This window comes from Shewanella sp. TC10 (assembly GCF_009663145.1).
Classification (GTDB): Bacteria; Pseudomonadota; Gammaproteobacteria; order Enterobacterales; family Shewanellaceae; genus Shewanella.
This window is the reverse complement of sequence record NZ_VKHR01000015.1, coordinates 1-57,671: the sequence shown is the minus strand read 5'-3', so window position 1 is coordinate 57,671 and position 57,671 is coordinate 1. Positions and strand designations below refer to the sequence as shown.

General features: G+C 40.7%; 40 protein-coding genes, 1 rRNA gene and 1 pseudogene (1 of these 42 running past the window's edge). 18 read left to right on the top strand and 24 right to left on the bottom strand.

Going from position 1 to position 57,671, the window contains the following annotated elements; genetic code table 11:
- The 12 genes from FNZ24_RS07415 to FNZ24_RS07360 all read right to left on the bottom strand — a co-directional run.
- Positions 1 to 870, bottom strand: partial view of a type II secretion system F family protein gene (locus FNZ24_RS07415; protein ID WP_153913849.1) — the 5' portion only. Its footprint begins 345 nt before the window's first position; only the first 870 of its 1,215 coding nucleotides appear in the window; its start codon is at positions 868 to 870; its stop codon lies beyond the left edge, outside the window.
- 2 nt (positions 871 to 872) lie between these two features.
- Positions 873 to 2,621, bottom strand: coding sequence for a GspE/PulE family protein (locus FNZ24_RS07410; RefSeq protein WP_153913848.1), 1,749 nt, complete (start codon positions 2,619 to 2,621; stop codon positions 873 to 875).
- Positions 2,618 to 4,084, bottom strand: a complete 1,467-nt coding sequence (locus tag FNZ24_RS07405; protein ID WP_153913847.1) for a tetratricopeptide repeat protein — start codon at positions 4,082 to 4,084, stop codon at positions 2,618 to 2,620. The genes FNZ24_RS07410 and FNZ24_RS07405 overlap by 4 nt, the downstream gene beginning before the upstream one ends.
- A complete protein-coding gene (locus tag FNZ24_RS07400) occupies positions 4,081 to 5,025 on the bottom strand; it encodes an ExeA family protein (RefSeq protein WP_153913846.1) in 945 nt (314 codons plus the stop codon). Before FNZ24_RS07400 ends, FNZ24_RS07405 begins: the two co-directional genes overlap by 4 nt.
- A 23-nt stretch (positions 5,026 to 5,048) precedes the next feature.
- Entirely contained in the window at positions 5,049 to 6,722 is a 1,674-nt protein-coding gene (gene mshL / locus FNZ24_RS07395; RefSeq protein WP_153913845.1) for a pilus (MSHA type) biogenesis protein MshL, read from the bottom strand.
- Positions 6,723 to 7,042: 320 nt separating this feature from the next.
- A complete protein-coding gene (locus tag FNZ24_RS07390; protein ID WP_153913844.1) occupies positions 7,043 to 7,693 on the bottom strand; it encodes an MSHA biogenesis protein MshJ in 651 nt (216 codons plus the stop codon).
- On the bottom strand, positions 7,690 to 8,292 hold the full coding sequence (locus FNZ24_RS07385; protein WP_153913843.1) for a fimbrial assembly protein: 603 nt from the start codon (positions 8,290 to 8,292) through the stop codon (positions 7,690 to 7,692). Before FNZ24_RS07385 ends, FNZ24_RS07390 begins: the two co-directional genes overlap by 4 nt.
- Positions 8,289 to 9,218: a biogenesis protein MshI gene (locus FNZ24_RS07380; RefSeq protein ID WP_153913842.1), complete on the bottom strand. Its 930-nt coding sequence runs from the start codon at positions 9,216 to 9,218 to the stop codon at positions 8,289 to 8,291. The genes FNZ24_RS07385 and FNZ24_RS07380 overlap by 4 nt, the downstream gene beginning before the upstream one ends.
- A 410-nt stretch (positions 9,219 to 9,628) precedes the next feature.
- Positions 9,629 to 11,515 (bottom strand): RNase E specificity factor CsrD, encoded by a 1,887-nt coding sequence (gene csrD, locus FNZ24_RS07375; protein ID WP_153913841.1) that lies wholly within the window; start codon positions 11,513 to 11,515, stop codon positions 9,629 to 9,631.
- Between the two features lie 184 nt (positions 11,516 to 11,699).
- Entirely contained in the window at positions 11,700 to 12,947 is a 1,248-nt protein-coding gene (locus tag FNZ24_RS07370; RefSeq protein ID WP_153913840.1) for a malic enzyme-like NAD(P)-binding protein, read from the bottom strand.
- A 430-nt stretch (positions 12,948 to 13,377) separates the two neighbouring features.
- Entirely contained in the window at positions 13,378 to 13,590 is a 213-nt protein-coding gene (gene rpmE / locus FNZ24_RS07365; protein ID WP_055022928.1) for a 50S ribosomal protein L31, read from the bottom strand.
- 125 nt (positions 13,591 to 13,715) lie between these two features.
- Complete coding sequence (locus FNZ24_RS07360; RefSeq protein ID WP_153913839.1) at positions 13,716 to 14,549, bottom strand: FimV/HubP family polar landmark protein; 834 nt, start codon at positions 14,547 to 14,549, stop codon at positions 13,716 to 13,718.
- A gap of 77 nt (positions 14,550 to 14,626) precedes the next feature.
- Between FNZ24_RS07360 and priA the strand changes: the two genes are divergently transcribed.
- From priA to FNZ24_RS07345, 3 genes are all read left to right on the top strand, one after another.
- Complete coding sequence (priA, locus tag FNZ24_RS07355) at positions 14,627 to 16,822, top strand: primosomal protein N' (protein ID WP_153913838.1); 2,196 nt, start codon at positions 14,627 to 14,629, stop codon at positions 16,820 to 16,822.
- 154 nt (positions 16,823 to 16,976) lie between these two features.
- Positions 16,977 to 18,722, top strand: coding sequence for an arginine--tRNA ligase (argS, locus tag FNZ24_RS07350; RefSeq protein WP_153913837.1), 1,746 nt, complete (start codon positions 16,977 to 16,979; stop codon positions 18,720 to 18,722).
- A gap of 1 nt (position 18,723) precedes the next feature.
- Positions 18,724 to 19,302 (top strand): SPOR domain-containing protein, encoded by a 579-nt coding sequence (locus FNZ24_RS07345; protein ID WP_153913836.1) that lies wholly within the window; start codon positions 18,724 to 18,726, stop codon positions 19,300 to 19,302.
- Between the two features lie 50 nt (positions 19,303 to 19,352).
- Here the strand turns inward: FNZ24_RS07345 and FNZ24_RS07340 are convergent, their stop codons facing one another.
- Positions 19,353 to 21,509: a hypothetical protein gene (locus FNZ24_RS07340; protein ID WP_153913835.1), complete on the bottom strand. Its 2,157-nt coding sequence runs from the start codon at positions 21,507 to 21,509 to the stop codon at positions 19,353 to 19,355.
- Positions 21,510 to 21,748: 239 nt separating this feature from the next.
- On the opposite strand from FNZ24_RS07340, the gene hslV reads away from it, so the two are divergent.
- The 4 genes from hslV (at position 21,749) to FNZ24_RS07320 (ending at position 25,983) form a co-directional block, all read left to right on the top strand.
- On the top strand, positions 21,749 to 22,273 hold the full coding sequence (hslV, locus tag FNZ24_RS07335) for an ATP-dependent protease subunit HslV (RefSeq protein WP_153913834.1): 525 nt from the start codon (positions 21,749 to 21,751) through the stop codon (positions 22,271 to 22,273).
- 21 nt (positions 22,274 to 22,294) lie between these two features.
- A complete protein-coding gene (hslU, locus tag FNZ24_RS07330) occupies positions 22,295 to 23,620 on the top strand; it encodes an ATP-dependent protease ATPase subunit HslU (protein WP_153913833.1) in 1,326 nt (441 codons plus the stop codon).
- Between the two features lie 188 nt (positions 23,621 to 23,808).
- The gene (locus FNZ24_RS07325; RefSeq protein ID WP_153913832.1) at positions 23,809 to 24,189 is read left to right on the top strand and encodes a gamma-butyrobetaine hydroxylase-like domain-containing protein; all 381 of its coding nucleotides are present in this window, start codon (positions 23,809 to 23,811) and stop codon (positions 24,187 to 24,189) included.
- 516 nt (positions 24,190 to 24,705) lie between these two features.
- Positions 24,706 to 25,983: a cytochrome C gene (locus FNZ24_RS07320; protein WP_228768411.1), complete on the top strand. Its 1,278-nt coding sequence runs from the start codon at positions 24,706 to 24,708 to the stop codon at positions 25,981 to 25,983.
- A gap of 136 nt (positions 25,984 to 26,119) precedes the next feature.
- On the opposite strand, the gene ggt is transcribed toward FNZ24_RS07320, so the two are convergent.
- Together ggt and acnB are read right to left on the bottom strand one after the other, a co-directional pair.
- Positions 26,120 to 27,850: a gamma-glutamyltransferase gene (gene ggt / locus FNZ24_RS07315; RefSeq protein WP_153913831.1), complete on the bottom strand. Its 1,731-nt coding sequence runs from the start codon at positions 27,848 to 27,850 to the stop codon at positions 26,120 to 26,122.
- A 349-nt stretch (positions 27,851 to 28,199) separates the two neighbouring features.
- Entirely contained in the window at positions 28,200 to 30,797 is a 2,598-nt protein-coding gene (acnB, locus tag FNZ24_RS07310; RefSeq protein WP_153913830.1) for a bifunctional aconitate hydratase 2/2-methylisocitrate dehydratase, read from the bottom strand.
- A 455-nt stretch (positions 30,798 to 31,252) separates the two neighbouring features.
- Here acnB and hxpB point away from each other — a divergent pair, with 455 nt between their 5' ends.
- Positions 31,253 to 31,909, top strand: coding sequence for a hexitol phosphatase HxpB (hxpB, locus tag FNZ24_RS07305; protein WP_153913829.1), 657 nt, complete (start codon positions 31,253 to 31,255; stop codon positions 31,907 to 31,909).
- 63 nt (positions 31,910 to 31,972) lie between these two features.
- Here the strand turns inward: hxpB and FNZ24_RS07300 are convergent, their stop codons facing one another.
- The 6 genes from FNZ24_RS07300 to pdhR all read right to left on the bottom strand — a co-directional run bounded on the left by FNZ24_RS07300 (position 31,973) and on the right by pdhR (position 45,958).
- Positions 31,973 to 34,186, bottom strand: coding sequence for a patatin-like phospholipase family protein (locus tag FNZ24_RS07300; protein ID WP_153913828.1), 2,214 nt, complete (start codon positions 34,184 to 34,186; stop codon positions 31,973 to 31,975).
- A gap of 84 nt (positions 34,187 to 34,270) precedes the next feature.
- Complete coding sequence (locus tag FNZ24_RS07295) at positions 34,271 to 38,734, bottom strand: EAL domain-containing protein (protein ID WP_153913827.1); 4,464 nt, start codon at positions 38,732 to 38,734, stop codon at positions 34,271 to 34,273.
- Between the two features lie 196 nt (positions 38,735 to 38,930).
- Entirely contained in the window at positions 38,931 to 40,358 is a 1,428-nt protein-coding gene (gene lpdA / locus FNZ24_RS07290) for a dihydrolipoyl dehydrogenase (protein ID WP_153913826.1), read from the bottom strand.
- A 156-nt stretch (positions 40,359 to 40,514) separates the two neighbouring features.
- Positions 40,515 to 42,455 (bottom strand): dihydrolipoyllysine-residue acetyltransferase, encoded by a 1,941-nt coding sequence (gene aceF / locus FNZ24_RS07285; RefSeq protein WP_153913825.1) that lies wholly within the window; start codon positions 42,453 to 42,455, stop codon positions 40,515 to 40,517.
- A gap of 11 nt (positions 42,456 to 42,466) precedes the next feature.
- The gene (gene aceE / locus FNZ24_RS07280; RefSeq protein ID WP_153913824.1) at positions 42,467 to 45,130 is read right to left on the bottom strand and encodes a pyruvate dehydrogenase (acetyl-transferring), homodimeric type; all 2,664 of its coding nucleotides are present in this window, start codon (positions 45,128 to 45,130) and stop codon (positions 42,467 to 42,469) included.
- 75 nt (positions 45,131 to 45,205) lie between these two features.
- Positions 45,206 to 45,958, bottom strand: coding sequence for a pyruvate dehydrogenase complex transcriptional repressor PdhR (pdhR, locus tag FNZ24_RS07275; RefSeq protein WP_153913823.1), 753 nt, complete (start codon positions 45,956 to 45,958; stop codon positions 45,206 to 45,208).
- Between the two features lie 419 nt (positions 45,959 to 46,377).
- Between pdhR and FNZ24_RS21950 the strand changes: the two are divergent.
- Positions 46,378 to 46,626: pseudogene (locus FNZ24_RS21950) on the top strand (hypothetical protein).
- On the opposite strand, the gene ampE reads toward FNZ24_RS21950, so the two are convergent.
- Both ampE and ampD read right to left on the bottom strand, forming a co-directional pair.
- Positions 46,623 to 47,474 (bottom strand): beta-lactamase regulator AmpE, encoded by an 852-nt coding sequence (gene ampE / locus FNZ24_RS07270; protein ID WP_153913822.1) that lies wholly within the window; start codon positions 47,472 to 47,474, stop codon positions 46,623 to 46,625. The pseudogene FNZ24_RS21950 and the gene ampE overlap by 4 nt on opposite strands.
- A 125-nt stretch (positions 47,475 to 47,599) precedes the next feature.
- Entirely contained in the window at positions 47,600 to 48,136 is a 537-nt protein-coding gene (gene ampD, locus FNZ24_RS07265) for a 1,6-anhydro-N-acetylmuramyl-L-alanine amidase AmpD (RefSeq protein ID WP_228768410.1), read from the bottom strand.
- A 227-nt stretch (positions 48,137 to 48,363) separates the two neighbouring features.
- Between ampD and nadC the strand changes: the two genes are divergently transcribed.
- From nadC to mutT, 9 genes are all read left to right on the top strand, one after another.
- The gene (nadC, locus tag FNZ24_RS07260; protein WP_153913820.1) at positions 48,364 to 49,242 is read left to right on the top strand and encodes a carboxylating nicotinate-nucleotide diphosphorylase; all 879 of its coding nucleotides are present in this window, start codon (positions 48,364 to 48,366) and stop codon (positions 49,240 to 49,242) included.
- Between the two features lie 1,241 nt (positions 49,243 to 50,483).
- Positions 50,484 to 50,927, top strand: a complete 444-nt coding sequence (locus FNZ24_RS07255) for a pilin (RefSeq protein WP_324187468.1) — start codon at positions 50,484 to 50,486, stop codon at positions 50,925 to 50,927.
- A gap of 113 nt (positions 50,928 to 51,040) precedes the next feature.
- Positions 51,041 to 52,750 carry a type IV-A pilus assembly ATPase PilB gene (pilB, locus tag FNZ24_RS07250; protein WP_153913870.1) on the top strand — a complete coding sequence of 570 codons (1,710 nt, stop codon included), beginning with the start codon at positions 51,041 to 51,043 and terminating at the stop codon, positions 52,748 to 52,750.
- 58 nt (positions 52,751 to 52,808) lie between these two features.
- Positions 52,809 to 54,083, top strand: a complete 1,275-nt coding sequence (locus tag FNZ24_RS07245) for a type II secretion system F family protein (protein WP_153913819.1) — start codon at positions 52,809 to 52,811, stop codon at positions 54,081 to 54,083.
- A 35-nt stretch (positions 54,084 to 54,118) separates the two neighbouring features.
- The gene (locus tag FNZ24_RS07240) at positions 54,119 to 55,045 is read left to right on the top strand and encodes a prepilin peptidase (protein WP_153913818.1); all 927 of its coding nucleotides are present in this window, start codon (positions 54,119 to 54,121) and stop codon (positions 55,043 to 55,045) included.
- A gap of 15 nt (positions 55,046 to 55,060) precedes the next feature.
- The gene (coaE, locus tag FNZ24_RS07235; protein WP_153913817.1) at positions 55,061 to 55,666 is read left to right on the top strand and encodes a dephospho-CoA kinase; all 606 of its coding nucleotides are present in this window, start codon (positions 55,061 to 55,063) and stop codon (positions 55,664 to 55,666) included.
- Positions 55,667 to 55,675: 9 nt separating this feature from the next.
- The gene (zapD, locus tag FNZ24_RS07230; RefSeq protein WP_153913816.1) at positions 55,676 to 56,413 is read left to right on the top strand and encodes a cell division protein ZapD; all 738 of its coding nucleotides are present in this window, start codon (positions 55,676 to 55,678) and stop codon (positions 56,411 to 56,413) included.
- A gap of 40 nt (positions 56,414 to 56,453) precedes the next feature.
- The gene (gene yacG / locus FNZ24_RS07225) at positions 56,454 to 56,663 is read left to right on the top strand and encodes a DNA gyrase inhibitor YacG (protein WP_153913815.1); all 210 of its coding nucleotides are present in this window, start codon (positions 56,454 to 56,456) and stop codon (positions 56,661 to 56,663) included.
- A gap of 15 nt (positions 56,664 to 56,678) precedes the next feature.
- Entirely contained in the window at positions 56,679 to 57,074 is a 396-nt protein-coding gene (mutT, locus tag FNZ24_RS07220) for an 8-oxo-dGTP diphosphatase MutT (RefSeq protein WP_153913814.1), read from the top strand.
- A gap of 371 nt (positions 57,075 to 57,445) precedes the next feature.
- Here mutT and rrf read toward each other — a convergent pair.
- Positions 57,446 to 57,561: ribosomal RNA gene (gene rrf / locus FNZ24_RS07215) — 5S ribosomal RNA — on the bottom strand.
- Positions 57,562 to 57,671: the final 110 nt, after the last annotated feature.

The window sequence follows — 57,671 nt, the reverse complement described above, 5'->3', positions numbered from 1 at the left end:
TAACGCTTGGGTCATTGGCACACCTGCGCCTAACATCATCGAAAAGCTTCTACAGTATCGAGATAAAGTAGAGCGCTCGATAATTGAGCCCACAGCTGGAATATGTAACTTCCATTTGTCCCATTGCCGCTCACCTTTCTCTGTATGATGCCAGTATCGTATTCCAACGATCACGCCCACCAGAGCGACTAGCATGACATGCCAGTAATTAACAAATAAGCTAGATGTCGCCATTAACAATTTGGTGGCCCACGGTAAATCAGCCCCAAAACGGGAGAACATTTCGGCAAATTTAGGGATGACCATGATATTAAGGATCACCATGGCAATGGTTATCGCGATTAATACAAAAATGGGGTAACGCATTGCAGACTTAATTCGACGGCGGGTTTCTTGTTCTCGCTCTATATACCCAGAAAGCTGAATGAACGCGTCTTCTAATTTACCGGTATTCTCGCCTACATGAACCATTGAGATGAACAAAGAATCAAATACATCTTGATGTTGATTCATCGCAGCAGATAAAGGACGACCAGAGGTTAGTTGCTCAGAAATATCATTTAACGCATCCTTCATACGCTGAGAATGTGTTGTTTCAGCAAGACCTGCAATAGCTCTTAAAATAGGGATGCCAGAACGCGTGAGAGAGTACATTTGTCGAGTGAAAATTTGTAGCTCTTCCAATGACACTTTACTGGCGAATATACTGCCTATTTTAAATGGTTGAGATTGCTTAACTTCACGCAGTTCGAGAGGAATAATTCCACGAGACATCAGCGCATCTGCTGCGCTACTTTCGTTGGCAGATTCAATAAACGCTTCTACTGCAGCGCCTTGATTATTTCGACCTCGATACCGGTAAGTCGGCATAATTACACCCCACTCCCAATGTCATTAGGTAAATCGCTTGGAAGTTCACTGACATCCTCAACTAACTTCGCGACCTCTTCGATAGTCGTCATACCATTATATAAATATTCAAAAGCAGAATCAGCCAATGGAACAAAAGTTGGGCTCTTTTTAGCAGCATGAGCGAAATCCTGCGGGTTTCCAGTCCGCATTGCATCCACCATATCATCATCTAATTCTAGAATCTCAAAAATACCAATACGGCCACGGTAACCCGAACCATTGCAACTTTGACAACCTGTACCAACCTTATAGGTTGCCGCAGAAAAATCTTTTTTAGCCGTTGAATTAATCCAAGCTAATTCGGCAGCACTAGGTTGATGGTGAGTCATACAATTAGGGCAAACACGCCTTACTAGCCTTTGTGCAATAATCACTCTAAGTGCACTGGCAACGAGGTAACTGGCAGCCCCCATATCGAGCAATCGCAACGCACTGGTAATGGCGTCATTGGTATGCAGTGTTGATAATACAAAGTGACCAGTCAATGCCCCTCGAAGACCAATCTCAACGGTTTCTTGGTCACGCATCTCACCGACCATAATGATATCGGGATCTTGTCGTAAAGTGGTACGAAGTACATTAGAGAAATTTAAGCCAATTTTATGGTTAACCTGAACTTGGTTAATTCGCGGTAACTGATATTCAACCGGATCTTCAACGGTAATAATTTTAGTATCAGGTTTGTTGAGTTCACTCAAAATTCCGTACAAAGTAGTGGTTTTACCGCTACCTGTTGGTCCTGTCACTAACAGCATACCGTGAGGTCGCTTAATCTGTTTACGGATCCGCTGCAAGATATGATCTGGCATACCCGTTTCGTTCAGGGTCAATAAACCTGCGGATTGATCCAGCAAACGCATTACAACAGATTCACCATGATAAATAGGCATCGTTGACATACGAATATCAATTTTATGACCTTTGATTTCAATATGAAAACGGCCATCTTGTGGCATACGCTTTTCAGAAATATCCAAACCTGCCATCAGCTTTAATCGCAATACTAACGCTGAGGCAATATTAACTTCATCAAGAGTATTCTCGTGCAATTGACCATCAATACGTTGGCGTATTCTTAGTACTTTTTCACCTGGTTCAATATGAATATCCGATGCGCGCATTTGCACTGCATCTTCAAAAATCGATTGCAGTAATTTTACTACTGTCGTTTCATTATCGCTGTCGCTGTCAGTGATGCTCGCCAAATCGAACATATCATCTGCAGCGTACTCTTCTTCCAGCTCACCGGCTATTTTGGCAATTTCACCCGTGCGGCGATATAAATTATCGAACGCATCTAATAGTTGTTGCTCTGGGGTGACTGCAATCGTGACTTTTTTAGGTGCGATAAACACTTCTAAATTATCAATTGCTTGTAAATCAGCGGGGTCACTCATTGCCAATGTCACAGTATCGGAAGTCGCCTCAACGACCAAAGCACGATAGCGCCTTGCTTGCACTTCAGGAATGAGGTTAACAACTTCAGAAGGGATCGACAGACGGCTGATATCTAGATACGGTAAATTTAACTGTTGTGATAAGAACTTAAGTAACTGATCTTCAGTGATACAATTCAAATCAATTAAGGTACGACCCAGCTTTTTACCTGAGTTACGTTGCTCAGAAAGTGCTTGGGTTAATTGATCGTCAGTAATAATGTGCTCTTGAACGAGAAGGTCGCCTAATCGCATTTTTAATTTAGGTTTCATTGGCTACCTCCTAGTTGAATCAATCGTTGTTCAATATATGTCATAGCGCCAGTTGATAGTCCCCGATAAGACAAAGCTTTTTGATAAGCATCAGCAGCTTGCGAATATTGTTGTTGTGAGTCTAACGCATAAGCCAACCCCATCCACCAACGTGCTTGCGAAGGTTCTATGGCAATTAGCGAGCGGTAAGCAGATTCAGCGAGTTCAAAGCGGCCATTTTTTTGTGCTATGTCACTTTGTAGAATCCACTTATCTCTTTTCCAATCACTTTCATCACTCACCCCTTCTAAAGTCGTCAATGCTTTCATTGGGCTAAAAGATGCATTCTCAACTTTGGCTTTTAAAATGGCTAATTCAAATTCCTCAGGAAATTGAGCCACACCCTGCGCTAAAATTTGTTCTGCTCGACCCAAATTATTGAGCGCGTAATACAAGGAAGCCAGTTGCTTTCTCGCTTGATGCATTGAAGGATCAAGCACTAAAGCTTCGTAGTAAAATTTAACTGCTCTATCAATTTTTTGTTGCTGCTCAGCCACTTCTGCAATATCGAATTTCTTTTGTGCAAGTTCTGCATCTGTCAGTATGACTTCTTTTACTGCCATAACACCTTTAGTGTTATTACTTGAACTTAACTCTGCTTTATTGTTGCTGTTAACTTGTTTAGTTTGAGCTAACTTATTATCAGATTTTTCTGTGCTTACATTGGATTTCACATCATCAACAATCGAAGACTTTCGTGTATTCTGTGAAAATCTAACTTGCACGGTAGAAGTGTCATTATTGGCCTTCGAAGGCTTTAATGAATTTACTTCAGTAATAGACGCCATTTTAGAGTCTACTTTTACAACAGCCTTTGGCTCTTGTAACTCTGTAGAGACAGATTGTGTAGCTAAAGTACTTTCAGTAACCGACGAGTTTGTTGTATTACCGCTTACTACCTCATCAGCACTAGAGACTTTAGAAGTATTTTCTACATCAGCAGCTACTGATACTTCTTTAGGGTTTACTAGAGCAATTGTTGAAGCCTCGGTTACTTCACTTGTAACGCTCTCATGTGAAACGTTTTCACTCTGAGTCATAACCACTTCTACACCATCGATATCACTGCTTTTAGATTCATTAACTGGCACTTCAGTAAATGTATTCGCATCAATCGCCGCTGTTGTTTCAGTTTCAGTTTCAGTTTGAGCCTGAGTTTGTCTCGCTTCAGCCAATGGCTGCAGATTTTGTATCTGAACGCCTTGGCGATAAAACATAAACCCGAAAATAGCCACGGCAATTAGCATAGCAATCGACATATACATCCCTTTACGGGAGGATAGCTCATCTGAGCTAGCAGTATTGAGTTGGCTAGTAAACTGCACTTCAGGTTTCACAAAACCTGAATTTGACTCGCCAGCATTACTGCCTGTCGACTGCTTCTGCTTATCGAGGTCTTTTAGTACTTTATTAATAACGCTCATATTGACTCTCTTAACATCGATAACCAGTCAACATCGATAACCAGTAGTGTTACCAGTGAAGCGCCTAAAATTGATAAACCTATAATGAGTGAAATAAATAACCTTCTGCTTTGTTTTTTAACTATCAGTCGTTCTGCATCTTCAGTATCAACAATGGCGGCTTTGCAGTGCTTGGTTAATACCTTATTACTGCCTTCAGCGAAACATAACAATAGGGCTTTATTGACAATCACATTGACCAAACGAGGGATCCCCCTAGCCGCTTTTGATACCAGTTTAATATCACTATCTGTGAAAAGTGCCTCGCCTTGATAACCCGCAATAGATAAACGGTAATTAATATAGGCTTGAATTTCATCCCACAGTAAAGGTCTTAAGCGATAGCTAAAGGTAATCCGCTGTTTTAGTTGCCTTAATGATTTATCTTGTAAACGGTTATCCAGTTCTGGCTGACCAAATAGCACGACCTGAATAAGCTTGGTGCTTTCGGTCTCTAAATTAGTAAACAACCTCAATGTTTCCAGGCTCTCGTTAGGCAACGCCTGAGCTTCATCTAACACCAAAATCACTTTCAGCCCTTGGCTATTCAGTTCCAGTAATTGATTCTGGATAAGACCAGTTAATTGCTGTTGATTAAGGTTTTCTTGTAACGGAATGCCTAATTCTGTAGCCAGTGCCCAACGTAACTCTTCAGGGCTTAAATAAGGATTTGGAACATAAGCACACTGATAATTTGCTGGTAATTCATTTAATAACTTTCGGCAAATAAGGGTTTTGCCAGTGCCAACTTCACCAGTCACCTTGATAAAACCCTCACCATTTTCTATGGCGATTTGCAGTACCTGCAAGGCCTCAACATGAGGCGTTAACCCGAAAAAAAATTGTGTATTTGGGGTTAACGTAAACGGTAATTGATTTAAACCAAAATGCTGTTGGTACATAGCACTATTAACGGTATTAACCGTTACTCCTGCTCAGGGTACCAACGATCTAATAAATCTTTAGAGCGTTGTAATTCTTTACTCCAGGTATCAGCACCGACCACCGTTGGCTTTAGCATGATGATTAATTCAGTTTTTACAGTCGATTTGCTTCGGTTAGTAAATGCTTCACCAAGAAAAGGAATATCGCCAAGTAATGGTACTTTTGAAATAGCTTCAATATTCTCACTCTTCATCAAGCCACCAATGACCACAACATCACCTGATGAAGCTTTAATCACAGTATCTGATTCACGTATTTCACTTTGAGCCAAAGGTAACTCGAGAGTTGAGCCACTGATTTTAATTTCTTTAACTTGCTCGGAAACATCGATAACCGATGGATGCACATGCAATAGCACATTACCTTCAGCATCGATTTGCGGGGTGACATCTAAAGCAATACCTGAAAAGAAAGGCGTTAATTCAACTTCTGGCGTTGTTACAGGGGTTGTACCCGCAACCGTTGTAGAAGAAACATCAGTAACAAAGTACTCGTCGTTACCGACCTTAATTACCGCTTTTTGGTTATTTGATGCTGTAACACGTGGACTAGAAAGAACATCAACATCACCTTGAGTATCTAGCAAACTAATCATGGTGCTGAAGTCTGTACCAGTTAAGCTAATAGAAGTTACACCACCAATCACATTAGTAATTTGATCGCTTAATCCAGAACCTGGTGATGTACCAAAATTAATGTCAGTGCTACCTGCATGTCCTAATACGTTATCCCACTGAATACCTTGCTGGTATCCATCAGATAATGTGACTTCTAAAATTTTGGCTTCTAAAATCACTTGGCGTTGCAGGTGAGTCTCAGCTTTATTTAAGAATGTGCTCACTTGGCGCAGCTCATCAGGATAAGCTCTTACCGTCACTAATCCAGCTTGTGGTGTAATCACCACTTGGCGACCGCCACCAGAACTGCCAATAATTGAAACCAAGGTTTTTTCTAGTTCACCCCAAAAATTCGTTTTCGTGGTAGAACGAATAAAGGTGCCGTTAGTATTATCAGTGTTATCACTATTACTGCTGTTAGAGTTATTACTGCTACTAGAGCTATTGTTACTAGAAGAATTATTATTCGAGTTTGAATTGGAATTATCGTTATTATCTGAAATACGACCTGAACTTACAGAGGTAAGCGACAAGCCTTCACGTTCCATATAGAGGTAATTTAGAGGGTAGGTTTGTGTGCGCATACCTGATGGGAATATCCGTAAAATTCGCCCTTCACGACTCACTTCGTAGCCATAAATATCTTCAACGACTTTAATCACTTCAGACAATGTCACGCCATTTAGTGAAATAGAAATCGAACCTGTCACATCAGGATGTACTGCCACACTTAACGGAGTGCCCTGTACCAAGCTTGGAAAAAAGACTTTTGCATCCACATCGTTAGCAGAAACATCAAAACGTCGCTCTTTTGGTAATACAGGACTTGCGCCTCCCAACAGGCTTGAGCCATTCAATTCACGCTGAACCTCTTCAGGCATTTGCGCAGGCGGTGGCACAATGTTTTGTGCAGCTTGTGCCTGGTCTAACGATTGAGTTAACTCTGTTTTAGACGCAGTAGGATCGGGTCTATCCGTGGTTTGACAACCAAGCAAACAAAGAGATAGCAGAGGGGTGGCATATTTTATCAAATTCATTTTTATTTTTGTCCTATCGCTCTGTTATCGATTGAAAAAGCTTAAGTTTTCGCCCGTCTGACAAATTAACGTAGCTTTTTCCGATGTATTCAACTCTTATCCCATCAATGCGGTCGCCAACGAATAAGATTTTGTTATTAATAACTGCATGAGGCTTGGCACTGTTAACAATACTATTAAGTACTAAGGAGCCTGCCCTTTCAGCATTCCCAGTAACGCTTACATAACCTTGACCTGGCAAAGTAGGGTCTCTTAACGCTTTGGCATGACTTAAAAAGCTCGCGCATGCCAAGCTTAATGTCAGGAGTATAAAAATCGGTTTATTCTGCAACACTGATAAACTCCTTATTAATACTCAAGGTATAAAGCTCTAGCTCAACGGTCGCATTAGGGTGCTTGTCGACATGATAATTTAAACGTTTCCAGTACAACTTATCTGGCATGGATTCAATTGACTCTACAAATTTTAAAATGGCGAAGTAACTTCCTTCCAAGGTCAGCTTAATACCGTGGCTGTAGAGATTCATTTTATGCTCATCTCCCACCTGCAAAAGCGGTGTTGGAGCAATTGAACCAAAAGAGAGTAATTTCACGCCTTGAACATTTCCTAGCAGATTTGTTAATACTGTCGGCATGTAGCTTGCTGGAACCATTGAAACCATTTGCGCATCTAAATCCGCATCAATGACCTGTGTTTGTTGTTCAATATGCGCTAAGCGATTGCGGTAATCGACATTGGGATCCAGCGCTAAACGCTGCTGATATAATTCGATTTGTTGGCTAGAAACATCATTGTCATTACTTATTTGAGCTAGCTGTCTTGAGAGTTTTTGTCTCTCCTTAAATATGCTCTCAACGGGCAAATAGACAATCATGCCAATAAGCACCAAGGCAGCTACGCAAATTAATACCCTTTCACGCTGGCTCAATACATTAAATTTAGATTCTAGTTGTTGCCAAACTTGTTTCATTGCTTAGCCTCCACTTCTGGAGCACTAGATAGCTTAAATGCTAACGGCTGTGACTCTCCGCGATCCATCGTCATCGTTGCAAATGCATAGCCTTTTAGAGTATCAGTGTGTTTTAACGCCTCAACCCATTTAGGGATACTTTGTGGTTTAGCACCGAAGCCCTCAAACTCAAAACGTTGTTCATTTACGGCAATACGGCTAAGCCATACAGAGCCATCTGAAACACTGGCTAAATCAGTCAAGAGATTTGAATAACCTCGGCTAATGACATTATCTCGCTGATTTAACTCAGTAGATAACAGCTTTTTCAAATCTAAACGTTGCTGCTCTAGTTCAACCCTAGCAACCAATTCAGGATCAGGCGCGCGATTTGCAATTTGTTGTTCAAGCTGTATTTTTTGTTCATCTAATTGCGATTTTTGAGCTGCTACTTTCGCTACATCAGCTTCAAGACCTGATACCAACCAATAACCAATTGCCCAAATCAAAAGACTAATGAACACTAACCCTGCCACCAGCATCATCATTTTCTCAAATGACAGGCGTAATTTTGCAGGTAACAAATCAACACTAAATAAATTAACTGTGGTTTTTATCATGCTTCACCTCCAGTTAATGCTTTGTAGGCCATCATAGATAAGTGCTCAGTGACATTGCTATGCTCTGTCGTACTGACCTTCTGATTGAAGTTTTGTGCAACTAATGGCACCAATGCTTGAGACTCTCCATCGATAAGTAAGTCGATAGAACCCACTGGAGCTTGCCTTAATTGGCTTTCGAAGTAATCCATAGAGCGTTGAATTTCTAAGCTCAAGTTGTCAGCTAAACCGTACTGAAGATCTGCTGCACTAGCTTGGTCGATTTGAGCAAAACCTCTTACTCGGCGTTGCATTAATAACTCACCCTGCTTGACTACAGTTAGGAGTAAATCATGTTCAGGCACATGACTCACAACCATATGGGTTGCTGCATCATCGAATAAAAGCGGCATAGCCAACTCTTCGATACTAATGCCAGCGATAGTATAGCCATGTAGTTCGCAAGCTTGAGCTAAAGCTGAAAGCTGCATTTTATTAGCAACCACGACGTTAATTTTTCCAGTGCTTGTCAGCGATGATTCAAAATAGTCCAATTGAATATTAGTCACTGGTTCAGTCGCTAAATCTTTAACTGACCACAACAAGGCTTGATTTAACTCATTGGCCTCTACATTGGGTTTATCGGCAACAATCAACTGATAAAAAGATTCACCCAATACAATTTGTAGCTTTGCATTACCAAAAGTTTCTTTTACCTCTGCAAACGCTTCTGACCAATTTTCACCATTAAAAGCAATTTTTTTAGTTACTCCAGATAATTTGGAGTTTACTTGGCTTTGAGTTTGAGAATCAGAGTCTTGCTTATCGTTATCGTGCACTTCCTCTTGAAACACACAAATTAAATCAGCACTGATGTACAACCCAAGTACTGTAGAAGTTTGGGTTTGGCGCCAGAATGTTAACTTACTTAAAAAACCATTATTCATTCAAAAACCTGTGCCTTGATAATCAGCTAAGAAACGATACATATAAACCGATAAGATAATAAAAAGATCTACTCTAAAAACTTAACAATACAAGCTTGGCCTAACTGCACACACCAACAAGTATGTAACACAAAGAACAGTTAACGGTTAAAAGCTTGTCAAAAAAATATCGTATGACATATTAACCGCTAATCACTTAATTTTATAGAAAAATAACATCAAAGAAATTGTATATACTTAAGATAGAATGTTATTCCCCAATACTCAAGATTCACGCCAGCAACAAACTTGCAATTTATTAACAGCCTTCGTTATTAAATTGTATATATTTGGTGCGTTAAAAGATTAATACAAAACTTGTACCAAGTCAGAGAATGACTTTATGTGCAGATTTAATTGGTAGACGGGATCTATTGATTAAAAAAATCACCTTGAGCTGCGCTCACACCGAGAATTTTCAGCGTTTGCCACTCTTCGAAACTGGCAACACCTTCAGCAAATACCTGAACTTCAGCGCGGTATAAACCACCGATCAAACTACGAATGAAAAGCTGATTTTCAGACTTGAGGTGGATTTGATGAATAATAGAACGATGTAATTTCACTAAGTCGAAATGGCATTCTTGAATATAATGCGTGCCAACAACTTGAAGGCCAACGTGGTCGACACACAACCTTGCTCCTATTTTGCGAAGCATATTCAAATTTTCCATCAAATCTTGTTGATGCTTAACCACAATATCTTCTGATACCTCAAATATCAGTCGAGAGGCAAGATGTCGCTGCTCCATCAAAGTGGTTCTTAACCAACGCATGAAAGCGCGGCTGGTTAGTGAGTCATAACTTAGGTTGATGCTAAAACTTTCTTGGTTATTTGCCATTAGCTCAAATAACACAGTTTCAATAAGCTGCCTTTCTACTTGAGGCATTAAGCCACACTTATTTGCCATTGGAATAAACAAAGTGGCTCTGATTTCGTTGCCTTGATTATCTATCGCTCTACTGAACACTTCCTTATGACAAGCATGGCCATCACTATCGATAACATTTTCTGTAATTGCTACAAAACGGCGATTCACTAAGGTATTTTCTAAAAAGCTTCTCCATCGAACTGAGCCTTTGGCAATTTCTTTATCTACCGCGCCTTTATCGTACATAAACCAATTATTGGTTCGCTGTAATTGCGCAGCTTTAAGTGCCATTTCAACTTCTTCGAGTACTTGTTCTTGCATGTCACCGGCTTTATAAAAAGCGGCGCCAAGGTGAACATAATTATCTTGAGTGTCAGATTGATTTTGTAGCTGGCTAATACCAAGTTTAAGCAATTTATTCGCTAAACTATCTGCTTCTGCTAATGATACTTGCGGTATAACAATAGCAAACTGATTGAAAGCATAACGCGCAAAAACGGCATCTTCATAGGCTTGCAATAATTTACTGATGGCTTGTACTAGGTCATTTAATTGTTCATTAATGACCTCATCACCTTCTTGTTGTTGCAATAAGTCTAAATCATCAAAATTAACTAACATCACAGCGCCGTGAGCAATCATACTGTTATGATGAGTGAGCGCTTCAAGTCTATTTTCAAAAAAAATGCGATTGCCGATCCGAGTGCTGGGGTCTAAAAAGGTTTTTGAACGAATAAACTGATCAAAACGTCCACGTTCTTTTTGAGCATCTTGTAATTGCTCTAATAACTTTGTCATGGCCCGATTAATTAATCGAGGTCGGCCGGTGCCAGGGGAATTTAACGCTTGTGAATGCTCACCTTCAAGTACTAGTTTGCTGCGCTGAGCAATTTGTTCTATTCCATCCAATTCATGGGTAAACCATCTCAGTCCATAACGTACAAATAATCCGATAGCACCTAAAGAAACTAATAGAATCAGATACTCATACCAGCCTAATTGGTGGAGTAAATAAGGCTGAGGTAATTTAAGCTCGAACCCAATGTCGGCGCTAGAATCAATTGTATGTTTGTAAATGGTAGGATTTTTTTGCGGTGCCGGTGAATAATATTCAAATAATATTTCATCACCTTTGGTTAATTTGAATGAATTAGCGTTATAAGCAATTAAGATCGGCGGTAACCAAGCATGCAAATCCCAATGACTATCGGATTGGTAATGTTCAACTAGCATAGACTCTAGCTGAGTCACTTTTTGTTGCTGAAATCTAAATGTCAGTTGAATAAAACTAACCAAAGCGCCAATCAAAAAAATAGCCCCGACCGCTGTCAAAGACAACAACCAAAAACTGGTCAATTTTTTAGTCAAAATCTTGGTTATTTTCATTATCAGCGTCCTGCTACTGCGCGACTCGATTTTATAAGATCAAACATTTAATTAGCGATAACGCTCAATGAACTGAACTCGATTATTCAGTAGCCATCAACAAAACGCAAACCCAATCTGTTTTAGATTAATTGTAGATACAAAAAAAGGGCTTACGCCCTTTTTCATTCAAACTAAGCTAACTCTATAATTTATATTCAGTCGGTAATATCTTTAATACTGCAACACCAGAGTCGATAGCAGCTTGAGATACCGCACTAGCGATATTTTTCAATAGGCGAGGATCCATTGGCTTAGGTAGCACATATTCGGCGCCAAAACTCATTGATTTAACATCAGGGTATGCCGCTAAAACTTCAGCAGGAACAGGCTCTTTAGCAATCGCTGCAAGTGCTTTAACCGCTGCAATTTTCATTTCATCGTTAATTTCAGTAGCACGAACATCTAATGCACCTCTAAAGATGAAAGGAAAACACAAAACATTGTTCACTTGGTTCGGGTAATCACTACGACCTGTACCCATGATCAAATCGCTACGCGTTGCATGAGCAAGCTCTGGCTTAATTTCAGGATCAGGGTTTGAACAAGCAAAAATGACAGGGTTTGGCGCCATTAATGCAATATCTTCAGCTGTTAATAAGTCCGCCCCCGATAAACCTAAGAATGCATCAGCATCTTTAATCACATCTTGTAATGTGCGCTTGTCAGTATTGTTGGCAAATAAGGCTTTATATTCATTAATGTCTTCGCGGCGAGTATGGATAACACCTTGTCTATCTAACATGTATACATTTTCACGTTGCGCGCCACACTTAACCATCATGGTCATACACGCGATAGCTGCAGCACCTGCGCCAAGACAAACAAAGACAGCATCTTCGATTTTCTTACCTTGAATTTCTAAGGCGTTGATCATACCAGCAGTAGTGACAATGGCCGTACCGTGTTGATCGTCATGAAATACCGGCACGTTACAACGAGCGATCAGTTCACGCTCAATTTCAAAACACTCTGGAGCCTTGATATCTTCAAGGTTAATGCCACCAAAGGTGTCTGCAATTGATTCAACCGTATTAATAAAATCAGCAGTGGTTCTATGCTTCACTTCAATGTCTGTTGAATCGATATTTGCAAAGCGCTTAAACAATAGCGCCTTACCTTCCATAACAGGTTTTGATGCCAATGGGCCTAAGTTACCCAAACCTAAAATAGCAGTACCATTTGAAATAACAGCAACAGTATTACCTTTGTTGGTATAACGATAAGCGTCATCTGGATTTGCCGCAATTTCTCTTACTGGCTCAGCAACACCCGGACTATAGGCCAACGACAAATCATGACTCGTTTGAGCTGGTTTAGTTAGGCTAACTGCAGTTTTTCCTGCAATTGGAAATTCATGGTAATCGAGAGCTTGCTGGCGGAAATCAGACATTTTATATTCCTGAATGAGGCAATTTATACGGCGAAATAAAGTTAAATTCAGTCAAAACACACAAAGACTCAGATAACTGAGCACAGGTCAGAGTCAGCTGTTATGCGCTTTGGCAGGCAGTATAAATGAAAATTTAACAAAAGTTATCTTTAATCACTGAATTTTGATCAAGTTACAATTTATCCCGCTTAAATAAATCATCACAATAAGAATCAAAGACTTAAAACTGTAGAAAAATAACAAGATTTGACATAAAAAAGCGGAATTTGCTTCATAAAGCTACAAATAATTTGCCTAAATAACAATATTATTAACTTAAGCAGTACTACATAATTTATAACTAAAAAAATAAATATTTTTGTGGGAATTTAGACCTAAAACAAAAAAAGACGCCGAAGGCGTCTTTTTCTTAAAATAATTGCAGTCGCAATTACTTCTTACCAAGTGCACCAAAGCGCTTGTTGAATTTGTCGATACGACCACCGGTGTCAACAACTTTCTGTGTACCAGTATAGAATGGGTGACATGCACCACATACGTCTAAATGTAAGTTTTTACCTACAGTAGAGTTTACTTTAATTACGTTACCACAAGTACAAGTTGCAGTTACTTCAGCGTAGTCTGGGTGGATACCTGGTTTCATTTGGATTACCTTCAATAGCAGGCCATGTCGCTCTCCCAACCCGAAGTTGAGCACCACATGCGTTCATAACAATAGCGTTAAGGCGCGCAATAGTACAGTATCTGTCCACCTCAAACAAGTGAAAATTAATTTGCTCTGTGCTGTTGTTGTAACGCTTCAAAAGTTAGTTTGTCTTCTGCTTTGCTTACATATTGATTTAACTGTGTTTGTGATGGGCAACCTAAGGTCACATCCTGCCTAATTAGGTGAATTTTCTGCTTTGAAAAACCGTTAGGGTTAGCATCATAAATTGCCAACATAGCCCCATAAACATTGGTATTCCATTGTTTATAGTAACGGGAAGCAATACGCCATAAGGTATCTGAATTACTTCGTTCGATAATACAGTCTGCACTCATAATAGGCTCCGATGACGCTGTGGTTTCTGTACTTGGTAGGGTTGCGACTCTAGCTTCATCAGAAGTGGCGTTTGTCACTTTTATGGCAGATTCTGATTGGGCAACTGCTTTACCAGTATATGGAACAGGCGCCACTTTTTTAGGTTGGTTTCGGGTATCGATTTTAACTTCTGTCTTGTCGGTAATTTTAATAAAAGGGGAATCAAATACTGGCAACACAGCATACTGGCGCCAACTATTACCTTTATACTCACTCACAATTAATTTAGCGTTTGGATCAGTAACATTATCAACACCAATCGCAAATAACATATAGCCGCTAATTGGCTGAACCATCAATTCTTCCATTATTTCTTTCGAACCATTAGTTTGTCGAAGGTGCAAGCTAATTCGAGAAAAGTCATTTTTACCAGCCACAATATTCAGTTTAATTTTGGGGTGTTGCCCCACCTCAAATTGACGACTGTTAATACTGATATGGCTCAGTGCAGCTTGAGCCACAAATGAAAATAAAAAAAGTGATAGTGCCAATACAGCTTTATTGAATATTCCTTTTGACATCAATTTTCTCTTATCCTATTTCTTTATGTTCTGGCTCTAGTAAACTAGACCCTCTCAATTGTTAACGATGATGAATTATGCCTGTGTTTGTTGAGGTTGCTCTACCCGTTCCTATGCGGCAAACCTTTAGTTACCAAGTTCCTGAATCCAACGTATCACAAATACAGCTTGGACTTAGGGTTAAAGTGCCTTTTGGTAGACAACAACTTGTAGGCTTAATCACTGCCATTAAACAAGAATGCGACGTTCCAGCCGATAAAATAAAACCATTTTCAGAACTGCTAGATAGCAAACCTTTATTGCCAGAGTCCCTTTATAAACTCACCTTATGGGCAGCACGCTATTACTTTGCTAGCCAAGGCCAAATGCTCAGTCAGGCCTTGCCTGTTGCACTTCGCAAAGGGTTAAGCGCGCAACCGCAAACCGTCACTTTTTTCGCACTTAATGATGCGGGTAAACAGGTCGACATCAGTGTGCTTAAGCGCGCTCCGGCGCAAAAAAAGCTGTTCGAATTATTACAACAATCATCTATCAGCCAAGATGACTTTACTACTCAAGAACTTAGCAAAGTCGCGCTAAAAGCCTTAGAAGACAAAGGCTGGATTGAACGTCAGCAAGTCTCTAATGAAACTGACTTAAGTTGGCGTGACCAACTTAATATGACTGAAACACCGTTAAAGCTCAACAAACAACAAGCTGTTGCAGTTTCAGTGTTAAATCAACAACAAGGCTTTCATTGCAGCTTACTTGAAGGTATCACTGGTTCGGGTAAAACTGAAGTCTATTTGTCGATTTTAGAAACGATATTAAAGCAAGGTAAACAGGCGCTAATTCTAGTACCAGAGATTGGCCTAACTCCGCAGACTATTAACCGTTTTAAGCGCCGCTTTGATGTCAATATTGCTGTTATTCATTCCGCCCTCACCGACAATCAACGCCTTGAAGCGTGGCGACAAGCAAGATGCGGTGAAGCTGCCATTATTATCGGCACTCGCTCAGCTTTATTTACGCCAATGGCCTATCCTGGGCTGATTATTTTAGATGAAGAACATGACAGCAGCTTTAAACAACAAGAAGGGGTGCGCTACCATGCCCGTGACCTCGCGGTTATGCGTGGCCATCTAGAGAAAGTACAAGTAATACTTGGCTCGGCGACGCCATCATTAGAAACCTTACAAAATGCTATTTCAGGACGTTACACCCACCTTGAACTCGCAGAACGGGCTGGCGCTGCTCAAAAAGTCAAACAAGGTATCATTGATATCCGCTCCCAGCCGCTAAAGTCAGGCATGTCTGCCTCGATGATTAACGAAATGCGTATGCACCTAGATGCAGGTAATCAGGTGCTACTTTTTCTTAATCGTCGTGGGTTTTCCCCAGCCCTTTTATGCCATGAATGCGGACATTTACATGAATGTGACCGCTGTGACGCCTTTTTTACCGTTCATCAAGGTTTAAACGAGATATGTTGTCATCATTGCGGCAATCAATATGCTATCCCCCATCAATGTCACTCTTGTGGCAGTACTATGCTGATGGGGCACGGCACTGGTACAGAGCAACTCGCTCAAGCGCTTGAGCAAGAGTTTCCTCAATATCCTGTAGTGCGAATCGATCGCGATACCACTCGTAAAAAAGGCTCACTTGAAAAACAACTCACTAGCATCTTAAAAGGTGAGTATAAAATTTTAGTTGGTACCCAAATGCTTGCTAAAGGACACCATTTTCCTGATGTCACCTTAGTCGGCTTGATGGATGTGGATGGCGCATTGTTTAGCGCGGACTTTAGAGCGCCAGAACGCTTTGCTCAGCTTTATACCCAAGTATCTGGTCGAGCTGGCCGCGCTGATAAACCCGGTAAAGTCTTGCTGCAAACTCACCAAAGCGAAAACCCTATACTTCATGATCTACTGAAAAATGGTTACGGTAAGTTCGCCAGAGCGCAGCTAGAGGAACGTCAACAAGCCTTACTTCCACCAGCGTGGCATATGGTGTTAATAAGGGCTGATGCACATTTAGCCGAAGATGCAGACAACTTCTTACAGCAAGTGGCTAACCTTTTGCCTCAAGATAAAGACTTTGAGGTTATTGGTCCCATGCCAGCGCCCTTAGATCGTAAAGCAGGTAAATACCGACGCCAGTTGTTATTTCAAGCTAAAAACCGTCAGCGCTTGCAACAAGAGTTTGAGCAAATTTTACCGCAAATTGAAGCACTCAATGAGAGTAAGCGTTGCCGCTGGAGCATTGATAGAGATCCACAAGATCTGATGTAATCTTGTTGCAGCATAAATTCATTATGCTGCTATTTATTTCAAATCAAAAAAATCTCGATTTATTACTTAATCGAGATAGCATTTGCATAGCAATAGCGGCTAAAATAGTCGGTTACCCCAGTCTTTTACTTTAAGTCAGTGCTAATAAACGCCCATGAAATCACATATTGCATCTTTACTAGAACAAACCGTCGACTCTTTTAAACAACAAGGCATTGTCCCAGCTGATTTTCAGGCTCGAATTCAAGTAGAGCGAACTAAAGATAAAAGTCATGGTGATCTTGCGACTAACTTAGCAATGATGCTGACTAAAGTGGCTAAAAAAAATCCGCGCGATATTGCTCAGCTGATCATTGATAACCTACCAGCCTCTAGCCATGTTGCTAAAGTTGAAATTGCAGGCCCTGGTTTTATTAACTTCTTTATTGATGAAAACGCCCTAGCAAATCAGCTACAAGATGCATTAAACGATGATGCTTTAGGGGTGACTTTACCGACTAAGCAAACCATCGTGGTTGATTACTCTTCACCAAACCTTGCCAAAGAAATGCACGTTGGCCATTTACGTTCAACCATCATTGGTGACAGTGTCGTTCGCGCGCTTGAGTTTTTAGGTCATAACGTTATTCGTCAAAACCACGTTGGCGACTGGGGCACTCAGTTCGGCATGTTACTGGCTTACATGGAAGAGCTACGCGCTGCCAACGGTGAGCAAGCTGAGCTTGAACTTTCAGACCTCGAAACTTTTTACCGTGCTGCTAAAGTTCGCTTCGACGAATCAGAAGAGTTTGCTACACGTTCACGTAATTTAGTGGTTTCACTGCAATCAGGTGATGAGTACTGCAATAAATTATGGCAAGAATTTAACGATATCTCACTGCATCACTGCCACGACGTGTATGAGCGCCTAGGTGTAAGTTTAACCCGCGCAGATGTACACGGTGAAAGTGCTTACAACGCAGACCTTGAGCAAGTCGTTAAAGATTTAGACGCTAAAGGACTCCTTAGCGAAAGTAATGGCGCTAAAGTGGTATTCCAAGAAGAATTCCGCACTAAAGAAGGCGAACCATTACCGGTTATTATTCAAAAAGCGGATGGCGGCTACCTATATGCTACATCTGACTTGGCCGCTATGCGTTACCGTTCAAACGTATTAAAAGCTGATCGCGCTTTGTATTTTGTCGATTTACGTCAAGCGCTGCATTTCCAGCAGGTATTTAGCCTTGCTAAAACTGCAGGCTTTGTGCGTGAAGACATGTCACTTGAACACACAGGTTTCGGCACAATGAATGGCGCTGATGGCCGTCCATTTAAAACTCGTAGTGGCGGCGTGGTTAAATTAGTCGACTTACTTGATGAAGCTAATACTCGTGCAATTGAACTCGTACGCAGCAAAAATCCTGACATGGACGAAGCAACTTTGCTTGAAATCGCACGCGTGGTCAGTATCAGCTCAGTAAAATACGCTGACTTATCAAAAAACCGTAGCAGCGATTACATCTTTAGCTTCGAGCAAATGTTGAGTTTTGAAGGAAATACCGCTCCTTACTTATTATACGCCTACACGCGTATCGCAGGTATTTTCAAACGTGCAGAAGACGTTGATTTAAGCCAGGCAAAAATTGTGCTTGAACACGATAAAGAAAAAGAGCTTGGGACTAAGCTTGCCCAGTTCGGTGAAGTGCTAACCCGCATGACAGAAAAAGGCTTACCACACGTAATGTGTGCTTATGTTTATGAGCTAGCCAGTGAGTTCTCAAGTTTTTATGAGGCTTGTCCAGTACTTGCTGCCGAAACAGAAGAGCAAAAACAAAGCCGCTTATTGTTATCGCATCTAACTGCCAAGACCTTGAAAACAGGTTTATCGCTGTTAGGTATCGAAACATTAGAGCGTATGTAATATGAGCCGAGATTACGCTAATAAGAAGCCTAGTCCTAAAAAACGTCCGGCAAGAGGAAAAAAGGCGCAGCCTAAGCCAGCTAGCCGCTACTTGTCGACGTTGGTAATTATTCTACTTGTTGCAGGATTTGGTTACTTTTTATGGTTTATCAGTGGTAGCTCTGATGATGCCGTTGAGCAATCAACGCCTGTAGTTGAAACCGTTGAAAAGCCTAAAACTCAGCCTGTTAAGAAAGATCCTAATGAGCTGCCGCCTAAGCCAACGGAAGAATGGACCTATTTAGAAGAGCTTGAAAACAAAAGCATTGATATCGACGTGCCTGAAGATGCATTAAAGTCACGCGGTCCTTATCAAATGCAATGTGCTTCTTTTAGAAAAGAAGACCAAGCAAACGAAATGAAAGCCATGATTGCTTTCCAAGGTCTTGAAGCCCAAGTTCGTGCAACTAAAGGTACAACGGGTACATGGCACAAAGTGATTTTAGGCCCATTTGAATCGAAACGTGAAGCAGAGCGAACTCGCCATAAGCTGCAACGTGCCGGTGTCAATGGTTGCCAAATTTGGCTGTGGGAATATTAAACTAAAATATTCCTATAAAAAGGCGACTGTATTCAGTCGCTTTTTTTATTCTAAAAGTACATTTTCACCTGCCGATATTGATTCATTTCAACCCCATCAGTCACCATAAACTGCTTATTAATACTAATTAATGCCTGATATTCCTCAGGGAAAAACACTTTCAAACGGGCAATTCGTGCTAAATGACTCGGCTCTATTTTATCCACAAACTGGCTGAGTCTAATAGTGGCTTGAGTTAACTTCTGTTGCTTGTAACTATCTTCAAGGGCAAGGTCAAACGGATCTAATCCTACCATTGCCATATTCGGCTTGAGGCCATATTTTAATAACCAATCAACATGCTCTACTGATTTTTGAGCCGCCACAGTAAACAGATCATTTCCCCACGTGTCTTCGAGCGCAAAATCAAACTTTTCATCTTGTAAAGATTGCCATTTATTCAGTGGCAATCCACTAAACATCGATAAGCCACTTGGCTTTATCGGCAACATTCGAGACAGCCAAACGACTGCCAAACTTTCATCTTTAACCACATGACGTAATAAGAAATCAGTTTCTGATTGAGTTAACTGATAAGTGGACGCATATATAACTGCCTCATCCACTCGGCTTTGTTTTATTAAATCCATAAACTCATTTTCAATACTTGCAGCCTCATTACGCTGGTTTTGATACAACAGCTCTTGGTGCCACACTGTAATTAACGCGGGATCAATACGATTTAATTCAGCACCAACATCAACTTCTTGCTTCATTAATGACTTAACGATTTCAACCATGCTTTGTGGTGTAGCAAACTGCTGTGCATCATGTAAATCTTGCTCAATACGACCGCAGGGTTGACGTTGGGCTGCTAGCTGTTGCTTCCTTTCATCAGCCGCGATAATCGCTTGTGATATTAATGAGTCGTCAATCGCGGCTGGGACTATTGAGGCACTACCATCGATTAATTCAATACCACTGATGACTTCCTCTAATCCTAAACCTGTAATGGGTGTAGTAAATCTGAAGCCGACTAAATAAGGAGGTAAAAAGTGAACTTCATTCTCTGCATTAGCACGTTCCATTGCCACGCCATGCGCTTTATACCCCTGCTTTTTGAGGTAAGTAAGGGTGTCAATATACTGGTTTAAACCGTTATCCCCATTAAGCTCCTCTTGGTTCTCTGGTAGATTTAACAACGCAATATCCATTGCGGTAAAGATACCAGGCTCATTGGTAGGCTTAACACCTTTATCAGCTAACAACTTTAGTGTGGCTAAATCAAACTCACTCACAGCAACATCAGCCAAGTTGTAATAAGTGCCGCCCCTATCATCAATACCTGCGCCATCTCTGTCTTGAATGAAAGCAGGAAACTCATCATATGCCGTCGTATTATTGAGTAATACTGCAATGTACTCACTGGGTAATTGGTTTCTTATAGCCAAAGCCACATCATTAACGGTAAACGTTTTGGCGTTTGCTTCAAGCGTAAAGTCTTCAATAGGCAGCTGTGTTGCTATCGCAACAAAAAGCATTGATGGCGAAATCGCGGCAGTATTTTCAATCTGAATAAAAGTGTCTAAATAGGTATTAAAGTTATCTTGATTGCTTAAAAGCAAAGCTACATCATCAGTTGTAATGTCAGGCTTAACCTCAAACTTCATTGTCATTGCTGGACGCTCAGAAGTCATTCCGCCCATTGAAGTTACAATTGATGTTATAACATCCTGATTAAAGCCTTTGATAACTTCTAGTCCCTGCCAATTAGCAAGAACAGACACATCACTAGTAATCGTTAGTTTTTCTCTGGCTAAATTAACTTGAGCTTTCAGCAGTAAATCGTCAAAGCCATTATAATGCGTTGTATATTGCCCTTCATAAGCCAGTAATTCCCTAACTGTTTTACCATCCTTAAGGGATTGCTCTAAAGCTTCAATAATAATTTGATGTATTTGCTTAATTTGAGCACTAAAATCACCATTCATTTTACGACACTGAGCTTTAATCTTATTTAATGAAGCCAATACTTCAACTGTACTTAAATTAGGGTCATCAAGTAATCGTTGCGGATCCATTACAATATCAATCGATGATGCTGATAATACAGGGGCAGTTAACTCGATACTTTTTACAAAGGGGGCTTGAGTCTGATGTTTGGAATAAAAAAATATACCACCTAGGCCTATCACTACAGATAGTGCCAATATTCCTTTTTTTGACATAAATACAACTTTCCTTAGTCTTTTACTCTTTATTTCGCCGAACGATTTCATATGCTTGGCAAATTAGTAACTTGAAAACCATCAAGCCATTTTGCAGATTATAAATATGTAATCAAAAGACAATATAACTGAATCAATCCCTTTAATCGCCTTGAATTTATTCTAACACCCCCCATATCTAGTTTATCAACCAGCAGCAAACTCCTTTTTCACTGCTGCCGTCGTTAAGAGGATATACCGTGACTACTATCGTTTCTGTTCGCCGTAATAATCAAGTTGTCATCGCAGGTGATGGCCAAGTTTCCCTTGGCAATACCGTCATGAAAGGCAATGCACGTAAAGTGCGTCGCTTGTACCAAAATAAAGTGATCGCCGGTTTTGCTGGCGGCACAGCCGATGCATTTACTCTTTTTGAGCGTTTTGAAACTAAGCTCGAAATGCACCAAGGCCACTTACTTAAATCAGCCGTTGAACTTGCTAAAGACTGGCGTACTGACAAAATGCTGCGCAATCTAGAAGCCATGCTGATTGTTGCTGATACTAAAGAATCATTGATCATTACAGGTAACGGTGATGTAGTTCAGCCTGAACATGATTTAATTGCCATCGGCTCAGGTGGCAATTATGCCCATGCATCGGCATTAGCGTTACTGCAAAACACTGACCTTTCTGCCCGTGAAATCGCAGAAAAATCACTGACGATTGCCGGAGATATTTGCGTATACACCAACCAACATAAAACGGTTGAGCAAATCGACTACTAATTAGAACGTAAGGAATTATTTATGTCTGAAATGACCCCTCGCGAGATTGTCCATGAATTAGACTCGCACATCATTGGTCAAAAAAATGCTAAACGTTCTGTCGCTGTTGCTTTGCGTAACCGCTGGCGTCGTATGCAACTTGAGCCATCTTTTCGTCAAGAAGTGACGCCAAAGAATATTCTGATGATTGGCCCTACAGGTGTGGGTAAAACCGAAATTGCCCGTCGTTTAGCCAAGCTTGCTAATGCACCATTCATTAAAGTTGAAGCGACCAAGTTCACCGAAGTCGGTTATGTCGGTAAAGAAGTTGAACAGATCATTCGTGATTTAACTGACTCTGCCGTCAAAATGACCCGTGAACAACAAATGAAGAAAGGTCGTCATCGCGCCGAAGAAATGGCAGAAGAACGTATCCTTGATGCGTTATTACCTAAGCCAAAAGACGACTGGAATACCGAACAAAGAGACGATTCAAATACGCGTCAAATCTTCCGCAAAAAACTGCGCGAAGGTCAGCTCGACGACAAAGAAATTGATATCGATATCGCAGCACCACAAGTTAGCGCTGAAATCATGGCCCCTCCAGGCATGGAAGAAATGACTAACCAACTTCAAAGCATGTTCCAAAACTTGGGTCAAACCAAAGAGAACCGCAAAAAGGTTAAGATTAAAGAAGCCTTCAAGCTATTAACTGAAGAAGAAGCGGCAAAATTAGTTAATCAAGAAGATCTAAAAGAGCAAGCCATCGACTTGGTTGAACAAAACGGTATCGTGTTTTTAGATGAAATCGATAAAATCTGTAAGCGCGGCGAAAGCTCGGGTCCAGATGTATCACGTGAAGGTGTTCAACGTGATTTACTGCCATTAATTGAAGGCTGTACAGTTACCACTAAGCACGGCATGGTTAAAACTGACCATATCTTGTTTATTGCTTCAGGTGCTTTCCAGATGTCTAAGCCGTCTGATTTAATCCCTGAGCTTCAAGGTCGCTTGCCAATTCGTGTAGAGCTAAGCGCATTAAGTGCTGATGACTTTAAACGCATCTTAACTGAGCCTCACGCATCATTAACCGAACAGTACGTTGCGCTAATGGGCACAGAAGGCGTTAAAGTTGAGTTTGCTGAATCAGGTATCGAAAAGATTGCTCAAGCCGCTTGGCAGGTTAACGAGACTACTGAGAACATCGGCGCACGTCGTCTACATACTGTGATGGAAAAGCTAATGGAAGAAATCTCATACGATGCTTCTGAAAAGTCAGGCAGCACCTTTGTGATTGACGAAGCATATGTAACAGATCATCTAGATACCTTGGTTGAAGATGAAGACTTAAGCCGCTTTATCCTGTAATGACGGCTCGATAAGCGTCAATTGTGACCTATCACTAATTTAGTCATCCTATTTTTAGTTAACATTAGCTAATATATAAAATGACTACTGAACAAGGTGGTTAACTCTTAGGGTGACCACCTTTTTTGTATCACCTTCACTGTTGCGATAGTAAACCGCAATAATATAACCCATTGAGAGACTTAATCATGACCTCACCGAATGTGACCAACCTAAAGCTAAAGCGTAAATCAAAGTTACTTGAGGTTACTTTTGATAACGGTGATGTGTTTAACATCACTTGCGAAATGCTAAGAGTTAACTCTCCATCAGCGGAAGTGCAGCGTCACGGCAACCCCATTTTAGTCACCCACAAAAAAGCTGTGAACATTAAAGCCATAGAGCCTGTGGGTAATTACGCGGTAAAAATCATTTTTGATGACGGCCATGACACAGGCTTATTCTCATGGAAATTATTACATGAGTTTGGCACTCATCAAGTTGAGATTTGGGAACGCTATTTAGCCCGTTTACGCGCAGAAAAAGGCTCACGTGAACCGTTAATTGAAATGAATATTAAGTATTCATAAGTTTTATCATTTCAAACTTCGATGAGGACAACCTTTCAATTTGAGTCTTTTAAATTTATAGATTTCTAATCTTTAGCTCTTTAAATTGCCAAGTACAGCTAAATCGAAGAGATAATAATCCCAGTGTAGATGCAGCAGCGAGCATCTGAATACCAAGGGCGGCGGGAGTGTCGTTATGATGTAGGGAACATCGTTGACCATGTGAGCGCGACACTCGGCTCATCCTTAACATCTCTGCGGCAGGCAATGGATTAGATTTAAGTAATAATCTTCCATAGACCTAGTAGACAAACATGAAGTAAACAATTGAATTTCAGATACATATCAATTAAAAATATAACCACTTCGTAACAGTGAACATAAACCTTCCCTCTCTAACCACGATTTTATGCATATCGAAACGTTGATCAAATAATGTTTTACGATTAGGTTATTTATTATCAAAATTGATGCTTTCATCAACTTGTTAGCTTCACATCAATGCCATCGATTCGCTTTTTCAGCACTGGAGCCGTCATGTTCAACCAACATATCACTCAAGACAAAACGTTTTTAAAGCTGATTGCAGCAGCGACTTTTTTATCCTCTTTTTCAATATCGGCAAATAGTGCAGAGCTTCCACAAGAAAAAGGTCTAGAACTAGTCGAAACCCATTGCGTAGCCTGCCACTCAACCCGTCGAATAAGCCAAAGCTTGGGATATAGCCGTGAAGATTGGCAAGCGCTTACCGAATCGATGATTGACCTATCAGGCGCTCCTGAACAAAGAAATAGCATCATCAATTACCTTGAAAAACACTTCCCTCCTAATAATCGCCGTACACCAACTATCTTAAATGGTGCAGTTAACATCAGCTTTCAGGAGTGGGTGGTGCCAACACTAGGGCAACGTTCACGTGATCCTGTTGCAGCAGCTGACGGTTCTATTTGGTGGGCAGGTCAATGGGGAAATTTGATTGGTCAGATTAATCCAGTTACAAATGAGATGCGTGAATACCCTCTTCCTCCTGGTTCAATGCCACATTCAGTGACTATCGATGCTAAAGACCACGTTTGGTATACAGGCAATAAGAACGCCACAATTGGCAAACTAAATCCACAAACAGGAAAAATTGTCGTCTACGATATGCCTGACTCTAGTGCAAAGGATCCGCATACCGCTGTGTTTGATGCAAACGGCATACTCTGGTTCACACTCCAACATGCCAATCGTATTGGTCGACTTGACCCACAAACTGGCGATATAAAACTGGTTACTTTACCTACCCCGAGTTCTCGCCCTTATGGGATAAAAATCGATGCATCGGGTCATCCTTGGGTTGCCTGTAATGGTCACAACTGTTTAATCAAAGTGAACCCCGAAACCATGTCCTTAAGTGAGATTGCACTGCCCCATAAGGACACCAAAGTGCGACGACTAGATATCGACTCCGAAGGAATGATTTGGTATGTCAATTCAAGTCGTGGGCGTTTAGGTCGTTATGATCCTCAAACAGGTAAAGTCAATGAGTGGCCGACACCGAGTGGCTCTCACTCTCATCCTTATGCTATTGCCGTGGTAGATGGGGCGATATGGTTTAATGAGTCTGGTATGCGCCCTGATCCGCTCGTTCGTTTCGATCCCAAAACTGAAACCTTTCAAAGCTGGGAAATTCCATCTGGTGGATTCTACGCAGGCATAGTGCGGCACATGCGCCCAACAAGTGATGGTGACTTACTTATTCACCAAAGTGCCACCAATCGAATAATTAAAGTTAAAATAGACACACCAGCAATCGATGCTAGTTTGAAATAAATTATCTAAAAGATGGATAGTTAGTTGAAAATGCCAGCTAATTAGCTGGCATTTTTGTGTCTTAGTTTTAAATAAGCACAAAGTTTGAATGTCGGCCTTGATTTGAAGCCCCCCATCAGCACTATTTCCCATTGCACTATTTCCCTATTGCACTGGAAGCACGTCTTCGATCACTGGCACCAATAATTTCGCTATGGCGAATTTCAACCGCATTCAGTCCGCTCACCATGGGTAATACGTGAACAGGGTAGCCATAGTTAATAAATTCAGGCACTAAAGTCTCTGCAAAAGTCTTTTTTTCTACCAATAAACCGCTTAAGTTTTGTGACTGGGTGCGATCAATTTTAGTACCGTATTGAATATTGGGTAAATCAATCGCCTCTTGCGCAGATAAACCCCAGTCGAGTATCCCCACTAATGTTTTTAATACATAACCCGGAATTTGGCCACTCCCCGGAGAACCAATAACTAATCGCAATTGCTGCTGATTATCCAGCACCATTAATGGTGTGGTAGCTGAACGCGGCCTTTTTCCTGGAGCAATTGCATTTTGAGCTGGCTTACCATCAAGCATTGGATTATGGGTAAAGTTATCCATTTGCGCATTAAGTATCATGCCATCGACCATGACTCCAGAACCCATTCCAGTGCCGACGGTACTTGTCATTGCGATTGCATTACCTTGGCTATCGACAATTGAAATATGACCAGTGTCCCGACCTTCTAGTGACTTATCATTTGCTGGAACTTGATTCATTAGCTTGCCCGCAGCTGGTTGCTCCACCATGACACCCGTTTTAGCAATAAGCTTTCTGCGGCTATCTAGGTAAGCTTTATCTAACAGACTTTTGCTAGGCACATCCACAAAATCAGGATCGCCAGCGTAAGCAACCCGGTCCGCTTGAGTTATGCGCATTGCTTCGGTCATTAACCGCCAAGGTTCAGCTTGAGTGGGCTTCATATTTGCGAGCTGGTAAGGTTCAAGTAAAGCCAGTGTTTGTGACACCATGGTTCCACCTGATGACGGGTAACCAAATGAAATGATTTGATGGTCATGATACTGGGTTTTAACCACTTCACGCTGCTTCAGTTGGTAGTGATTAAAGTCATCCATCGACAATTTAGGTTGATCATCTTCAAGTCGTTGATTAACCGTTTGAACAATTCGTTGTCCCAATTCGCCTTGATATAAGTAATCATCACCATATTTAGCGATCTTGGACAAGGTGTTAGCAAGCGCTGGGTTCTTGATTAAACTTCCCGTTGGCTTAATGGTGCCTTGTTGCCAATATAATGCCTTTATTTCAGGATCATGCTGCAAACGTGCTTGCTCTCTTACCACAATATCATGGGTATAACTGTTCATGGCGTAGCCTTCGTTAGCCAGCTCAATGGCGGGAGCGACTAAATCTGACCAAGGGAGTGTTCCATGTTGTTTATGCACTTGATACAGCAATTTAAGTGTTCCAGGTATAGCAACTGAGCGCGGCCCTAACACTTCACTATTGTCTATTGGCTTTCCATCTACCATAAACATATCAGCGTAAGCACTTGCGGGAGCTGCATCGCGCCCATCAAAGGCATGAAATTGCTTAGCTCGGTTATTATAAAATAACGCAAATGTCCCACCGCCTAAGCCAGTCATATCCGGTTCAACCACGGTCATGACCATTTGCATTGCCACCATAGCGTCAACAGCATTACCTTTTTTATCAAGCACTTGATAACCCGTTCTAGAGACATAAGGGTTAGTAGCACTCACCATAAAATCTTTACCTATGGCGGTTGGCTGAATAGGAAGCTCGCTTGCTTTGGCTGTGAAGCTTGAAAGACTCAAAACACTGATGATAAATAATGAGAAACGCATAGTCTGACTTCTGAATAAAATGGCTGTTTATTATTTCATAGCAGTATCATCAATGCTGAGCAAACCTAAGATTGGTTCAGCGGCGGTACAGCTTTAGATATCAGTCGTTATAGTGATGTTGTTTGAGGGATTATTCTTGCTATCAGCTCGTGTAATACAGGTTTTATTATTGCTGCTTAACTGCGTGGCTTTAGTAAATTCGCTCTAAACTAATAAAAAGCTTTGAACATATAAATACTGAATAGCGCTTATTATGCATTGAGGAAGGCAAAGGTCTACTTCATGAATAGTGCAAAAAAAATGCCAGCTAATTAGCTGGCATTTTTAAACAAGAGTTAACGCTTTACACTTAAACTGCGGCTTGGAAAATCACGCTGTCAGCTTTCTTGGTGTAAGACTCAATCTCATCAAAGTTCAAGTAACGGTAAGTGTCAGCTGCAGTTGCATCTAACTCTTTCGCGTATTCTTGGTACTCAGCAGGAGAAGGTAAGCGGCCCAATAGTGCAGCGACAGCTGCTAACTCAGCCGATGCTAAGTATACGTTAGCGCCTGTACCTAAACGGTTCGGGAAGTTACGTGTTGAAGTTGAAACAACTGTTGAGTTCTCAGCAACACGTGCTTGGTTACCCATACACAGTGAACAACCTGGGATCTCGATACGCGCACCAACACGACCAAAGATGGCGTAATAACCTTCTTCAGTTAACTGGTCTCTGTCCATCTTCGTTGGTGGAGCAATCCACAAGCGAGTTGGAAGCGTTGTAGCAAACTTATCAAGCATCTTACCAGTTGCACGGAAGTGACCGATGTTTGTCATACAAGAACCAACGAATACTTCGTCAATTTTGGTATCAACAACAGATGATAATAATACTGCATCATCAGGATCGTTTGGTGCACAAAGGATAGGCTCTTTGATATCAGCTAAATCAATTTCGATAACTTCTGCATATTCTGCATCACTATCAGCACTCATTAGCTCAGGGTTCGCGATGAACTCTTCCATACCTTTGATACGACGTTCAATCGTACGACGATCGCCGTAACCTTCAGAGATCATCCACTTCAACATCACGATGTTAGAGTTTAAGTATTCAATGATAGGCTCTTTGTCTAGCTTGATAGTACAACCAGCAGCACTACGTTCAGCAGATGCATCTGACAATTCGAATGCTTGCTCAACTTTAAGGTGCTCTAGACCTTCAATTTCTAATACGCGGCCAGAGAAAGCGTTAATTTTGCCTTTCTTCTCAACCGTTAATAGACCCATTTCAATCGCTTTATGTGGGATAGCATGTACAAGGTCACGTAATGTGATACCCGGCTGCATTTCACCTTTAAAGCGAACCAAAATTGATTCAGGCATATCAAGTGGCATAACACCGGTTGCAGCAGCAAATGCCACAAGACCAGAACCCGCTGGGAATGAAATACCTAATGGGAAACGCGTATGTGAATCACCACCCGTACCTACTGTATCAGGCAGTAGCATACGGTTTAACCAAGAGTGAATAACCCCGTCACCTGGACGAAGTGCAACACCGCCACGATTCATAATGAAATCAGGTAGTGTTTGATGCGTGTTTACATCAATTGGTTTTGGATAAGCGGCAGTGTGACAGAAAGACTGCATGGTCAAATCGGCGCTGAAGCCTAAACATGCTAAATCTTTAAGTTCATCACGTGTCATAGGACCGGTAGTATCTTGAGAACCAACAGAGGTCATCTTAGGCTCACAATATTGGCCAGGACGAACACCTGTTACGCCACATGCTTTACCGACCATCTTCTGTGCAAGGGTATAACCTTTGCTTGAAGCAGCAACATCTTGTGGACGTACAAATACTTCAGAAACACCAAGACCTAACGTTTCACGAGCACGGTCTGTTAAGCCACGGCCAATGATTAATGGAATACGGCCACCAGCACGTACTTCATCTAGTAACACGTCGGTTTTCAGCTCGAAAGTTGAGATGACTTCATCAGTGCCACCACGCTTAACAACGCCTTCATATGGGTAAATGTCGATGACATCGCCCATTTCCATTTTGCTTACGTCTAGCTCAATCGGTAGTGCGCCAGCATCTTCCATAGTGTTAAAGAAGATAGGGGCGATTTTGCCACCTAAACAGAAACCACCAGCACGTTTGTTTGGCACATAAGGGATATCATCGCCCATGAACCATAGCACTGAGTTAGTTGCTGATTTACGTGAAGAACCCGTACCAACAACATCACCTACGTAAACGAGTGGATTACCTTTGGCTTTAAGCGCTTCAATTTCTTTGATTGGGCCAACAGTGCCAGCAACATCAGGTACGATACCGTCACGTGCGTTTTTAAGCATAGCTAACGCGTGTAATGGGATGTCAGGACGTGACCAAGCATCTGGAGCTGGAGACAAGTCATCTGTGTTTGTCTCACCTGATACTTTGAATACGGTAAGTGATACTTTGTCAGCAAGTTTTGGACGGTTTAAGAACCATTCAGCTTCTGCCCAAGAAGTCACGATTTGCTTAGCAAAGTCGTTACCCGCTTGCATTTTTTCTACCACATCGTGGTAAGCATCAAACATTAATAGGGTATTTGATAATGCAGTCACTGCGATTGGCGCAAGTGCATCATTATCTAATTGAGCGATAAGCGGCTCAATGTTGTAACCACCTTGCATGGTACCAAGTAGTTCAGTAGCACGCTCAGTTGAAAGGATTGGTGACGATACAGTGCCTTTGGCTACTGCATCTAAGAATGCCGCTTTTACGTACGCAGCTTCATCAACACCTGGGGGAATACGATTCTCTAATAAGTCAAGAATTACGGCCTCTTCACCAGCAGGCGGAGTCTCAACTAACTTCACTAATTCAGCCACTTGTTGTGCATCTAATGGCTTAGGGACAACACCCTCTGCAGCACGTTCTGCGACGTGTTTACGATATGCTTCTAGCACGGCAACATTCCTCTTTGTTTTGCGCCTAACAGCGAAACTGAACGTCATTTCATATTAATTTATAAAAAAATGACCATTCCACAGGTTCGGGCTTGAAATCCGACCCGTAGTATACTACAGGTTTGCAAAAGTATGAATTAGATCACACTCCATTGGAGACGAAATCGGCACTAAATTTGCGCTCGAAGTATAAATTAACTGCTGCTTTAAACAAATAAAATTAGACAATAGTTTTAAACTACATTTAAATCGAATTAATTCAGTGCCTTACTTAATATCACTTATTTGAATTAAGTATAAAAATTTATTAACTCAATTTGATATATTTTTGCTTTTTTTTTGCTGATTCTGCATAGTCTTTGAACAGTGTTAACTCTAAACCACCGCAAAGCGTACTTATTCAGGTTTTTCGACTAGCTATTCACTATTAACGATTCATTTAGAAAGAGGTCATTATGAGTTCTACAGCATTAGAAGCGGTCATTTTTGATATGGATGGCATTATCATCGACACTGAACCCGCTTGGCAGCGAGCGGAAGTGGAAGTACTCAATCAACTGGGTGTTCCGATCTCAGTGGAAGATGCAGAGATCACAACCGGCTTAAGAATCGACTTTTTAGTGAGTTATTGGTACCAGCGCTATCCTTGGCCAAATTATGATAACCAACAGGTCGCTCAACAGATTATTGATAAAGTAGTGACTTTTATTGAAACCGAAGGTCAACCTATGCGTGGTGTGATTGATGCACTAAACCTTTGCCAGCAAAAGCAGCTTAAAATAGGTTTAGCGACATCTTCATCATCGGATTTAATTACCGCAGTAATGGGTAAGCTCGACATTAAAGAATACTTTATGGCGATTGAGTCTGCTGAAAATCTTAAATATGGTAAGCCACATCCTGAGGTGTACTTAAACTGTGCAGACGCGCTTGGAGTGCACCCGTCACTTTGTTTGGCAATTGAAGACAGTTTTAACGGATTAGTGGCAGCTAGAGCCGCCTCTATGCAAACGGTGGCAATACCAGCAGCTGAGCTTGCCCAACAATCTCGCTGGCAAATTGGCCACCATCAAATCAAGCATCTCGGCTTATTAACTAAGGTACTCGGGTGATACTGGTATTTACATCATAAAAAAGCTGCCCTATGGCAGCTTTTTTATGGTGCTATTTAACGGTTAGAAGTTTTTACCCACGAATAAATAAAATGCCTGTTCACCTGTATCAGTAAAGCCAAAGCCTAAAGCTGCAGGCCCCCAACTGGTGTCAGTTCCTAGATATAGACTTCCTGCGTAAATAAGATCGTCAAAATCAATATCATCTTTAACAACCCACACATTACCGGCTTCAAAGCTTGTTCCGAGATACAGCGGCACATCAGATAATAATACATCTCGACCTAGATCATATTGATAAATCAGTGCCCCAAACGCTTTATGCGCTCCAGCTAATGCACCTTTGTGATAACCCGACAAGTTTAAGAAACCACCGAGTTCTGAAACATGTAGGGTAAACTGTCTATCTACATCCACAGTCGCTAGAGCAACTTTACCGACAATTGCGTGATTACCAAGTTTTAACGCCCCTTTCCAGTCCGCTTCGTATAGCCATGAAACTTCATCAGAGTTTTCTTCTACCGCGCCTGAGTACCTTTCATCTCGAACCGATGCCTTAAAGGTCAATCTTTGGCCTTCTGTAGGGAAACTAATACTGTTTAACGTATCGAACGAAAATGCAAAATAGCCACCAATTGATTCGTAATCTAAATCTTCCTCTGAAACTGCTCTATTAGATAAATCACCAATCTCTCCAACTGCACCAATTTCAATGAGTCCTGCATGTGAGTAGTTGTAGCCTATCCCAAGTTGAACTTGATTAAGAGTATTCTTTAGCTCATAAACTCGATCGTTGCCATCATAGAAATCCCAGTCTTTAATCTCATACTCGTAGGTGATGCGGCTATAAAAATCTTGATCTTTACTTAACGGCTGATAGAACTCAGTGCTGATCCTTTTCTCATAGCCTAAGTCCATTTCATTACGCCACTCGCCCCCATTATCAGTCAACTCGCCCATGGTATAAGCCAAGCTCAATGTGATAGCAGAATCTAAGGTAAAGTCATCTTCCCAGTTAAAGCCGACATCAAAGTAGTTTGGCCCCCAAGATTTGGCCCGGGTGTTTACCGTTAAAATACGTCCCTCTTCAGTATCTTCAAATTCCGCATCCACTCGTTCAAATTTATTTAATGAGTAAAGTCGCTGAATACCTTCTTGGAGTAACTCTTTGGTAATGACCTCACCCTCATCAATGTCTAAGGTATCCCGGAGTAGTTTTTCGCTAACCTTAGAATCATTTTCGAAAACAATCTTAGTTGAGGGGCGGTTTAGTTGATTAACTAATAAGGTTTTCACCGCTTTCTTATTCGCTTGGTAAGCGCGGTACTCAGCCTCACTCACCCCTAAATGAAGCAACATCGGCAGTGCAGCCTGACCCGCAACATGGCCTGCTTCTAATGCTTGCGGCATAATTTCAAAATCTGTGGTGCTCATACCATCAATGGCAGGACGAATAAGTACATCACCTTCACCTAATAAAGTTTTTTGATGTTCAGTGGTCGCCATAGTCAAAATAGTCGATAACTGCTCAAGCACTGCAATCGTGCTATCAAGTTGCTCTTTAGTGGCCAAAGGTGAACCAATATCAATGGCAATTACCACATCAGCGCCCATCGCTTTAACCACATCAATAGGCATATTATTGGAGATGCCACCATCAACAAGTAACTTGCCGTCAATTTCAGCGGGCTGTAATGCACCAGGTACCGTTGCCGATGCTTGCATGGCTTTAACAATGCTGCCTTTTTCTAATACCACGGCATGACTGGTGGCTAAATCGGTGGCTACCGCACGAAAGGGAATAGCTAAATCGTCAAAGTCACCAAATTGTTCGACTAAATCGGTTGAATGGCGCAGCAGCTGAGACATGGTTTGCCCCCGCAATAAGCCACTAGGAGCTGCAAGGCCGCCATTTTTATAACCGACATTGATTGGAATATTATATTTATCACGATGTTGTTTATCACGATGGGAAAGATCTTCCCGAGGAATGGTATCTGAGTAACCCTCAGCCCAAGGAGAGCTGAGCATGATTTCTTCAATTTCTGCAGCGGTATAGCCAAGAGCATACATACCGCCCACATAAGAACCGATACTGGTACCAGTAACATAATCGACAGGAATACGGTTTTGCTCTAACACTTTGAGCACACCAATATGGGCAGAACCTTTTGCGCCACCGCCACTTAATACTAAGCCAACAGAAGGTCGCTCTTTAGCTTGAACAATACTTGTTACTAAGCTCAGTACAATCAACAGTGCGATCTTGCGACCCATATCAAATATCCCTATCTTAAAATTATTATCGGCGCCATTCTAACAAAGAAAAACCAACATTAATAAAACCTTTCAAACCAATAATTAACAGCCTACATTGTCCTTGTTATCTGAATTTACAGTAAGGCCAATAAATTCATCTAACTTTTTACGCGGCATGGGCTTAGCAAAATAATAACCTTGGATGATATAGCAACCACGACTAAAGACTTGCTCCATTTGCTCGTAAGACTCTATACCCTCAGCTACAACGTGTAATTTAAGGTTTCTTGCCAGTTCAATAATACTGCTTACAATCGCCTGATCCGCTTCATTAGTGGCAATATCAATTAAAAATGAACGGTCAATTTTGAGGGTATTTACTTCAAAATTACGCAAATACGCTAACGATGAGTAACCGGTGCCGAAATCATCAATGGCTACCTCAATCCCTAATGCTTTAAGTTGAGTTAAATGAGAGTTAGCAATTTGCAACTCCTTCATCAGCACCCCTTCAGTAATTTCAATAGCCAGGCATTTTGGCGGCATGCCAGTATCAGCTAAAATCACTTTTAAGCTATCAATAAAATCTGTTTGTCTAAACTGCACAGCAGATACATTAACCGACAATTGAAATGGTCCATCATATAATTCATTCCAACGGGCACCGTCTAAACAAGCTTGTCTTAATACCCAGCGATCAATATCAATAATCAAGCCACATGACTCTGCCACTTTGATAAAGATATCAGGGCGAATAAAGCCATCCTGTGGATGCTGCCAGCGAATAAGCGCTTCCATACCGATAAACTTATCACCTTGTAAGATATCGATTTGCGGCTGATAAAATAACTCAAGTTGATTGTTTTCAAGAGCCTTACGCAGCTCCGACTCTATCCTCAAGTGGTATTGCGCCTCGGCATTTCGTTCAGCTGAATAATATTGGAAATTACCACGACCTTCTTCTTTCGCGTGATACATAGCTAAGTCAGCATTTTTAATTAAGGTTTCAGGGTCGAGTGTGTCTTCTGGCCACATGCTAATGCCGATACTGGTAGATACAAAAAACTCCCGCCCAAATAACCTAAATGGCGCACAAATTTCTTTAAGAATGTTTTCTGCTATCGCATTGATTTGGTCTACGTCATCAGCTTGTCTTAATAAAATAACAAACTCATCACCACCAAAACGACACACAAAATGATTATCACCGACACTTCGCTGTAATCGTTTCGCAGCTTCCACCAGCAAAGCGTCACCCATGCTATGGCCATAAGAGTCATTTACATGCTTAAAGCGATCTAAATCTAAAAACAATAATGCTAATTTTTCATTTGTTTGCTGGGCTTGCTGAGTAATCACACTCAACCTACTGTTGAACATTGAGCGGTTTTCTAAACCAGTTAGCATATCGTTATTGGCTAGATGACGTAGGTTTAATTCATTCTGTTTACGGACTGTGATATCAGAGAAGACCACTACATAATGCTGGGTATTACCTTGCTTATCTAGCATCACAGAAATATTGACCCATACAGGAAAATACTGTTCTGACTCGCCAATAAAAGTCAGTTCTCCATTCCAAGAACGCTCATTTTTTAACAAATCATCAATAATTTCAGATTCATTTTTTGAAGGGATTAATGATTCGAAGGATGCGCCTATAAGCTGATTCTGGCTGCTCGGTAATAATGTATTTGCCGCACTATTGAGCACTTTGATTTTTTTATCGTGATCAAGAATCAACATTCCTTCAGAGGTGTTCTCAAATGCTTTGGCGAGTAAGTCGATTTCGTTTTGCAGTTCTCGCTGCTCTGAAATTTCAGTATAAATACCTGCAACTTTATTAAGTTGCCCAGACTCTGCATCACGTGAAACCACTCGACCACGAATTCGCAACCAACCGATATTGTTCTCGCCTCGATAATAGCGAAATTCCATATCGACAGAATTTTGCTCACCCTTAAGTAATCCAACCCACTGTTGATTAACTAACTCCCTATCATCTTCAATAATGGGTAAGTCAGGGATTAAATAAGAAAACTGCCGTCTCTCACCCAAAATGCCGGACTGGTTCTCAAAATGAATACGATTTGAGCCACGATCCCATTCCCATAAATCCGAATCACTGCCTCTTAAAGACTGGCGTAACTTGTCTTCGCTTTCTCTTAAAGCAGTATTGATACCAATGACTCTTCTTACTTGCTTTTGACGCAGCCATACTGATGAAAATGCGAGGAATAAGATGCTAAACAGCACTAGAGCTTTAAACCATTTTGATGCCCACCAATATTCACTAACCGAGAATTGAAATTGAAACGGCTCTGTTGACCAAACGCCCTGTTTCTTATGCAATAACTCAAGGGTGTAATTACCAGCACTTAAGTCAGCAATATTAATTTGAGTCTGACCATCAAGTTGAATATAAGCAGGTTTGTTAACCGAGCCTGATGATACTAATCGATATTTAATATTGATTGGTGCCGTATCGATGTAATCAAATGTCGTCATTTGAAAACTAATCAATTTAGCATCAGGGCGAACCATTTTAAATGAATCAGCGAGTAGAAAAAGCTCAGTTTCTGCTTCATAGAAAACTGAAATTGACTCTAATGAAATTTCTTGACTACGACTTCGATGTTCTAATTTATCAACATCAACTAACATCGCGCCATCAGGGCTGCCGATATACAAGCCGACATTGGGAACATAAAACGAGGCAGCTTCATTGAATTCGGACGCAGTAAAACCATCATTAACGGAAAAAATATCTATTGCTTCTGTTTTTATGTCTTGGCGAATTAAGCTATTTTCACAACCAACAAGATTGTAATGAGCTGTTTTTTCGACAAAATAAACCGTATCGCAATCAACACCCCACAAGTGATTGACAGAAGACACGGCATAACTTTGCAAGTTAAGTAACAGTAACCCTTCTTGATAAGTGCCAAGCCATAAATGGTTTTCATCAACTTGAAGAATATTATTGATGCTGGCATTGGGATATTGACTGACAATGATATCTGATAATGAAACTAGGTTATTTTGCTCGTCCAGATAGCCTAAGTACTTGTCACCACCGACCCAAAGCTTATTACTTCGATCTCGATAGACACTTGAAACACTGGTTCTTGAATGCCTCTCTTCATCTTTAAACAATGGAAATTGTTCTATCTGTGCTAACCCTGGTTGCCAATAATGAACTTCATTGAATGTCCCCCACCAGATCCGCCCATCAATGTGTGGATCTTTATATGAAGTAAATAATTGCTTGCCTCTTAAGCCGTTACTCATAGATGCTAACGCTGAAAAATCAACTTCTTGATTTGACGTTTTGTCATACACAAAAAGGCCATTGGTCGTTGCTAATACAATATGCTTACTGTCTAATGATTCTAGGCTATAAACTGAATCACTACTTTCAAACTCATCAGGTAAATATAAGCTGGACTCCTGAGTTTGCTTATCAACAATATTGAGCCCTCCGTCACCACCTAGCCACAACTTTTCATCTTCGGCATAGACGCTCCAAATCATTTCATTGACCAATTTATACTGAGATGCTTTGTTGAAATAATCTAATAAAAAATCAGGTTTAAGTGCCAATAGAGCTAACCCTTCACCCGAACCACCGACCCAAATTAAACCATATTCATCGATAGCAATATCATCAATATAGTCAATGTCAGAATCACGTTTTAATTCATCTTTATAAGATTTAATCACTTGGGTATCAGGTTGCCAAGAAAGGAGACCTGAAGTGGTCGACATCCATAAATGACCAAGTTTATCCTCAACCAATTTACGGATATTAAGTGGAGCTATATTGACTTTACTAATGGCTTGATTGCTTATATCGACGCTATATAGGCCTTTGTTTGTATACGCCCATATATTCTGTTTACTGTCGATAAACAAACCACGTAATGATGTGCTTTTAACATTCCAATCAATGCTAGATTGTAACTCGCCTTGAGCATTCCTAAGCTCAATCTTATTCGTACTGGAGTATATAAAATGGTTATCTTGTAAACGATTGATGCTATTCCAAGACAACGTCTCATCCAATACAAGGCCATACTCTAGCTGCAGTGAAGTGCTATCAAACATCATCACCCGTCCAGATTCAGTTAATAGCATCACATTATCATTGGCGAGTGTTGTGTGACTGGTAATGGGGTCGTTATCAAAGCTGTCAACAGAGTCTATTAGCAGATTATAAAATTGGTTTGTTGAAATATCATAAAGGGTTAGCGATAAATCACTTTTGAGTAACAGATGGCTATTGCCAACTTTAATTAATGATTTGATATTTTCGTAACTTAACGCATCTGCACTACCTGGTTGATCGATCCGACGTGTTGCAGAACTGCTGACACGATATAAACCTTGTTGAGTGGCTAGCCATACATATCCGTAATCATCAAAAGTAATATCGTTAATGGTGTAATCAATGAGTCCATCTTTGGCATCAAAAAGTCGCTGTACAACGTTGACCGCAAAAGTTTGCGTACAGAAAATACTGGCCAGAAACACGATAGAGAAAAACTGTTTAACGCGTTTTATCATTTCGATGTAATTACTCTTTTTATGACGAATAGTTTTGTTTGGGAGTTTCCTTGCAACTAAATATAGGCTTCATGCCTTACAACAAATGAACATTTAAAATATCACTATTGATACATATTTTAAATATATCACTTACATGTAAATTTAGACCAAAAAAAAGCACCCCGAAAGGTGCTTTAATACAATTATTTACAGGTTATTTTTTCTTCTTTGCTTTTGGGTTAGGCAAATCAGTAATTGAACCTTCATAAACTTCAGCAGCAAGACCTACTGATTCATGTAATGTTGGATGAGCATGAATCGTCAATGCTAAATCTTCAGCATCACAACCCATTTCGATTGCTAGGCCAATTTCACCTAATAATTCGCCACCGTTAACACCAACAACAGCACCACCGATAACACGATGAGTTTCTTTGTCGAAGATTAACTTAGTCATACCATCGCTTGCATCTGATGCGATAGCACGGCCACTAGCAGCCCAAGGGAAACTTGCAGTTTCGTAAGCAACGCCTTGCTCTTTTGCTTCTTTCTCAGTTAGACCAACCCATGCAACTTCTGGATCTGTATAAGCAATTGAAGGGATCACTTTAGGGTCGAAGAAGTGCTTAAGACCTGAAATAACTTCAGCAGCAACATGGCCTTCATGCACACCTTTGTGAGCCAGCATTGGTTGACCAACGATATCACCGATAGCGAAGATGTTAGGTACGTTAGTACGTAACTGCTTATCAACATTAATGAAACCACGCTCATCAACATTTACACCAGCTTTTTCAGCATCGATAGATTTGCCGTTTGGTGTACGACCAATAGCGACTAAAACAGCGTCGTAACGGATAGGTTCAGCTGGTGCTTTCTTGCCTTCCATTGTCACGTAAATACCGTCTTCTTTTGCTTCAACCGCAGTCACTTTAGTTTCAAGCATCAAGTTGAATTTCTTCTTGATCTTCTTAGTGAAGATACGAACGATATCTTTATCAGCAGCAGGGATCACTTGGTCAAACATTTCAACTACGTCGATTTCACTGCCAATTGATGAGTAAACTGTACCCATTTCTAGGCCAATAATACCGCCACCCATAACTAACAATTTACCAGGAACTTCTTTTAGCTCTAGTGCGTCAGTCGAGTCCCAAATACGTGGGTCTTCATGTGGAATAAATGGTAGCTCGATTGGGCGAGAACCAGCAGCAATAATCGCGTGTTCAAAGTTGATCACTTTAACGCCGTCTTCACCTTGTACTTCAATAGTGTTTGGCGAAGTGAATTTACCGTAGCCATTAACCACATCAACTTTACGCATTTTAGACATTCCGCCTAATCCGCCAGTTAATTGGCCAACAACTTTTTCTTTAAAGCCTCGTAATTTTTCTAAATCAATCGTTGGTTCACCAAATACAACGCCATGATGGGCAACTTCTTTGGCTTCTTCAATCACTTTAGCAACGTGTAATAATGCTTTTGACGGGATACAACCCACATTCAAACAAACACCACCTAATGTGCTGAAGCGTTCAACAATAACAGTTTCTAAACCTAAATCTGCAGCTCGGAATGCTGCTGAATAGCCTGCAGGGCCTGAACCAAGTACTACTACCTGAGTTTTGATTTCGTTACTCATGTTTTCCTCTATTTTTCTCTTGTTGGCGGAAAAACCGTCCAAACTGCAAAATGTGGTCAAATCTTGTAAGGTGGCCGCATTTTACCCTTTGTTTGACACTGATCACAATCCTGTGACGAGATAAAAAAGGCTGCTCACAATGAGCAGCCTTTTCCTTTACAAAATTAACGTACGGATGTCGCTAAGAATGCTAGATAATGTCACGCTGAAACGTGCTGCCATTGCACCATCGATTACACGATGGTCGTATGATAAGGATAGTGGCAACATGAGCTTAGGCTCAAAATCACTACCATTCCATTTAGGCTTCATTTCAGACTTAGACACACCTAAGATAGCCACATCAGGATAGTTAACGATTGGGGTAAATGCTGTACCACCAATGCCACCTAAACTTGAGATAGTAAAACAGCTACCTTGCATGTCAGCAGACTTAAGCTTGCCATCACGAGCACGAACAGAAATATCCATTAGCTCGCGTGAAAGCTCAACAATGCCTTTCTTGTCTACATCACGTACTACAGGAACCATCAAGCCATTTGGTGTATCAACAGCAACACCAATGTGGAAGTATTTCTTCTGGATTAATGATTCGCCATCAGCACTTAAACTTGAGTTAAACACAGGGAACTCAGCTAGTGCTTTAGCAACCGCTTTCATCATAAAGACGAGTGGCGTGATCTTGTAATCAGCTTTCTTTTTCGCAGCAAGTGTATTCTGCTCTTTACGGAAAGCTTCTAATTCAGTGATGTCAGCTTCGTCAAATTGCGTCACATGTGGAATCGTGACCCAGTTGCGATGTAAGTTAGGGCCAGAGATTTTCTGGATACGGCTTAATGGAATTTCTTCCACTTCACCAAACTTACTAAAATCAACTTTTGGCGCTGCAATCACATTCAATCCACCCGCTCCACCAGCAACTGCTGTTGCAGCTGAGGCTTTAGGACGGCTAAGCTCGTACTTAATAAATGCTTGAACGTCTTCTTTAAGAATACGTCCTTTGCGGCCTGTGCCTTTAACTAAGGTTAAATCAGCACCAAATTCACGCGCTAAGCGGCGAACAGCTGGAGACGCGTGCACTGTACCGGTTTTAGGCTGGCTCCCCGCACTTGGATGATGCGGTACTGGCGCAGCTTTTGCTGGAGCTACAGGAGCAGGCGCACTCGCAACAGGCGCTGGAGCTGAAGCTTGAGCGACAGGAGCAGCTGTTGATGTCGTCTCTACTGTAGCAATGATGCTACCTTGAGAAACTTTATCGCCTACATTTACCGTTAAGCTAACAAGCTTACCTGCAAATGGCGCTGGAACTTCCATAGTTGCTTTATCAGTTTCAAGGGTAATTAACCCTGTATCCACTTCAAGCACATCACCAACGGCAACCAAAACCTCAATAACGTCGACATCAGCTGCATCACCGATATCAGGTACTGCAACTTCTTTCACTTCAACAGTGTTAGTTGCAGGCGCAGCTGCTTGTGGCGCTTCTACTGGAGCAGTGGCAACTTGTTCAGTTGCAGCAGGAGCTACTGAACCGACTTCAAGCATCAATACTAATGAGCCTTGAGAAACTTTATCACCAACAGTCACTTTAAGTTCTTTCACAACACCTGCAGAAGGTGCAGGCACCTCCATAGTGGCTTTGTCAGTTTCTAAAGTGATTAAGCCAGTATCAGCTTCAATTGTTTCACCCACGCTCACCAGTACTTCAATAATATCAACGTTTTCAGCGTCACCAATATCTGGTACTGCAACTTCAATGATTTGAGTACCACCAGCTGCTGGCGCTACAGGAGCCTCAACAACAGGTGCTGCTGGTGCTGGAGCTGCTGCTTGTGGCGCTTCAACAGGAGCCGCCGCAGAAGCTGCATTTAACATGGCAATCAGCTTACCTTCAGCGATGGTATCGCCTACAGCCACTTTTAGCTCGGCTACAGTACCAGCAAACGGCGCTGGAATATCCATGGTTGCTTTGTCGCTTTCAACCGTAAGAATTGAGTCTTCAGCAGCGATTTCATCACCCACTGCAACACAGACTTCAATAACCTGAACTTCATCACCACCGATATCAGGAACCAAAACTTCTTTTAATTCAGCCATTTTGTTTCTCTCTATGCGAACTGTGGGTTGATCTTATCAACGTCAATACCGTATTCCTTGATTGCTTTAGTTAGCACATCAACTGGTATTTCGTTACGGTCGACAAGAGACTTAAGTGAAGCAATAACAATGAACTTAGCATCAACTTCAAAGTGGTGACGTAAATTCTCACGGCTGTCTGAACGACCAAAACCGTCAGTACCTAGCACTTTATAGTCAGTTGGGATGTAAGCACGTAATTGCTCGCCGTAAATCTTCATATAATCTGTAGCGACAATGGCCGGTGCATCTTTCGATAACACTTCAGATATATAAGGTACTTTTGGCGTTTCAGTTGGGTGCAGCATGTTGTAACGCTCAACAGCTTGGCCATCGCGAGTTAACTCGTTAAAGCTAGTCACACTGAATACATCTGTCGTGATACCGAAATCTTTCGATAATGCCACAGCAGCTTTGCGTACTTGCTCTAAAATAGTGCCACTACCCATTAACTGGACAGAGCCTTTACCACTGCCTTGAAGGGTTTCTAGCTTGTAGATACCTTTAACGATACCTTCTTCGCTGCCTTCAGGCATAGCAAGTTGTTCGTAGTTTTCGTTCATGGTGGTTAGGTAGTAGAAAACATCTTCCTGCTCGCCATACATGCGACGAATACCATCTTGAACAATCACTGCAATCTCGTAACCGTAAGTCGGATCATAAGAAATACAGTTAGGGATAGTGTTAGCTAATACATGGCTGTGACCATCTTGATGCTGAAGACCTTCACCATTCAATGTCGTACGACCTGAAGTACCACCGACCATGAAGCCACGAGCTCGCATATCACCTGCAGCCCAAGCCATGTCGCCAATACGTTGGAAACCAAACATTGAGTAGTAAATGTAGAATGGGATCATCGGGGTATCGTTAACCGAGTAACTCGTTGCCGCAGCAACCCAAGATGACATTGCACCTAACTCGTTGATACCTTCTTGCAATACTTGGCCAGTTTTATCTTCACGGTAGTATGCAACTTGATCTGAATCTTGTGGTTCGTACTTTTGTCCTTCATGTGCGTAAATACCCACTTGGCGGAATAAACCTTCCATACCAAAGGTACGCGCTTCATCAGGAATAATCGGTACGATTTGCTTACCGATTTTTTTGTCTTTCAACAATGCAGTTAAGATACGAACAAACGACATCGTGCTTGAGATTTGACGCCCGTTAGAACCTTTCAGTACTGAGTCAAAAATCTTCAATGATGGTACTTCGATATCTTGTGAGAATTTCTCAAGACGTTTTGGCATAGCACCATGTAGAGTTTCACGGCGTGCTTTAAGGTACTTAACTTCTTCTGAGTCAGCACCAGGATGATAGTAAGGAATATCTTCTAACTGATCATCGCTAATTGGGATATTGAAACGATCGCGGAAGTATTTAAGCGACTCAACGCCCATTTTCTTCACGTTATGTGCGATGTTTTTACCTTCACCCGCATCACCCATACCATAACCTTTTACTGTTTTAGCAAGGATTACTGTTGGACGACCTTTGGTGTTTTTAGCATGTTGTAACGCTGCATAGATCTTAACTGGATCATGACCACCACGGTTTAGACGCCAAATGTCATCGTCTGACATGTTAGCAACCATTTCGGCAGTTTCAGGGTATTTGCCAAAGAAGTGCTCACGAGTGTACGCGCCACCTTTAGCTTTACAGTTCTGATATTCACCGTCGACGGTTTCTTCCATTAACTGTAGTAATTTACCGCTAGTATCACGTGCAAGTAATGGATCCCAGTAGCGACCCCAAATGACTTTAACCGCTTCCCAACCAGCGCCGCGGAATTCACCTTCTAACTCTTGAATGATCTTACCGTTACCACGAACAGGACCATCAAGGCGTTGTAAGTTACAGTTAACGATAAACACTAAGTTATCTAACTCTTCACGAGCTGCAAGACCGATAGCACCTAATGTTTCAGGCTCATCACACTCACCATCACCTAAGAAACAGTAAACAGTTTGCTCTGAACAATCTTTTAAGCCACGGTCAGTAAGGTACTTAAGGAAACGTGCTTGGTAAATTGCTTGAATCGGACCAAGACCCATAGATACTGTCGGGAACTGCCAGTAATCAGGCATTAATTTAGGATGCGGGTACGAAGATAAACCTTTGCCATCAACTTCTTGACGGAAACCGTTCATTTGATCTTCGCTAATACGACCTTCTAAGAAAGAGCGAGAGTAAATACCTGGCGCAATATGTCCTTGGTAATAAACTAAATCGCCACCATCTTTTTCATTCGGTGCGCGGAAGAAGTGGTTAAAACACACGTCATAAATAGTCGCACTAGAAGCAAAACTTGAAATGTGACCACCTAGCTCTAAATCTTTCTTAGAACCACGTAATACCATTGCAAGGGCATTCCAACGAACGATTGCACGAATGCGACGCTCCATTTCCTGATCGCCAGGCATATGTGGCTCTTGGCCAGAAGGAATCGTATTCAAATAAGCGGTAGTCGCTTTATATGGTAGATGGGTACCATTGCGGCGAGCTTTATCGATTAATTGTTCAAGTAGATAATGCGCACGTTCAGGGCCTTCTTGCTCTAATACCGCTTGCAGTGAATCTACCCACTCTTGAGTTTCTAATGGATCTAAGTCTTGTAGCATATCTTCAGACATGTCGCTGTCCTTCTCTAGATACTGATAATTAATGTGTTTCGGTCAATTTATAATGAGGTTTCACTATAATTTGTATCAAACACCGCTCTTTAAACGGCGCAAGCTACGCTGCAACCGACTGTCTTCTTCCCTCACAGACAACATAACTTCCTCGATATAACTTAAATGTTCATTCGAGGCTTCACGTGCCGCATCAGGGTCGCGGCGAACGATGGCAGCGAGTAATGCTCGTCTGTGCTCATTCGCCATTGTAGATGCTTCTTCGCGACGGCTTAGAAGCTCTAAGTTCTGTGCTACGTTTTTGTGTAACACAGGGGTTAAACTAAGTACTAGGTGTAACATTGCTACGTTGTGAGAGGCTTCAGCGACTGCACGATAAAAACGTACAATGGCATCTGCTTGTGCTTCCACATTTACAGCAGCTTCAACTTCATTAATAGAACGCTTGATGCTTTGCATGTCGGCGTCATTTCCACGAAGCGCAGCAAAGTAAGCCATCATTCCTTCTGTCGCATGACGGAACTCAAGTAAGTCGTACTGACTTTCTGAATCGTTATGCATCAATTCAACAATAGGATCAGCTAGGCTTTGCCATAGTTGTTCTTTTACATATGTACCACCACCTTGGCGGCGCATTAGCAGCCCTTTGGCTTCCAATTTTTGAATAGCTTCACGCAGTGAAGGACGCGACACTTCAAACTGCAATGCGAGTTCACGCTCTGGCGGTAACTTCTGGCCAGGCTGTAAACTACCTTCAAGGATCATGCGCTCTAATTGTTCCATGATCACATCTGAAATTTTTGGCTGGGTTATTTTGCTATAAGCCATTTGGCCCTCAGCTCCGTTGTCAATTGGTCTTACCAATTTATATGAGATAGCGCACTTTATCAAATCAAACATTTGATGTCTAGTTAGGCTAGTGTTGAATGGATGTTAGCTGAAGGTTTAAAACGCTCCCACTCTCAAACGAATAAGAGCATAACGAAAAAAACCTTCAAAGGGGTCTGACCATTTACTAAACGCGACCACTGAAGGGTTGCGAATCAAGTAAACCTAATTACTGCCACTTAATTCGCCATATTTTCCTGTTAAACATTAGCAGTAAATACAAGGCTTGAATGGCTAAAAAATAAAAACTGTTTTTCTATTTTAAATTAATATTAGTTATACATTAATTAGGGCCTGTTGTTCTTTACTGGTTAAATTTTGTTCGAAATAAAAGCGTTTTAATCGAGGCGAATGAATTGATGCCTAGTCATCTAAGCAAAGTTCATTCAACAAAGAGTAAAACGCTTTTAGTCGAACCCTTCGGGCAGCGTTTGTTGGTCATTTTTACTGCGTTATCGACTTTTTATGTAGAATAACTACACCACAAAGTCTCTGCCTTGTACAAATGGCCAACAATTCGCTGCAAAAACAACCTCGAAAGATCAACAGGCCCTAATATTAATCACTTTATTACCTTAACGATTATCGAAGCGCTAACTGAAACCTAACTCACTAGGCCAAAGATAGTCAGGACTGATAAAACAGTAAGTAAAAGGATAAAATTACGCTTACTCAGAGCCAGTAAGGCTAATGTTGGTTGCACACACACAGGCGCTGAAGTTGACTCTGGAATTGTTTCTGCAGCTAGAGCTGTATAGGTGACAATATTCTTTGCTTTATTACTGGCACTGAATGACTGCTTTCTCCATTCAGAAATCCCTGCTGCAAAATGGCCACTCAATACAAAGCCAAAACTAAATACTCGACTTGGCAACCAATCGAGTAAAAATAATAATTTACTGATGAACGGCATCTCTAATTTGTTTTGTTGATTATATTGATCATAAAAACGGACAGAACAATAAAGCACGGCGCCAACTGGCCCGAAGCAAATTAAAAATAATGCCACAGCGCCATAGTAACGATAATTAACCCAAGCAACTGTTTTACCTATTTGCTGGCCTAAATCGTTTTCATCAACGGCATCTAAACACTCGCTGCAATCCAAGTTTTCAGCATAGTGGTAACACGCTTGCACATCACCACGACATGCAGCCAGCATGTATTTTTTAAAGCTGGCCCTAAGGCTTTGATGGCTTAAGCAAAAAATAGAGATAGTAACCCACAACAAAAGTGTAATGAGATCATAAAAAACACCATCAATGAGGAACAATAAGAGAAAAACAATAACGGCAGGAATTAATACCACGGCTGACACAGCTAGGGCTGAATCTAGTTTTTTATCTTTCCAGAATAATTGCTGATATTTAGCGAGCATAGAGTCAAATTGCCAGCTTGCGGGTAACAATTTAAGTCGCTCAACCATAATCGCAATTAATAAAGAAAATAGTGCCATGAGACTCCTGTTTACTGCCTAAGAAGTGAAAGCTAAAAACTTTTCTGCATCAGTCAACTTCAAACTTATCAACCAGCCTGTTTAAGTTTATAGAGTTAGCTGATAAATGAACTCGTTGAAAGTAATTATTCGACTAATAAACCAAAATAACGCTGCCAGTCAAAACTGTCTCCAGGATCAGTTTTTCTCCCTGGCGCGATATCACAATGCCCTACAATTTTGCTCTGCTTAAGCATAGGATATTCATTAAATAACTCCAAGGTTAATTGAGCTAAAACTTGATATTGCTCATTAGCATACGGGTCTGTATCAGTCCCTTCAAGTTCGATACCAATCGTAAAATCATTACAGTTCTCACGGCCATTTAATGTAGAAACACCAGCATGCCAAGCTCTATCATCACAACTGACATATTGTACAAGCTCACCATCACGGCGAATTAAAAAGTGTGCCGATACTTCCAGTCCTACTAACTCCCTAAAACTTGCATCAGCCGTTGCATCTAAACAGCCTTGAAACAAACCATCAATATGGGGCAAACCATAGCAGCCTGCTGGTAAACTAATATTGTGAATAACCAAACCGCTGACTTCATTTAATGGCCGCTGATTAAAATGTGGCGACTTACATATTCGGGCAGTTTGATGCCAACCATCTTTCATCTTATTCTTCATAATGTTAATAAATAGCCAATTAGTCAAAAAGATATAATGGACAAACAATATTACTCCATCAAAACACGTTCAATATACCAGTAAAATGTATCAATCCAGCGCTATATTTTAAAATAACAACTGTGGTAAAGTTGGCGAAATACCTGTTTTATAATCAGCTGGTCGCAAATTTTCCTCACCAGCTTGATGTCGCTGTTATAGCAAGGACATATCTCATGATTGAAAATGACATCCGTCACGCCGTAAAAACCGCACTTGATGAAGATTTAGGGCATACCCCTTCAAACACTCCCCAAGATATCTTAGCTGCAGATATTACAGCTCAACTCATTCCTGCTGATAAGTATGCAGAAGCCGAGCTTATCACCCGAGAAGAAGGTGTCTTTTGTGGCAAAGCTTGGGCTGAACAAGTCTTTAATCAATTAGGTGGTGAAGTAGCCTTACATTGGCATGTGGATGACGGCGACTTACTTGTTCCTAACCAAGTATTATGTGAACTATCAGGTCCAGCTCGAGCTATTTTAACTGGCGAGCGAACGGCAATGAACTTCATTCAAACCTTATCTGGTGTTGCCAGCTTAACCAAACACTATGTTGATAAACTAGCAGGCACTCACACTCGTTTGCTAGACACTCGAAAAACTATCCCAGGCCTGCGTACTGCGCAAAAATATGCAGTAACTTGCGGCGGCGGCAAGAATCACCGTATTGGATTATTTGATGCCTTCTTAATTAAAGAAAACCATATCATGGCCTGCGGCAATATTGATTTAGCGATTAAAGCCGCTCGAGAGCTCGATAATGAAAAACCAGTCGAAGTGGAAGTCGAATCAATTGCCGAGCTGACTGAAGCACTTGAAGCGGGCTCTGACATTATTATGCTAGATAACTTTGATGTCACCATGATGATTGAAGCCGTAAGCTTAAATAATCAATTAAAAGAACAAGGCAAAGGGGCTAAGTTAGAAGTATCTGGCAATGTAACCATAGATGCCATCGCAGATTTTGCTAAAACTGGTGTGGATTACATATCAGTAGGAGCGCTAACTAAGCATGTTAAAGCACTCGATTTATCATTACGTCTGAAATCTTAGCGCCTGACTTGTCTCTGAAATAATGAGTTACTGAAAATTAGTCTCTGAATTTAATGACTGACATTTAGTGCTGAAATTTAGTGACTGAAGTTTTGTCCCTGAAATTTAGTGCTGAAATTGTATTCAGGAGTCCGAGTCAAGAGCTCGTCAATGAACCAATGCATGAGCGGGTGAATTGAAAGCCAATAGCTTCGCAAGCAAGTGCTTTTAGCAATAAAACTGAAGACAATTTCACTCTCAAACTAAAGCCTGTATTGCACAGGCTTTTAATCATTAATCTCAAAGCGAGTTATCAGAAAGCAACCTAACCGAAACCACCTATCTAAAATCTCTTATCTAAAGCCTCTAACTCAAAATTTCTTATTAAGAATGACTCAATTGAAAAGTGACTTAATTGAAAAATAAAATCTACTACATTTATATAGAGAAAATGAATAATTAAATTAAAAACCAATAGCACGTAATAAGAGCAATTTTTTGAGCAGACTAATCTTTGAGCTGACTAATAATTGCCATCAAATAAAGCCAAGCCCCAAATGAAATAACCTAAGAGGTCATACCATTAATTCATGCTCATATATATAATACTAATTTCTATATATTCATCAAATTTTCATCTATTTTTAACAGCCAGAATTTTGACTTTTCATTCTGACAGTCAATTATTATTCAATACACCGCAAACCTGTCATAAAAATGTTAACAAACACTCCCCACTAAACGTTAAAAACCTATCAAAAAGCCTTTTTTTCACACTTTAACCCGATAAAGTATTCCCTTTTTGGTAACTTTATAATAACGTTCACTACAGGTGAGTTAAAGTTCAAACTCAGCATTTAACAAATTGCTTTTCAAAGTGTTATGAGTGTAACAGTCGATTGCTTTGATAAGCTGTTTTCAAATGTGAACTTTGAACCCAGCACTCCATTAGCGATGTAACAACAATGTTACTTCACTAATTGTTGTTGAAGACAGAGTGGCGAATACTCGAACACTGCTCTATTCTTTAACACTAATGTAACAGTGAGGCTGATATATTATCCAGAAATGGTGAGTTATTTCAGAACGCAAACTGGCAGCATTAACCATTTTAATAAGAACACACTAGTTTACTAATGTCGGAAGGATTGTGGTGATAGGACACCACTTAACATTATTAAGGGCCTTTAATAATATTAAGTTTCAAGGATAAGAACAAACCCGAAGCAACACTAAAGCATCACAAAAGAGAGAGATAAAAAATGAAAAGCATTAACCAAATCAAAAACGCTAAGGGTTTTACTCTTATTGAATTAATGATCGTAGTAGCGATCATCGGTATTCTTGCAGCAATCGCATTGCCTGCTTACCAAGATTACACAGTTAAGTCACAAGCTGGATCTGCTTACTCTGAAATTTCGGGATTAAAATCTGCATTTGAAATCGCAGTCAACGAAGGGAAAGCACCTTCAGTGACTGCTACTGACGCAGGTTACATCGGTCAAACAGCTACAGGTGGCACTTATTGTGACATAGCGTTAACAGGAACAACTGTTATCGAATGTACTGCGGTTGGTGGTAATGCGGATAAGTTTAAAGGTAAAAAGCTTACACTAACAAGAACTGCTGAAGGCGTTTGGGGTTGTACAACAGATTTAGAAGCCAAATTTAGACCTGGAAGCTGTGGCGCAGCTGTTGCTCCTTAGTCGCAAAGTAATCATGCTTAAAGGCAGCTATATGCTGCCTTTTTTTGTCTTTGGAAGACAGTCTTTATTGTGCCATAATCAAATATATCATTATGTTAGCTGAGCCAAAAAATATGCCATCATCGGGGTTAAATTTAGGTCTTTCTACCTTATTTATTCGAAAAAATTTGCTAACAGAAGAGCAAATTGCTTTAGTTATTGCCCAATCAAGGAAATCTAAAACCTCACTAGTTACAGCGATTATCCAATCCAAACTACTCACTTCAAGAGAAATTGCGGAGCTGTGCTATGAGGAATATGGCACACCTTTATTAGATCTATCAGAATTTGATGTTTCCAATATTCCTGAAGAAATCCTCAATAAAAAGCTAATTGCTAACCATAGTTGCCTCCCCTTATTTAAGCGCAGCAATCGACTTTACATTGCTACATCAGACCCTACGAATATTGCAGCTTTAGAAGACTTTCAATTTAGCCTTGGGCTTCACGCCGAAGCGATTATTGTAGAAGATGACAAGCTGAATGCCATTCTAGAAAAAGTACTTGAAGACGACATTTCAGGCTTAGGTCTTGATGGTATGGATGAAGAAGCTCTTGCGGGTATTGAGGTTACAGACACTGACAAGCGCGAAGAAGAGCAAGCTGAAAGTAGCGATGATGCCCCCATTGTCATATATATCAACAAAATTCTGACCGACGCCATCAGAAAAGGAGCGTCAGATTTACATTTTGAACCTTACGAGAAACGTTACCGTATTCGCTTTCGTATTGATGGTATCTTACATGAGGTTTCTGAACCCCCTGTTAACCTTTCAAGCCGGATTTCTGCCCGCTTAAAAGTGATGTCGAAACTTGATATCGCTGAACGGCGTGTGCCGCAAGATGGCCGGATTAAAATGAAACTGTCACGTACTAAATCTATCGATTTCCGTGTCAGTACTTTGCCCACTATTTGGGGCGAAAAAATTGTAATGCGTATTTTAGACTCATCGTCAGCTCAACTGGGTATTGAAAAGCTAGGTTATGAAGATGATCAGCGATTACTTTATGAAGAAATGCTCGCCAAACCTCAAGGAATGATCCTTGTAACAGGGCCAACCGGCTCTGGTAAAACCGTATCCCTTTATACTGGCCTTAATATTCTTAACACCGAAGAGCGTAATATATCCACCGCAGAAGATCCTGTTGAAATTAACTTAGAGGGCGTAAACCAAGTACACATTAATTTAAAAGCCGGTTTAACCTTTGCTTCGGCGCTTCGTTCATTTTTACGTCAAGATCCAGATGTGGTGATGGTGGGTGAAATTCGTGATTTAGAAACGGCAGAAATCGCCATTAAAGCAGCACAAACTGGCCACTTGGTATTATCAACTCTGCATACAAACTCAGCCGCAGAAACATTAACACGTTTAATCAATATGGGAGTGCCTGGTTATAATATTGCCAGCTCCGTTAACCTGATTATCGCACAGCGCTTAGCAAGGCGTTTATGCCCAGAATGTAAAGCGCCTGAAGATGTGCCTGTAGAAGAACTTCAGCGCTTAGGTTTTACTGAAAACTCAATCTCTAACGGTTTTACTGTCTTTAAACCTATTGGTTGCGACCATTGTTCAGGTGGCTACAAGGGACGTGTCGGGATTTACGAAGTGATGAAAATGACCGATGAGATTGCAAGAACAATTATGGAAGGCGGCAACTCCTTACAAATAGCAAAACAAGCAGAAGCTAGTGGAATGAGGGATTTACGCTTATCTGGATTATTAAAAGTCACCAAAGGAATTACCAGCATCGCTGAGGTAAACCGGGTAACTAGTTTTAGTTAGTTTGGATGCTCTTTTCATCATCAGCATTGCACATAATAAATAAAAAGGGATTTGCTTTATGGCAACAGCATCAGCAAGAAGAAAACCATCAATAAACAAAAAATCTAAAAAAGATACGAAACACCAACCAAAAACTTTTACCTTTGAGTGGAAGGGCGTCAATAGAGACGGTCAACGCACTTCAGGTGAACTCCGTGGTGCGTCGATTGCCGAGATCCGAAGTGTATTAAAAGCACAAGGCGTGACTCCCAAGGGAGTGCGCAAAAAAGCAACCCCTTTGTTCAAGTCGGAAAAGAAAATCACTGCAATGGATATTGCGATGATTACGCGTCAAATATCAACAATGCTGTCTGCTGGCGTACCTTTAGTAACAACGATAGAACTCTTAGGCAAAGGCCATGAAAAAGCCAAAGTTAGAGAGTTGCTGAGTACTATCCTTTCAGATGTTCAATCAGGTATCCCGCTATCTGATGCCTTAAGGCCACATAGGCAATATTTTGATGACCTATATGTAGATTTAGTTGCTGCTGGTGAACATTCAGGTTCTTTGGATGCTGTATTTGATCGTATTGCTACTTACAGAGAAAAAGCCGAAGCACTTAAATCCAAAATTAAAAAAGCCATGTTCTATCCTGCTGCAGTTGTCGTGGTTGCTATTGCAGTTACTGTATTGCTGTTATTGTTTGTCGTACCGCAATTTGAAGAAATTTTTAATGGATTTGGCGCTGAATTACCTGCATTTACACAATTGATTATTAGTATTTCGGAGTGGCTACAAAGTTCTTGGTATTATTTTGCAATAGCCATAGTAATAGGAATATTTTTGTTTAGGCGCGCACACAGAAACTCACAAGCCTTTCGTGATAGAGTCGATGAAGCTCTACTTAAAATACCTGCGATTGGTAACATTTTACATAAAGCTGCTATGTCAAGGTTTGCACGAACTTTGGCTACCACCTTCTCGGCCGGTGTTCCATTGATTGATGGTTTAGAATCTGCAGCAGGGGCTTCTGGTAACGCCGTATATAAGAAAGCATTATTAAAAGTACGACAAGAAGTTATGTCAGGCATGCAGATGAATGTTGCTATGCGCACAACTGGCTTGTTTCCAGATATGCTGATTCAAATGGTAATGATTGGCGAAGAGTCGGGCGGACTAGATGATATGCTTAATAAAGTTGCCAATATTTATGAAATGCAGGTTGATGATGCAGTCGATGGTTTATCTAGCTTGATTGAACCGATTATGATGGTAGTTATTGGTACCATTGTTGGTGGATTAATTATCGGTATGTATTTACCAATCTTTGAAATGGGCAATGTTGTCGGTTAACAGATAATAATTAATAAAAAATAAGAATAATAATTATGAATGATTTTATTAATAGTTTTATAAGCTCTATGAGCCAATCTCCTTGGCTCTTTATTTCAATCAGCTTTATTTTTGCTGCCACCATTGGCAGCTTTCTAAACGTTGTCATTCACCGCTTTCCGGTGATGATGAAACGTGAATGGCAAAGTGAGTGTAATTATTATTTATCTGAGTATCACCCTGATATCGTCAAAGAAGTGGGCGAGAAAAGGCTAAATAAGCCCATAGATCAATACCCTGAAAAATATAACCTAGTTGTTCCAGGTTCTGCTTGCCCTAAATGTAAAGCAGATATTAAGCCTTGGCATAATATACCGATTTTAGGTTGGTTAATGATCGGTGGTAAATGTGCCAATTGTAAGACATCGATCAGCGCAAGATATCCAGTATTTGAATTAATAACGGGTCTTTTAGTAGCAACACTCGCTTGGCACTTTGGCCCAACTTGGCAGTTTTTATATGCATCAATTCTAACCTTTGTCTTAGTTGCATTAACTGGTATTGATTTAGATGAAATGCTGCTGCCTGATCAACTAACCCTGCCTATTTTATGGTTAGGACTAATTATTAACCTTAAAGGCGTTTATGCTAGCCCAACAGATGCAGTTATTGGTGCTGCTGCAGGTTACCTGAGTCTTTGGTCTGTTTTTTGGCTATTTAAACTAGCAACAGGCAAAGAAGGTATGGGCTATGGTGACTTTAAATTACTTGCCGTATTTGGTGCTTGGTTAGGCTGGCAATTTCTACCTTTAATTATTCTCCTTTCATCATTAGTTGGCGCAATCATTGGTATATCTATGATGCTCACTAAAAAACTAACCAGAGAAAACCCTATTCCTTTTGGCCCATACATAGCCATTGCCGGCTGGGTTGCGCTTGTCTGGGGTCAAGATATCATTAATTGGTATTTAGGTACTCTTTAGGGTTTGGAGTAACCTATGGCAGACTTTATTGTGGGTCTAACAGGCGGAATTGGTTCGGGGAAAACAACTATCGCGAATCAATTTTTTGATCTAGGAATTGAACTAGTCGATGCAGATGTTATAGCCCGCGAAGTAGTAGAAAAAGGCACTGATGGGTTTAAAAAAATAACCTCACACTTTGGCTCTGAAGTCATTGATGACAGCGGCTCCTTAGATAGAGCAAAACTACGCATTAAGATATTTAACAATGAAACTGAAAGGCAATGGTTAAATAATCTGCTACATCCTCTAATAAGAAGTCATATGCTCAATGCAGTAGAAAATGCTACGTCTCCTTATGTAATTATGATTGTTCCCTTGCTATTTGAGAATGGGTTAGATAGTTTAGTCAATACGACTTTAGTGGTGGATATTCCACCACACGAACAGATAGCTAGAACAGCAAAGCGAGATGGGGTAAATTCAACTGAAGTTAAGAAGATTCTTAACCGACAGATGAGTAGAGAATTAAGACTTAAACAGGCTGATAATGTCATCGACAATACTCAGTCTCCCGAAGAATTACGAAACACTGTTCAGTTATTACATTTGAAATATTTAGCTCAAGCTTCATCAGCATAGATAAAAACAATGAATAACGATTTAATATACGAACAACCGTTAAATGAAAAAACTAGAAGCTATCTACGCCTAGAATATTTAGCGGATCAATTAAATCACCATACAGAAATTGACAATCAACACCACTGTTTTTATCCCCTTTTCTCATTAGCAGAATTAACAGATAGGTGCGATTACCGCTCTGATATTCTCAAAGATATAGAAAAACAACTAATCGTTTTAACAAAATGGCATGCTTTGCCTCATGTTGATAAACCACAAATACAAAACATAATAGATCAACTTCACGCCTCTAAAGGCCCTTTGCAAACTAATGAAAGAATTGGTTGCCACTTAAAACAAGATCGATTTATTGCTGCTTTAAAACAAAGATTTGGCATGCCTGGTGCCTGTTGTAACTTTGATTTACCACAACTACACTTTTGGCTAGCCAAACCCTGGGATAAAAGACAGGAAGATTTAAGATCTTGGCTTGATAATTTTTTGCCTATTCTTAAGCCCATTAAACTTTTACTAGAACTCACTAGAAGTACTGCAGAATTTAGAAGCACAGAAGCTCACCAAGGGTTTTATCAAGGTAATAGTCCGCAAACCTTATCTTTAATTAGAGTTCAAATCGAGCACACTCAATATTGCTACCCAACTATTAGCGGCCATAAAAATAGATATGCAATCCACTTTGTCGATTTCGAAAATCAAAAACATACTGATAAATTAGTCAAATTCAAGCTAGCTACTTGTAACTAAATTCTTTAGGATCACTCTATATTTATTAGTGAGATCATTTATGCCTATTTCTGTAAAATGTCCGATTTGCCAAGCTGAAGTAATTTGGGAGCAAGAATCAAAATTCAAACCTTTTTGTAGTGAACGCTGCAAAATGATTGATTTAGGTGATTGGGCAAGTGAAAAGCACACCATTCCAGTTAAGCCAGAGTTTGATCATGAAACCTTAGATACTGAAGGTTTTGATGAAGGCGACTTTTTTAAACACTAGAATTGGTACTTATAAATGAAAAGAATACATGTGGCAGTTGGCATCATAATAAATACTGAACAACAAATTTTATTAGCAAAGCGTCCAGAGCATCTTCACCAAGGCGGTAAATGGGAGTTTCCTGGTGGTAAAGTGGAAAAAGGTGAAACAGTCACACAAGCGCTTATTAGAGAGCTTAAAGAAGAAGTTAACTTAGATGTAGCTTCAACAGAAGCATTCATGGATATCTCTCATAATTACCCTGATAAGCATGTTTTACTAGATATTCACCTTGTTAAACAATTTAAAGGTGCAGGGCAAGGTTTAGAAGGACAAAAAGTACAATGGGTCAATAGTGAGGAGTTAGAACTCTTTGACTTCCCAGAAGCTAACTTACCTATCTTAGATAAGATAAGACAGCTTAACCTTTGATATCGAGATATTCTATCAATCAAGTGGTGAAATTTACATTCATCACTAAGCTATTGTTCATCCAGCCCCTCTGCTATAACCGATATCGATAACCTCTGTAGCCTTAGTGATAGAAGTTAATTAGCGATTTATCCTTATTCGTATTTGTACCTAAGTAAAGACACAAAAAAGTCCGATACGTAAGTAACGGGCTATCTGCTCTCAATTAAGTGAAATTTGGCACTTGGCAATAACCTGCTTTTACATGGGCATATCGTCTGCACTATCTATTCAATAAGCTGCTAGATTAGATAGCTCGCTCAAATAACAAACACAAAAAAGCCCGCTACATCAGTAACGGGCTATCTGCTCTCTTAAAAGAGAAATTAGGCGCTTGGCAATGACCTACTTTCACATGGGGAGACCCCACACTATCATCGGCGCTATTGCGTTTCACTACTGAGTTCGGGATGGGATCAGGTGGGACCACAATGCTATTGTCACCAAGCAAATTCGGGTGTTAATCGCTGTCGCAATTAACKAAATTCGGAAAGCTGTTCTTTGAGTTTCGAGTACATGGATGTACTTGATGTCATCAATGCAGGAGCATTTTATGAC

What these genes read in the sequence shown, in the direction of transcription:
- FNZ24_RS07410 (WP_153913848.1), bottom strand. Translation starts at nt 2,621, where the DNA reads ATGAAACCTAAATTAAAAATGCGATTAGGCGACCTTCTCGTTCAAGAG.
- FNZ24_RS07405 (WP_153913847.1), bottom strand. Translation starts at nt 4,084, where the DNA reads ATGAGCGTTATTAATAAAGTACTAAAAGACCTCGATAAGCAGAAGCAG.
- FNZ24_RS07400 (WP_153913846.1), bottom strand. Translation starts at nt 5,025, where the DNA reads ATGTACCAACAGCATTTTGGTTTAAATCAATTACCGTTTACGTTAACC.
- mshL (WP_153913845.1), bottom strand. Translation starts at nt 6,722, where the DNA reads ATGAATTTGATAAAATATGCCACCCCTCTGCTATCTCTTTGTTTGCTT.
- FNZ24_RS07390 (WP_153913844.1), bottom strand. Translation starts at nt 7,693, where the DNA reads ATGAAACAAGTTTGGCAACAACTAGAATCTAAATTTAATGTATTGAGC.
- FNZ24_RS07385 (WP_153913843.1), bottom strand. Translation starts at nt 8,292, where the DNA reads ATGATAAAAACCACAGTTAATTTATTTAGTGTTGATTTGTTACCTGCA.
- FNZ24_RS07380 (WP_153913842.1), bottom strand. Translation starts at nt 9,218, where the DNA reads ATGAATAATGGTTTTTTAAGTAAGTTAACATTCTGGCGCCAAACCCAA.
- csrD (WP_153913841.1), bottom strand. Translation starts at nt 11,515, where the DNA reads ATGAAAATAACCAAGATTTTGACTAAAAAATTGACCAGTTTTTGGTTG.
- FNZ24_RS07370 (WP_153913840.1), bottom strand. Translation starts at nt 12,947, where the DNA reads ATGTCTGATTTCCGCCAGCAAGCTCTCGATTACCATGAATTTCCAATT.
- rpmE (WP_055022928.1), bottom strand. Translation starts at nt 13,590, where the DNA reads ATGAAACCAGGTATCCACCCAGACTACGCTGAAGTAACTGCAACTTGT.
- FNZ24_RS07360 (WP_153913839.1), bottom strand. Translation starts at nt 14,549, where the DNA reads ATGTCAAAAGGAATATTCAATAAAGCTGTATTGGCACTATCACTTTTT.
- priA (WP_153913838.1), top strand. Translation starts at nt 14,627, where the DNA reads ATGCCTGTGTTTGTTGAGGTTGCTCTACCCGTTCCTATGCGGCAAACC.
- argS (WP_153913837.1), top strand. Translation starts at nt 16,977, where the DNA reads ATGAAATCACATATTGCATCTTTACTAGAACAAACCGTCGACTCTTTT.
- FNZ24_RS07345 (WP_153913836.1), top strand. Translation starts at nt 18,724, where the DNA reads ATGAGCCGAGATTACGCTAATAAGAAGCCTAGTCCTAAAAAACGTCCG.
- FNZ24_RS07340 (WP_153913835.1), bottom strand. Translation starts at nt 21,509, where the DNA reads ATGTCAAAAAAAGGAATATTGGCACTATCTGTAGTGATAGGCCTAGGT.
- hslU (WP_153913833.1), top strand. Translation starts at nt 22,295, where the DNA reads ATGTCTGAAATGACCCCTCGCGAGATTGTCCATGAATTAGACTCGCAC.
- FNZ24_RS07325 (WP_153913832.1), top strand. Translation starts at nt 23,809, where the DNA reads ATGACCTCACCGAATGTGACCAACCTAAAGCTAAAGCGTAAATCAAAG.
- FNZ24_RS07320 (WP_228768411.1), top strand. Translation starts at nt 24,706, where the DNA reads ATGTTCAACCAACATATCACTCAAGACAAAACGTTTTTAAAGCTGATT.
- ggt (WP_153913831.1), bottom strand. Translation starts at nt 27,850, where the DNA reads ATGCGTTTCTCATTATTTATCATCAGTGTTTTGAGTCTTTCAAGCTTC.
- hxpB (WP_153913829.1), top strand. Translation starts at nt 31,253, where the DNA reads ATGAGTTCTACAGCATTAGAAGCGGTCATTTTTGATATGGATGGCATT.
- FNZ24_RS07300 (WP_153913828.1), bottom strand. Translation starts at nt 34,186, where the DNA reads ATGGGTCGCAAGATCGCACTGTTGATTGTACTGAGCTTAGTAACAAGT.
- FNZ24_RS07295 (WP_153913827.1), bottom strand. Translation starts at nt 38,734, where the DNA reads ATGATAAAACGCGTTAAACAGTTTTTCTCTATCGTGTTTCTGGCCAGT.
- lpdA (WP_153913826.1), bottom strand. Translation starts at nt 40,358, where the DNA reads ATGAGTAACGAAATCAAAACTCAGGTAGTAGTACTTGGTTCAGGCCCT.
- aceF (WP_153913825.1), bottom strand. Translation starts at nt 42,455, where the DNA reads ATGGCTGAATTAAAAGAAGTTTTGGTTCCTGATATCGGTGGTGATGAA.
- aceE (WP_153913824.1), bottom strand. Translation starts at nt 45,130, where the DNA reads ATGTCTGAAGATATGCTACAAGACTTAGATCCATTAGAAACTCAAGAG.
- pdhR (WP_153913823.1), bottom strand. Translation starts at nt 45,958, where the DNA reads ATGGCTTATAGCAAAATAACCCAGCCAAAAATTTCAGATGTGATCATG.
- ampE (WP_153913822.1), bottom strand. Translation starts at nt 47,474, where the DNA reads ATGGCACTATTTTCTTTATTAATTGCGATTATGGTTGAGCGACTTAAA.
- ampD (WP_228768410.1), bottom strand. Translation starts at nt 48,136, where the DNA reads ATGAAAGATGGTTGGCATCAAACTGCCCGAATATGTAAGTCGCCACAT.
- nadC (WP_153913820.1), top strand. Translation starts at nt 48,364, where the DNA reads ATGATTGAAAATGACATCCGTCACGCCGTAAAAACCGCACTTGATGAA.
- FNZ24_RS07255 (WP_324187468.1), top strand. Translation starts at nt 50,484, where the DNA reads ATGAAAAGCATTAACCAAATCAAAAACGCTAAGGGTTTTACTCTTATT.
- pilB (WP_153913870.1), top strand. Translation starts at nt 51,041, where the DNA reads ATGCCATCATCGGGGTTAAATTTAGGTCTTTCTACCTTATTTATTCGA.
- FNZ24_RS07245 (WP_153913819.1), top strand. Translation starts at nt 52,809, where the DNA reads ATGGCAACAGCATCAGCAAGAAGAAAACCATCAATAAACAAAAAATCT.
- FNZ24_RS07240 (WP_153913818.1), top strand. Translation starts at nt 54,119, where the DNA reads ATGAATGATTTTATTAATAGTTTTATAAGCTCTATGAGCCAATCTCCT.
- coaE (WP_153913817.1), top strand. Translation starts at nt 55,061, where the DNA reads ATGGCAGACTTTATTGTGGGTCTAACAGGCGGAATTGGTTCGGGGAAA.
- zapD (WP_153913816.1), top strand. Translation starts at nt 55,676, where the DNA reads ATGAATAACGATTTAATATACGAACAACCGTTAAATGAAAAAACTAGA.
- yacG (WP_153913815.1), top strand. Translation starts at nt 56,454, where the DNA reads ATGCCTATTTCTGTAAAATGTCCGATTTGCCAAGCTGAAGTAATTTGG.
- mutT (WP_153913814.1), top strand. Translation starts at nt 56,679, where the DNA reads ATGAAAAGAATACATGTGGCAGTTGGCATCATAATAAATACTGAACAA.